The following is a 54,351-nucleotide window of genomic DNA, read 5'->3' as shown; positions in this document are numbered from 1 at the left end:
TTGTTTCATGGCTGTCACAGATAGGTCATGCACAACTGGCACATCGGGAGCGATGTTTGCGCAGGCGCGCAGACCTGTCTTGTCTAGCAAAAGAGATTGAGCCATGAAAAAGACCGATATTACAGACCTGTCTTGGGATGAATTTGACGAGCTGCGCGACCCGCGCGAGGACAACAATGGTTTTGATGCAGTTGTCGAGCGCGCCGTGTCGCGCCGCGGTTTCTTGGGCGGCGCTTTGGCGTTTGGCTCAGGTGCAGCCGTGTTCGGCACAGGGCTTTTCACCAGCACGACAGCAGCCAAAGCTGACGGCCACATGAAATTCGCCTTCAAGCCAATCGATATCGCAACAGACGACTTGGTGCATGTGCCAGAGGGCTACGAGACTAAGGTTCTCGTGCGTTGGGGCGATGCGTTGTGGTCCGAGGCCAAAGACGCATATTCCGCCAAAACCGGCGTATCTGTTGAGATGTCCGACAAAGTGTTTGGCGAAAACACAGACGGTATGGAGCTTTATGAAGTGGACGGCGCAACGCTGATCACTGTGAACTCTGAATACGTAAACCCGAAAATCAACTTGCCTACTGAGGCAGAGGGTACACCGCGCACTGCGGATGAAGTGAACTTGTTGAAAAACCTGCAAGGCGTGACTGTCATGGAAGTGGCAGACACCGGCCACGGTTTCGAAGTTGTCGTCGATTCCAAATACAACCGCCGCATCACCCATGAGACAGAGATGAAAATCGCCGGTCCATTGGCTGGGTCTGATTTTGTCAAAACCAACGCTGATCCTGAGGGCATGACTGTCAAAGGCACCATGAACAACTGTGGCGCGGGCAAAACGCTTTGGAACACTTACATGACCTGCGAAGAAAACTTCAACGGTTACTTCGGCGCAACAGGCGAGCACGCCTCAACACTGGGTGAATCGCGTTACGGTATCGGTGGTGAAGGCCGCTATGCTTACGAAAAATTCGATCCACGCTTTGATCTGACACAAGAACCTAACGAGCCTAACCGCCACGGTTTCGTCACTGAGATCAACCCAGCTGACCCAACATCCATGCCGATCAAACGCTCCGCTTTGGGTCGTTTCAAGCATGAGAACGCTGAAATGGTCCACGCATCCGACGGTCGCGTGGTTGTGTACATGGGCGATGATGAGCGCGGTGAATACCTGTACAAATACGTGTCCACAAACACATGGGCCGAGGGCACATCACCTGAAGGCATCATGGACGACGGTATGCTGTTTGCGGCGCGTTTCAACGATGACCAAACCGGTGAATGGCTGGCCTTGACACCAGACGCCACAGGCATGTCAGCCGACGAAATTTTGTGTTTCACCCGTATGGCAGCTTCTGCCGTGCAAGCGACAACCATGGATCGTCCTGAATGGGTTGCAGCCAACCCGTTGAAAGTCGAGGCCTACTGCGCTTTGACCAACAACAAAAACCGTGGCGTGAAACCAAACGCTGGTGGCGACGACACATCTGTGAACGCGGCCAACCCACGTGACACCAACAACTACGGTCAAATCGTGCGCTGGACACCGAGCGATGAAAACCACGCAGCCGACACGTTTACATGGGATCTCTATGTGATGGCAGGCAACCCTGACGTTTACGACAATGCCTATGCAGGGTCCGACAACATCAACTCTGGCAACATGTTCAACTCACCAGATGGCATGGCGTTCTCATCTGATGGGATGCTTTGGATCCAAACAGATGGTGATTACAAAAATGAAGGCGAATTTGCAGGCATGGGCAACAATCAGATGTTGATTGGTGATCCAGAAACCGGCGAAATCGCACGCTTTATGACTGTACCATATGGTGCAGAAGTCACAGGGCTTTGCTGGTCTGCTGATAAAAAGACTGGCTTTGTCGGCGTCCAGCATCCGGGCGGCACTTGGCCTGACATGGGCGAAGGCGACAAACCACGTTCATCCGTTGTGGCCTTCTGGCGCAAAGATGGCGCGACAATCGGTTAAGACAAAAGACCTTTTAAGTATGATAAGGGTGCGGCTTCTGCTGCACCCTTTTTCGTTAAGGGCGTGGCTGGAGCAGCGAGGTTTGGCAAACGGATAAGCCCGACTTGTTGGGGCTAGAAACGCCCAGAACCTTGCAAAACACCGTGTTCCATCGCGTAGCGCGTCAGGCCTGCGGTCGACGAAATACCCAGCTTGCGTTTGATGTTTTTGCGGTGCGTTTCAACCGTTCTGACTGAAATATCCAGCGCGCAAGCGACGTCTTTGTTGGATTTGCCTTGCGCCAGTTCCAACAGCACAGTTTGTTCGCGTTCCGTCAGCGGTTCGCGCCCGTCTTGGGTTTTAGGATCGATGGCCCGCCGCGCGCCGCTGCAAAGATAGGTTTTGCCCGCCATCACGGCATCGATTGCGTCTTTTAAATCTTCTGTCGGCACGTCTTTGAGCACATATCCAACAGCGCCATGATTGAGCGCCGCCGAGATATATTCAGGGCTTTCATGCATCGTAAGAATCAAGATCCGCGTGTCTGGGCGTTGTTCAAGCAAAATTTCCGTCGCGGTCAGCCCACCCATTTGCGGCATATTCAGATCAAGCAAGATCACATCAGGCGACAGGCTTTGCGCATGTTCTACAGCCTCGACGCCATTGGTCAAAGTGCCAACAACTTCAATGTCATCAAAGGTTTCCAGCAAAGCACAGATGCCTTCGGCCACCATCGGATGGTCGTCCACGATCAACACACGGGTGGGGTTCTTATCTGTCATTTTGATCCCCTTTAGAGACGGCTTTGGACTTAACAGCGGCTTTGCGCTGCACTGGCTTGGCTGGGGGCAAGATATGCTTGAGTGGCACCGTGGCGTCAATCAATGTTCCGGGCGATAGATCGGTGATGGTTAAGGTGCCGTCCAGCTGTTCCATGCGCTCTTGCATATTGCGCAAGCCTATGCCGCGACCTTTTTTTCCATTTGAGATGTCAATCCCGCGCCCGTTATCGCGCACGATCATCGTCGCACCCGTTCGGTGACCGCGCACACTGATATGCACTTCGGTGGCACCCGAATGGCGTTCGATATTGGTGAGGGCTTCTTGGGCGATGCGGAACAGCGCGGTTTTGGCCTCTTCATCAAGACGGTTGCGAAACACTACGGTTTCCAATGAGGTCGCGATGCCCGTGCGAGCTTTGAATTCTTCGGCCACAGAGGTCAGCGCCGATCCAAGACCCAAATCATCCAGTACACCTGGGCGCAGGTCGCGCGAAATGCGGCGGACCTCAGAAATGGCTCCGCCCAGCATGTCGACGCTTTTCTCCATGCTTTCTTTGACGCGCGCATCGCCTTTTTGCAAACGCCGCCACGCCAAATCCATGGCAAAACGCGCACCGATCAAAATCTGCGAAATCCCGTCGTGCAGTTCACGGGCCACACGAATGCGTTCTTCTTCTTGGGTGTCGAAAATACGCTGGGTCAGTTCTTTGAGCTTGGCATCGGCCAACCTGCGTTCGCGCACGGTGATGAAAATGCCGGATAAAAACACCAGCAAAACGGCCGTCAAAGCAATAGCGCCAATATATAGAAATGTCTTCTTAACGCGCTGTTCGACTTCGGCGCGGGCGGCAGCCACGGAATCGAGCACATCATCGACGAAGACACCTGTACCAATCGCCCATTGCCAATCTTGCAACCCGATCACATAGGCCATCATTTGCGCCTCTTTGCCTGTAGATGGTTTGGTGAACATATAGGAATGATGGCCGCCACCATTTTTTGCGAGATCAATCAATCGATCGACAATGGGAGTGCCTTGGCTGTCTGTGAGACCTTTCCAGTTTCGCGTGATGAGATTGGTTTGACGCGGTGCCACAAGGTTCGTGCCATCGTAATCGAAGACAAAGAAGTATCCTTCGCGCCCAAATGTCATCGCTGACAAGATTTGCGTCACCTTCAGCTTGGCGTTTGCGTCATGCGGGCCTGCGGGATTGTATTCTGCCGTGATCGAGGTGCGCGCCAGTTGCAGATAGTTTTGCAATTCCTCTTGCTTGGCTGACACCAGTTGGCTTTCCAACTCAGATATTTCGCGCTCTGCCATTTGACGGGCTTGAAAAGCGACAAGCAATGAAATGGCCCCGACCGCAAGCAAAAGCGGGATCGTTGCCAGCAAAAATAGCTTTTGCGCATAGCTTAATGGCAGCAGCGATGTCAGTCGTTTGAGCATGTGTGGGGCCTTGTGAAGTCGAATCGCAGAATAGGCACCAACGCTTTGGCGTCAATCCATGCGCGGATTTGTTTGTTTGTGTCACAAAATATAAGCAATTGGTCAAAAAAAGTCGTCAAAACTGGCAAGTCTACGTAGACTTGGGTATTTATCCAATTGTTAAGGATCGTTATCGTTTTTTGAGTTTGGCCTCTTACTGCGTGAGGTCGGTTTCATACGTCAGCGTCAAAGACACGTCGTTTGAATCTGTAGCACTTTGAGGTAAGGCTGCAAACTTATCATAGATATATTGGGAGGAAATCATTCTATGGATCGTCGTTCTTTTTTGAAAACATCCGCACTTGGCGGTGCATCCGCAGCCGCAGCAGCCACATTGGCAGCACCTGCTTACGCACAAGGCAAGCGCACTTTGACAATGGTTACAACTTGGCCACGCGGCCTTGCTGGCGTTTGGGACTCTGTTGAGCGTTTTGCAACATCCGTCACAGAGATGACAGATGGCCAGTTGACCATTGAGCCAAAAGCGGCTGGCGAACTGGTTGGCGGTCTTGAAGTGTTTGACGCAGTCACATCCGGCCAAGCCGACATGTACCACGGCGCTGATTACTACTTCACGGGCCAACACCCTGCTTGGGCGTACTTCACCACTGTTCCTTTCGGCATGACAGCGCCTGAAATGATGGTGTGGTACTACGGCATGGGCGGCATGCAAAAGCACCACGAGCTTGGTGAAATCTTTGGCCTTAAATCTTTCATCGCGGGTCAAACCGGTGGTCAAGGTGGCGGTTGGTTCCGCAAAGAAATGGCGTCCGCGTCTGATTTCCAAGGTCTGAAATTCCGTATGCCTGGTCTTGGCGGCGAAGCTTTGGCAAAACTCGGCGCATCTGTTGTGACCATGGCGGGTGGCGAAATCTACCAAGCTTTGTCCACTGGCGCGCTTGACGGCACTGAGTGGATCGGCCCTTGGTCTGATGAAAAGCTCGGTCTGCAAGAAGTCTGTGACTTCTACTACCCAGCGGGTTTCCACGAGCCTGGTGCGGCTTTGTCTGTTGCAACCAACTTGGAAGTTTTTGATGACCTTACACCTGGTCAGCAAAAAGCGATCGAAGTTGCCTCTGGCGATGCGCATCAGCACAACTACTCTTTGTTCATGGCAAACAACGGTCCAGCGCTTGAGCGTTTGATCTCAGGTGGGACACAAGTTATGTCATTCTCAGATGACATTTGGGATGCCTTTGGTGCGGCCTCTAAAGAAGTTCTCGACGGCAAAATGGATGATCCGCTCTTTGCTGATATCCGTGCGTCCGCTGAAGCCTCTATGGCGGCGACATCTGGTTGGGCTGGTCGTTCTGACAGTGTTTACACTGCGCAACGTGACCGCGTTTTGGCAAACCTTAAATAAGTTCATCAACATTTTGAAATCATGGGAATGTGCGCGGTTTTGCGCACATTCCTTTTTACGGTATGACCTTTTTTGCACTGTGCCTGTACTGCGCGTGGTGCCAAAAAGGTCTTGGGATTCGGGAGACATCCAAACATGCAAGAAGATGCCGCAACATCGGCCCTCGGGGCTGTCATTGGCGGGCTTTGGTGGTTGATCAGCAATATTGGCATGGGCTTTTGGCACATGGTTTATGCGATCTCGCACCCAAGCTTATGGCTCGATTGGTCTAACACAGAAAGCCTTTTGCGCTTTGTATATTACGGCGGCTCAACCGAGCTGTTTTTTGTGTTCTTTGACCTGTTCTTGATCGTCACAGTCATCGGATTTTTCAACCGCGGCTTTCTTTGGGGCGTGGTCCGAGTGTTCGAAGGCTTCACAAACGGGGTTGGTCGGCTGGCCGCTTGGGCGGGTCTTTTGATGGTGCTGCAACAGATCATGATCGTGTTCTTGCAGTCTATTTTCCGCATCGGCCAAATTTCGATTTCGCCCTTTGGCACAGGGTTTACCCAATCGGTGACGTGGTGGTCCGAAAGCATCAAATTCGAGAACGCCATCGTCGTAGCACTTTGTGTGTCCTACGCATTCGTGCAGGGCAGCCATGTCCGTGTGGATCTGGTCTATTCAAGCGTGTCTCACCGTGTGAAACGCGGCATCGACATGTTCGGGTCGCTGATGTTTATGATCCCCGTGGCGACGCTGACATGGATGTACGCTTGGTATTTCTTGTGGCGTCACCTGATCACGCCAAAAGTATCGGCTTCTGACAAGTTGGGATTGATGCTGCGCAAAGCGCGGATCGTCAAATGGAATGTGGAAACCGTGTCCTTTACCGGTGACGGGTTCAACGCCTATTTCATGTTTAAAATCTTGATGTTGTCGTTTCTTGTTCTTGTATTTGTTCAGGCTGTTGCCTTCTTCTACCGCTCGTTCCTTGAGCTCGTAGAAGGCGAGGAAAGCGCTGGAAAGTACTTGGACAAAGACACGCTTGGCAAAGGCGAAGAAGCCTTTGAGGGGACGCATTGATCATGACCTACTCCACACACTTTAATATTTGCACTAAGGGGCTCGGCTCATGATTTTCGGACTTGATGGCGTAGAAATCGGCCTCATCATCGTTTTTCTCAGTTTGTTTGCTGGGATTTTGACAGGCTTTCCTGTGGCTTTTGCCATCGGCGGGGCAGGGCTTTTGTCCTTTGGTATTATCGCAACGCTCGACAGCGCTGGTATCTTGATCCACGAGGCCATCGACACAGGATCGCAGGCCTATAAAGATCTGACGGCTGCGGGTATAAATCCTCTCAACATATCGCATTTCAGGTATCCTGATCTGCCCACTTACGCTCAGCCCTTGTTCGACGGCGGCTGGGAGCGGGCGATGGATCGCAACCTGTCCTTTATCGTCAACCGTATGAACGAACGCGTGTTTGCGGGTGCATCTATCGAGACGCTTTTGGCTGTTTTGATGTTCGTGATGATGGGCATCGTGTTGGAGCGTTCCAAGATTGCCAACGATTTGCTGACCACAATGGCGCGTGTTTTTGGCCCGCTGCCCGGTGGCTTGGCTGTGTCCGTTGTCATCGTGGGCGCGTTTCTGGCGGCTTCAACAGGTATCGTGGGCGCGACAGTTGTGACCATGGGTCTTTTGTCTTTGCCGACGATGTTGAAACACAACTATTCGCCTGAACTGGCGACCGGTGTGATTGCGGCCTCTGGCACTTTGGGGCAGATAATTCCGCCCTCCATCGTGATTGTGTTGCTTGGTACACTTGCGGGTGATTTGTATTCCGCAGCTCAAGAAGCGCGTGCGCAGTCTTTTGGCTGTACAGATGCTTTGACCTATTTGGGCAAACCAGCGGTTGTGTCCGTTGGCACATTGTTCCAAGCAGCGATTTTGCCGGGCGTAATGCTGGCATTCTTCTATGCGCTTTACGCCTTTGTTTATGCACTTTTGAACCCCGCCAAAGCGCCACCCGTTCACTTTGAATCAGCCTCATCAGAGCCAATCACACGCCGCGAAGGCATCTTGTGGTTCGTAGCTATGCCTGTGTTTGTCATCGGTATGGCGATCATGTCGGGCCAGTTTGGCATCGCGGGTTCGCAAACCATCCAAGTGAACCAGTTCACGGATATTGGCGACCGTGCCAGCCTGCGCACCAATGTGAACGAGTCTTGCCAAGAAGCGATGATCACTTTGCATGGTCAAGAGGCGTGGGATGTGGCTGTTGCAGAGCAACTGGCGATCAACAACAGTGGCAATACGCAAGAAAGCGTACGTCGTACGGATGTTGAAATGCTCGACTTGACTGCGCAGGCTGTTGCTGACGCACCGTTAATCGGCAAAGGCATCTTGGTTGTGATGGTGATGTTGTCCATAGCCCTTGGCTTTGGCCGTGGCGTGTCCCTGTCATCTGATGCGCGTCCCTTGATCGTTGGTGCTGTTGGTGTCATTGCGGTCTTGGCGCTGGACATGCTGTTTGTCAGCCCGCTGACCTCACCTGGTACGGCATTTATGATCTATCTCATTCCGTTCGCGTTGATCGCATTCGGTATGAAAACAGCCGTTGTGAACTTGGCGCGCAATGAATTGTTCCGCGTTGTCTTCCCCCCACTCATTTTGATCGTTGCCGTGCTTGGCTCGATTTTGGGTGGTGTGACCAACCCAACACCGGCTGCTGGTCTTGGGGCAGGGGGCGCGCTTTTGCTGGCTGCTTACCGCAAGCTGCGCGATCAACAGCAAGTGTCTAAGATTATCATCGGCGGGGCTTTTGCCGTAGTTGTGATGATCTTGGTCGGCGCAAACTTTGACCTACGGATCACGCGGGACGATGTGCCACTGGAAGACTGGATCGCCTATATCGTGGCGCTGGGGTGTTACTACTTTGCCTTCTTTGGCATCTTGTACTCTTGCTACGTTTTGCTAGGCGATGGCACGCTTAAAGTCGTCGTACGCGAAACGGCCAAGGTGACCTCGATGGTGTTCACCATTTTGATCGGGTCGCAGCTTTTGAACCTTGTGGTGATTTCCTTTGGTGGCGAGCACTACATCCAGCAGTTCCTGCGCAGCTTTGACAACGAGTTCACTGTCTTCTTGCTGGTTATGGCCGTGCTGTTTGTTTTGGGGTTTGTGCTCGATTTCCTTGAGATCATCTACATCGTTGTTCCTATTGTGGGGCCTGTGATTTACGGCGGCACGATGGATCCGAAATGGGTGACGATCATGATCGCTGTGAACTTGCAGACCTCGTTCTTGACGCCGCCCTTTGGTTTCGCGCTGTTCTACTTGCGCGGTGTGGCGCCGCCCTCTGTCACCACGGGGCACATTTACCGCGGGATCATTCCGTTTGTGTTGATCCAAGTCGCAGGTCTGGCCACTTTGTGGCTCTTCCCTGATGTGGTCACGATCATTCCGAACCTCTTGGCGCGGTAGAGTTTGGACACATGTATTGAGAAGGGCCTCGCAGTTTGCGGGGCCTTTTTTTGGGGACGCCTTATACGTGACTAAAAAAATCAGGTATTGATTTTTAAAACTGACCCTGTAATCTTATCTAAATAGTCAGGTATAAACTCAAGGAATCACCCGTGACCCAATTTGATCCCCGTCTAGCCGGCGCTGCCCCTGTGTCTCGTGTTGACGTGGTTGATGCGCAGACTTTGTTCTTAATCACCGCGCTCAGAACCTTTGGGACAGCGCAAGAGTTCACTTTTTGGGAAAGCTATGCCGCACTTACAGATGTTGCGCGTGCAGACACTGCGCGATCGGCCTTTGATACGCTCATGGGGTTTGTCATTAGAAACGCGCGACGTCCCTTGATGACACATGACGGCGCTTGCAGTTGTATCGGCGCGGACGAGGCAAGCTTCGCGCAATTTGTCCGCTTGGCGGCCGAGGGCGACTCAGAAGACGCTATGCTTGTGGGAATGCTGTTGCTGCGCGCTGATGTGGTGCCTGTGGCTGTCGGGCTTGCCCAGCAGCTTGGTCTATTGGTCGGGGGGAATGCCAGCGGCATGCTTTCGGGGCAGTGTCGGCGACCAGCATATCATTGATGGTCAAGTGGTGACCTAAAGCTCAGTGACCGTCGAAGGCTCTTTCAAGTCATCTGTCTCGCGCCGTGGCAAGCTGATGTTGGCGACCTGTTCAGCGATGGGTTGGTTCTCCTCATCCGCTGTAGGGGCCTCAAAAGTATCTGGATCATCGACAGTCACCCAAGCGCCATTTTTATACACTTCAAGCGCCGAAAAACGCGCTTTGTAGCCCATCTTTTTCGATCCAGGCACCCAGTAGCCCAAATAAACGTATGGCAGACCAGCGTCGCGAGCGATTTCAATGTGGTCCAAAATAACGAATGTGCCAAGGCTGTCTTTGGTCAATTCCGGTTTGTAAAACGAATAGACCATCGACAGGCCGTCATCCAGCAAATCGGTCAAACAGGTCGCCGCCAAAGCGCGGCTGTTGGTCTCTGGCGCAGGGGTATAATATTCGACTAAACGCGTACGGATCGGCGTTTCTTCGATCATGGCGGCGAATTCGAACACATCCATATCCGCCATGCCACCGTCCGCGTGACGCGATTCCAAATACTCGCGGAACATCTCAAACTGCGCTTCTGTCGCCCAAGGCGAAGTTGCGGCTCGTGTGAGGTAAGCGTTTTTCTTAGCAGCGCGTTTTTGGCTTTTGGTCGGCACGAAATCTTTGACCCGAATGCGCGCTGATAGGCACGCATTGCAGTCGACACAGGTGGGACGGTACAGCACGTTTTGTGAACGGCGAAACCCCTGCTTGGAGAGGCTGTCATTGAGTTGAACTGAGTTTTCGCCCTGCAATGCTGTGAACAGTTTGCGTTCCATCCTGCCGTCAAGATAGGGACAAGCCTGAGGCGTGGTCACGTAAAACTGCGGAGCATGTGGAAGTGAATGACGCATAGCTGAAAAACGGGCCGTTCTTTTGGGATGTGTTTATAGTACCAAACCGCCGTGTTCCTGCAAGAGCTCAAGAGTTCAAATGCGAAGCAAACAGGACCAAAGGGCCTATATTTGCGCCCTTTGGTTAACATTCACGAAATTTCGGTTTGATTAAAACTGCGAAGGTCGATTGATTGCAGCAGTACCAAGGATCACATCTGACAGGCCTTGCTTGCGTGCTGTGGTCAGCATCAACACAACGGACACCACCTGTGGCAGCGCCATCGACGACCAAACGGTAAAGAGTCCCGTGTGTAAAACTGCCATGCCAAGATCAAAACGTTCGCCCTTTGCAGTTCGAAATTCGATTCCCATCATGCGCATACCAAGAGTGGCTGAGGCACGCGCGAGTGTCACAATGCGGTAGGCAAAACTGACAACTGCAACCAAAAATGGAAAGAAAAAAATCCCCGTGAAGGCTGTAAATGGCACGATCAAAGCGGACAAGACCACAACCACCACAAGGTCAATCACAAAGGCGATCAGGCGCTTGGTCGGCAGGTTTTCATAAAAACCGCTTTGGCTGTGGGGGTCTGGTAGGCCCCAAAGGGCGGTGTCATCATGGTACATTGTTTCGGTCTCGTGCAAATAGGGGGTCATGGTAGTGTGTCACCAAATTGGGTTTATGGAAAGCGCTGGAACGTCTAAGAAGGGCCGCGTTGGGTGCGCCTCTGGGAGGAGACAGGCAAGCGCACCCGTGCCGATTGCTGAACTTAGCCTTATGCGTCTTGGGTGACGCCTTTGTCTGTCTCAGACAGCTCGCTCGCTTTTTTGCTCTGATCGTTCATGAACTGATCAAACTCAGATTTGTCTTTCGCGGCGCGTAGGCGTTCAAGGAAGGCTTCAAAGCTGCCTTGTTCATCTTCTAAGCGGCGCAGCGTTTCGGCTTTGTAAGCGTCGAAAGCTGAGTTGCCAGAAGACTTAAAGGCTGCGTGTCGGGAGTGGCGGTGGCCGCGCGGGCCACAAGAGGATTTGCTACACATGCGTTTGCTCCAAATCATATAAAAAAGAAGGGCGAGGCCAACGGGCCATAAGAAGATAAAGCCAAGCACCATGGCCGCGATCCAGGCACCTTTGCCTTTATCGTCAAGCCAGTTTTCAGCGCGTGCGAACCAACCGAGTGGGCGGGCAGGAACAGTTTCAAAATCAGCGGCATGTGTCATTGGGTGTCTTTCTTGGTTATGTTTGAGTGTTTGAAGTTATGTAAATGTCTTTCACATTACCAAGATTGGGTTTTGTCACGCGTTTTGCAAGGCAAGATGTGAATGTTTATTACATTTATTTATTTAATATTTATTACCAGTGTTTTACGTAATTTTTTTTGTTGTAGCTGTTGTTGTAGCGCGACAGGTATTCTTGCAGTGAATGACAGCGAATGTTGCAGCAAACCATTTTTGGTGAACGGTTCGAAATCACCGTGGTAGAGTGGCCCGATCATCAGATTCGGAGAACATCATGGCTGACAAAGATAAAGACACAATCATTGCTCTAAATGCCGAAACCCCGAAGGCTGGTGACGCAGGGCTAAAGTTCGGAACTGCATTGCAGTTCGCTCCAGCAAAAACAGAACGCGCCACCCCGACACCCAAAAAACCTAAGTGATCAAGTTCCGCATTTCTATTGCGGCAATCTGATCAGCGGGAATGTAGGTCATTTGCAGTCCCAATTCTGTGCTGGTTGATTGCACCAAAGACCAGTCGGGGTCAGAGCCATTTTGGGTGTGCGTGACATAGAGCGCGATTGAGCCGTCTTCGCCAAAAACGCAGGGACCGTGCGGATAGGGTTCAAAGCTTTTCAGATAGTCGCACTTAAGATGTATTCCGTTCTTTTGGCGCACCACAAGCTGCGTTGGCCTGTTTCTGGTCGAAATGCGGATGCTGTCCCAAGCTGATCTGCGCCCGTCTGAATACGATACATTTGTAACTGCCAAGACTTCACGGCACCAATTGGCGAGATACTTTTTCCAAATTGCAGCCGCTAGTATTGTTGCGGCGATCCCGATTGCGACAGAAATTTCAATCTCATAAGGGCCGCCAACTTTGACCCGCATACCGAGGCCGCAGACCAGCCCAAATGCCAAACTGATAAAGGCAACGTCTACGGATTTGTGCGTTTGATCGTCTCCAGTATAGGCGATCCGATACCCCATATATCCCGCGCCAAGTACGGCCAAAGTGTCCATCGGAAGGGTAAGCAGGGTTTGTACGTCACTCATGTGCTTTGTCCTTTTCTTCTCTTGCGCTACATCCGTGGTTTAGGCTTGGGGGGCGGGGCACCGTATGTTTGGTGAACTCTAAGTTCTACACTTCCCCGCCCACGTTGTTGTTTGTTGTCTGTAGATAAGGTGCCGAAGCGGTAACTCAAATATACGAACACCAAAACCAAAAGCGTGTAGACGGTCAGGGCGAGCATGTGTTCGATGGTTTCCATTGTAATTCTCCTACTCTTAAACGTCTGTTTAACGGCGCGGTGGCGGTGTTTGATTGACGGCCAACGCGCGCTTCTTCGCTGCAAATATTGGTGTCACGGCACAACGGCAGGATCACATCAGTGGATTTAAACGGCCACGCCGTTGATGGCCATCGCACTTTTGATTTGGGCGTATTGCGTGGCGATTTGATCGTCAGTAAGTGCGGCACCGTAAATCATTGCCGTGTACAAATCGGCCATCGCGTCATTTGCGGAAGTGTAGGAGGTGCCCAGCAAAATTGTGTTGGCAGACGGCCCGTCCATTTCTGTCGTGAGTGTCGTGGTTGCTGAAGTATCTGTTGTGAGGGAAAAGATTGTTTTTGTGAGGGTCGTGGCATCATAGCGGACCGCAAACGCATAAGGCGTATCAACGGCCAGAACACCTGTAGAAGTGAGTTTTGCCGCGCCACCATGCACAGAACCGAAACGTGCGGTCAGTGTCCCGTCTTCTGTGCCGTTGTCATCCAAGTACAGCCACGCACCAGCGTTGGTGCCGCCCTTATAATTCCCAATCACGAAAATGTCTTTTAGATCAACCGAGGGCTTCACGACGACAATATATGTGAAGCTGTCGCTTTCTTGCAGAATGCCCGTGTCGATGTAATCATCTTCATTTAAGGAGACAAATTCATCGGTCACCACAGGCGAGCCAACAACTTCAGATGTCGTGTCGATGTCACGCGCAAGGTTCCGGTCAAGATACGCCAAGAGGTTAAAAAAGTTCACGTATAACAGGTCATCTTGAACCACCGCCCCCCAGCTAGTAGCGACATCTTCATAGTTTGCCGACTGCGGCACGATGAGTTTTGCATTTGCCATTTCTAAGGCTCCTTACGCTAATTTGTAGAATTGAGAGAAGATCAATGACGCGAACATGCGTCCACCGTCGTCGTTGAGGTGTGCGCTATCTGCCCACACGCCAAGACCTGACGTGACGGAGTAGGGTCCAAACATGGACAGCATATCATACGCATCAACAAGGTCGTTTTCGGATGCGATCTCAAAGCACGCATCCGTATAATCGGACATTTCGTATGTGCCAGTGCGACTGCTTTCTGGAGCACCGACAAGAAGACAGCTGCAATTTTCATATGCGGACTGGTACGCGGCCACGATGCCGGAAACAGCAGTTTTATATGCGGTGGGCGATTTGTTAGAACTGACACAATTCGTGCCGAGAGAGACCATGATCGCCTGTGGCGCGATATCTGCAAGAACGAGCACGCACATACCATTGGCAATATACAGGTTGTAATCCGTCGAAATCGCACCCGCGTTACCAGCTTTCGAAAACTCGACGCCATCAATCCCCGTGGCGTACAAGCCGACCAAAGAAACCGTTCCGCTGTTCCCCGTTGTGTCGATATCGACTGTGTGCGCGGTCGCGATGTCTAGACCCGTGATTGATACTTTCGCCGCATCACCCGTCGAGCCACCAACAACGTCTACCCATGATCCACCATCGACAGAGTAACGGAATGTCCCGTCACCGTCTTCATAGTAGATGTTGATAGACGAGCCATAAATGCCAGACACACTTGCTGTTTCTGTTGTGCCTGTGGCCTCAAGCCAGCCGCCACAAGGGCCGTATGGACCCGCACTGTCATTCCGCTCGGATGTGATGTCGTGCTCTGTAAATCCAGAGAACGAAACAGAGATGTCGTTCAGTTCACCTGTCGTCTGAGACAAGCTGACGTAACCGGACGCGCCTTGGCCGTATAAGTCGTGAAGCATTTTAGCAAAGGGGTTTGAGATGGTGTCGCGCTCAGTCCAGCTATCCCCGACCATGACGAATTTAGCTACACCGCTTGCGCTTTCTAAAAGGATTGATAGCGCCGCACGCATTGCATATAGGCTGCGCCCATCGGTTGAAATCTCATGAGTGTCATCGACTGTTTCAGCAGTGGCAGCAGCAGTGGCAGCAGACGCGGCACCATTTAGCTTAATCTCAAAACCCCTTTGATCGCGCAAGTAGACACCGGAAACGTCCTCAACAGACATCACGTCATTGATGCCGATCAAGCCGAATTCAAACCCCCTTTGATCACGCAAGACAGGGCGGTCAATATCAGCGCTTGAAGTCACTTCAATGCCACCCGCTCGCAACATGTCAGGACCACACTCAAATAGGGTGCTGTATATTTTATATGGCGAAAACTGAACGCCCACAAAGCCCCTTGCGTCAAGAAATTCCATCATTCCGTCTGAGCGTTGACCAATATCAATTGTGGACTTGTCCGCTTTGTCAGCAATGTCTGTCTCGACGGCCGTAAGGTTTATCTCGACGGCAGCAAGGCCTGTTTCGACGTATTTATCAGCCTTCGATCCAAGCCCTGTGTCACCGATGCGTTCCCAAGCGCCCAAGGTTAAAGCGTAGCCTTTGTACCGACCAGCGTCTGACACGCTCTCAAGCGTTACAGGGTCAGTGTGCGCGCCCGTTGCGCTGTCGAGAATTTCAGCACCTTGGCCCACAATGGTCGGCGTTAAATCTGCAAGGCCGTCAGTCCATGCTGTCTCAACGATCTGATTTGTCGTTTGAGTATCTTCAACGGATGTCATGCGTGTCGTCAAACCATCAAGCGACACCACATTGACCGCAAGCTGATCAGCCACATCGCCGCTGTTGGCAAGCAGCTTTGCCAGATTTTCAAAAGAAATCAGAACCGTGCCCGTCTCTCCGTTTGCGATCAACTCGGTGATGGTGGAGGCTTCATCCAAGTTATCTGTCGTAACACCATTTGCCATGTTGTTTTCCTAAATGATTGTGATTGCGTAAGGCCCAGCGACAGGCCCGTTGAGACCGTCCGCGTTTTGCGGCTCGATCCAGATGTAGTGGGTGCCTTGATCGAGGCAGCCGGAGGTTTCCAAGTAGGCGGTGACGTCATCGAGCGTGCCGTCAAAGCTTGTGTCTGTGAGGAATTCCAGCGTGTCGTTGCCGGTCACAGCTTGGATGCGGTCGCTGTAAATGCCGTCCGCTGTGATGGCCGTGCCTGCGCGGTCTGAGCTGCCCGTGAGGCGCGGTGTTAGCGTGCCCGCCGTGATGGCAGATGCCGTAAATCCAAGGCGGTAGTATTTGCCCGACGTGGCCGCAAAACTTTGCGCAATCGCGCCTGTCGTGCCCGCCGTATGCGTGGCCACACCGTCTGTAATGGCCCAGCCCGCATCCAAATCCCACGCGGCGGCATCGGTCATTGCGCCGCCTGAAACGAGGTTTTCACGGGTGGTGTCGCCAAGCGTTGTGGAATAACTGGATTTAGGATCAACCGAAATTGCATCGCCAACCGCGTCGGTCTCGCGGTCCAGCGTGGCAGATGTTGAGCGGTAGATTTGCAAGGCCGTCGTTGCCGCGTCATCGCCGGTCGCGATCTGGATCAAAGCCCCGCCAAGCAGAGTTGTGACGGCGATGCTGTCTTCATCCAATGCGGCTGGAATATCCGCATCACCTTCACCCACGATGATTGAGACAGTGCTGGTAAACGGCCCTTCAATGCCTGTTAAACTGACACCGCGCGCTTGCATTTCCACTGTGTCGCCGGTGGCGTAGTCATCAATGGTGCCGCCGCCGTTGGCCACTGGGATCGTGGTCGTGATCCAAACGGTCTGGCCTGACAAGCGGTGGTCGATCTCAAAGGAAGCTGTCGGCACCGCGCCCGAACCGGCCTCAATAAGATAGGCAATTTGGTTTGCCGTGTCTGTGCCTGAAATCCCCGATGTGATCGACGAAAAGCGCGGCGCTGAGGGCTGCAACAGGTTGTCGTCAATCTCGGCCCCCACGCGGCTGGACCACGCGGGGATCTCGGTCGCGGCCAGCTCAATGTCGATCTCAGGGGCAGCGGCCACCATTTTGAAGATCGAGCAGTCATCCACGGTGCCCTCAACCGTGCGCACGATCTGGTGAAACGCGGTCGCGTCTGATTTGCCGAACTGCACAAGGCTGTCAGGTGAGGGCACTGGCCCCGTGCCCTCAAGGGTCAAAACGCAAGTCTCGCCCGCCACCGTCTTCACAATTCTGACAATGGATTGCCCGATCACATCGTCTGCCGTCTCAAACCAACGAAACCGCAGTGCATAGGTCTCAGTTGCTTCCATCACCACAAGATCGTCCAGCTCAATCAACGCGCCGAACACACGCTTGACCCGCGCGGGCTGTTGATCGCACGAGATTGAATAATGGCTGGTCATCACGTCATCGCCGCGCGTCGCAGTTCGAATCCGTCCGTCTTGCGTGACCTCAAATGTGTCGGGGCGATAGCTGGCTTCCAACTGGCGACGACGGCCTTCACGCCACACCTCACTTGCATAGACTTTGCCGGACATGGGCAGCTCTTCGGTGATCTCGATATCGCCCTCATAGTCGGGCCAGCGGATTTGGCGTTGGGTCTCTTTATAATCATTATCCGCATCCAAGAAGGTCACGACAGAGGCATGCGGCGGCTCGAAATAAGACCGCGTGGTTTTGAAGTTCCAAGCATTGCGCGGCGAGATTTCGTCAACGATCAGCGCCTCGTCAGCGGGCAAAGGCTGGTCAATCACAATGCCATATGTCAGGCCGTCGTGGCGCGGTGTGGCGCGTCCGGCGGCTGTGATCTCTGCCATAACATCGCGCAGGGTCGTGCTGGTCTCAGACAGGGCTTTGTTAAATGTCAGCCCGTTTAGGTCGCAGAACTCATGCCAGTCTTGTAAAAGGTCCAGATCAAGTTGGGCATCGGTGCGCGGTGTGGGCAGGGCTGTGTCTTGCAAAATATGGCGATACAAGCTTGCGGGATTTTCCGTGGCGCGGGAAATCCATGTGGCAGATGCGGCATCCCAATCGAGGCAAATGCGGCTCACAAGACAGTTGAAAGTGTCCAGCGCGCCTGACAATTGATGCGTCGCTTTGATGCGCAAAGCGACCAGCGCCAGAGGGCGTGAATAGTTCAGCGGATATTCGGGGCGCAGGGTTTGAAGGGCAGTCCAATTGGTGCGCTGTGTCAATTTTGAACTGGTGCTTTCATCTGTGAGCATGGTGCAACGCACCTGCCACCGCGCACGACTTGGAAACTGCCAAGAGTGTTGGCGGTAAAAGCTCTCAACCTTCTTGGCTGTAACTTGCAGATCGGTCACAAGTTGCCATTCGGTCGCCTCAACCAAGCGCTGTTCAATGCGCACCTTCACGCTGTGTGATCGCTTATCGCCATCATCATTGAACTTCACCAAACCAGAGGGCCAAGACAATATAACCGACGCGCCTGAAGCGTCTGCGCCCGTGGTGCGCACAATCGGGGTTTCAATGGCATCCTCGCCGTCGATCACGTCGCCTAAATCATCGCGCACAAGGGGCCGGGTCAGCTCAACGCCGATCTGTTCCTCAACCACTTGGCTGGGATACAGGCTGACCGGCAGATCGTCATCGATGCCGCTGCGCACTTCGATTTCCACCTCGTCGAATTCTGACAAGCTGGTCTCGCCGATGCGCATATCATCGACAGACACTTCACCTTCTCCAAGCACAAACAGCGTGCGGATGTATAGATCATCGCCCACGATTTCGGTGTAGGGCAGGGCCGCAAAGGGCGGGGCCACGCGCATTTTACCAAGTACGACCGGCACCGCGCCATTGGGCACCGCACGGTTTTTGAGACCTGAGATTGAATAGGTGTTTTGAATATCATCTTCTTGGGTTGGCGGGATCAGCGCGTTGATCAACAAATTGCCCAATAAGGTGACGCCAACAGTGACAAGGGCGGTGCCCACGGCGGTGGATGCCCCAACCATAGTCCCCACGGCTGCCCCCCATGCCGCGCCCAAGGCCGCCGCCCCAACGGCCACCACAATTGTCAAAATTGAACGCAGCGCGTCATCACCGGATGGCACAATGCGGATCACCACTTTCACACCCGTATTGGGGCGCACACGTTGCCAATACGCGCGCGGCACAATGTCGATGCTTCGAGGTGTCACGAGCGCCACGCGGACCTGCATTAATTCGCGTTCGGTGACGCCTTCCAGCGATAAGCGCACGATCTGATCGACCGTAAACCCATATGGCGCGTCTAGATGAACGCCCTCAACATCCCAGTTCCAATGCGGCGCTGCGACGACTGGTATATGATCATCGTTTTGGGTCATTTCGCGGCCCCTGTGATGATTTGCACAGGGCGCTGAAGTGTGGATTGAACCTGGTATTTATCGGCCATGTCACGATGTCGCCAATGGCCCTCAAAGCGGTGTTGCCAGCGCCCTTGGTCATAGCGCTCAAGCTTGCTTTGATCTGTGCCCACGACATGGACCATCAAGCCATGGCGCACGACAATCCCGACATGAGAGGAAAACTTGCCACGTCTGAACAGCGCGATGTCAAAGGCCATAGCAGGGCCATGAACTGGCAGCCAAAGCGGGGAGTGTTTTGCGCCATCCACAAGCGCAGAAATCTCTTCCAACTCATCCGGCGAGCCATAGCCCAAATAGGCAGGCAGAGAGATGTGCAGCTCTTCGCGATACACCACATCCAAAAGGCCCCAACAATCCACGCCCTCGCGGGTGCGGCCCAAGTCTGCTTGCGGAATGCCGATGTAATTGTTTGACCAGCTCATAAATGTAGTCCCGGAAATTTGGTGCGGGTCATGCGGCCCGCTGGATAAAATTCAAGTTCGATGTCTTGGCGCGACAAGGTCAGGCTGATTTCTGTGTCTGCGATCTCGGCAACGGTGAGACTGAGGTCCAATTCTTCCAGCTCAATGACGTCGGGCGCTGAGGCCAGAACGACGGCCATGTGGAAGGTGGCCAGATCAGTGAAGCTCAACAACAGCTCGGCATATTGAGCGTCCAGCACATCCAAAACGATCTGCGCCTCGCCTGCGTCGTCTTGGCTATCGGATGGCAAAATGGCAGAGGCGACCACCCACATGAACGGCTCAGCGGCGGGGTCAGCGTCGCGCCAAGTGGACCGCGTGCCGTAAATCAAAGGCTCAGTTGATAGGCGCTCTGTGTTGTCTGTGGACAACCGAATAGGCGCATCCAAACTGGGGTGGTTGATCTCGAACAAGATCACTTCGATCTCAGCAGAGGCGACCGCATCTTGGGCGGCGCGCGCGTTTAGCGATAAGCGTCTCATGGCATCACCTGCACGTTGAAATTTTTGCGAAACTTTACCTGACCGGAAATCGTCTCAACCGGCACTTGATCGCCAAAGGTGCAAAGCCACTTTGCCGCCATGAGCAGTGGGGCACCGTCACTGGTCAAAAGCGGACGCCCGTCTGAGGCAAGCATGGCCCAACCGTCTGTGGTCGGGTCTGGCATCCAGAAAAGATTAACGCCCTCGGCACAGTCTCGGTGATAAAAGGTATCGAAAATCGCCTTTTGATTGCGGTCCAAATCCACAGACAGGCCGACGTTTTTCGCCACAGAGGAGAACTTGCGCCGATAGCCCACAGGGCCTTGATCGGGCTGACGTTTGTGGCGCGCATCCTGCGGCGATAGCTGCCATGTGTTGCGCTCTGGTTTGGGAAGGGTATCTGGCCAAGTGAGGATCATCCGCGTCCAGTCCCCCGTTGGCGCAACCCATATTGGGACGCCATTTGACGTTTAGCGGCAGCACCTGACAGGCCCGTCGCGACGGTGTCGGAAATCACCAGCTTTTGTTGTTTTTGACCACGCGGGCCGGTGCTCTCCTCAACTTCCATATTGAGCGGCACAGAACTGTTGTTCATCGGCATGATGTTGATTTGGGGTGTCATAGAGGAGGCACTGCCACCGCCGATTGCGCCGCCATTGGCAAAGCCCGGCAAGTTGCCGCCAGAATTGAGCGCTTCCAAAAGGTGGCGGTGTTTGGCTGTGGCCTTGGCGTTCATCATAAACTCGCCGTTTGAGCCATACATGAGCACCTGATCGTCTCTGGGACCGCCTTTGCCATAGATCATCCCGCCGTCTGCTTTTGCTGGAATGGCGGTGGCGGTGGCGGTTGTCGCGGGGGCAAGGCTGGGGAAAATAGCGCCCAAAACAGTTCCAATAACGCCGCCACTTTGCTCTCCGCCAAACAATCCAGCCAACGGGCCTTCATTCAAGAGCGCTGCTTGATACACCATGTCAGCGATGCCGCTCGCCAGATTGGCAAAGGTCTGTTCCAGATCGCCGCCGCTTGAGCGCAAATCCTCAAAAAAGCTATAGGATGTGCTGCGCAACTCAGCCCATGTGTCCGCCTGTTGATCAATCGTCTCGGTGTCTTTGTTGCGTTGTGAAATCAAGTCGCCAATAGCTTGACGCTCGGCATCGGTGGCACCAATCATGGCTTCGCGATTGCGCAGCATTTCCTTTTGAACGGGGTTGCTCGTGTTCAGAATTGCGATCTCATCTTGCAGGCCAGCAATCAAATCAGAGACAGCTTTGCGCTGCTGTGCCGTGGCTTTGACGGCCGCGCCAGCACCGCCTGCGTTTTTGCGATTTGCGGCGTTTTGTGCGGCTTGCCATTGGCGCAATTGCTCGGTGTATCCTGCGGCCTCAACACGGGCGGCTACAAACTCGCGGCGTTCATCATTTACTTTGTCGACGACGCTTTGATCCGTACCGACAGGCAGTTGGGTTCCTGAATCGAATTCGGCCATCGCCAAGGCTTCAGCTCGGCCAATCGGATCTTCGCGAAACTCAAAATTGATGCGCGCACGGTCGGCGGCCCCCACGCCTTGGTTGGCCAGCGAGATCGCATTGTCGACGGCGCGGGCCAGTTCATTGGCGATCTTGCTGGCTTGGTTCGCCGCCAGTTCAAGTTGCGCCGATGTGTTGACGCCAGACAGGCCATTGGCGGCATCCCAAGACGCCATCAACTCGTCTTTTACGCTTTGACTGACGTCTCGCGTGTTGAGCGTTGCTGCATAGGCCAAGCGCTCTTGCATAGTGCGCAAAACCGTCGCTTCATGGCTGTCTGCGCCAAATTGGGCGATGATCTCTTGCAAGGACGCTTGATCGCGTAATGCGCTGGTTTGCGCCAATGCCCACGTATCATCTTTGAAGCCAACGGCATCGGGGCCTTGTGCTTGAACGCGGCGCAGATTTGCAAGCTGTTCCAGCAGTGCTTTCATCGTCGCGTCTTCGGATTCTGTGATCCCATTTGCAGCCTCGGCGGCGCGCCTGAACACTGAAAGAAGCTGCTCGAAGCCCTTTATTTGATCGGAGATCGACCCCTGTGCCGCCACATCCAATTCAGCATAGGCTTGAATGACGGGGCCGACCAGCTCACGGCCCAGTTCACGCCCCGTGCCATCAAGTTTTAGATCAAACTGATCGGCAATTTTGGCCTGCTGATGCCCTTGACGATATGTGCCATGGCCGCCTGTGATTGATGAGGCCACCTGTGCGGCATTGCGTTGGACTTGACGGCGCTCAATCTCTGCCAATTCCAGCAAATTTTGCCGTGCCTCGTCGGCCATCGCTCCATATTCGGCGCGCAGATCGGCAAGGGGCGATTGGGCTTTTTTAAGCAGGGCAATATAGCGCTCAACGCTGTCGCCCATATCGCTCAAGGCATCGTCCAGCGTCACCGCATCTGGCCCAGAGTCGCGCAGCCAATTGACCATGGCAGCGCCAGCCGCGATGCTGCCGATTGTCACAAGGCTGATCGGATTGAGCATGCCCATGATAGCGCCGCCCAAAGCCTTAAACGCACCTGCAGCCCCCATAGGGCCAACGACTTGCGAGATTTGCGTGCCTTGCTGCATCGCCAATTGCAGCGGGTTTTGGCCCGCCATCATCATGACCATGACGTCATTGCCTTGGGCCACAAGGTTGGCGGTTTGACCGGCGGCCACACGGTGGGATTGCCCCATGGCTTTCGCAGCCGCTGCACTTTGACGTTCGGCGGCCGTCAGTCCCTTAATGCGCGCCTCGGCTTGATCAGCACTTGATCCCAGCCCTTTGGTTTGGGTTGAGGTGGTCTGTGAGGCGCTGCCCATGCCTTTGACTGCACTGGTGGTTTTCTTGGCCGCATCGCCCACAGCCGTGACTTCGGCGCGCGCACCGTCGCCGTCAGCTTGCATAAGAATGGCGATGTTAAATGTCATGAGGTGCTTTCGTTCAATGCGGGCACAGCACCCGCTTCAATCACTAAAATGTCGTCCCAAAGGTCTGGGGTGACGTCGATGCCTGCCAATTCCAAACCTGCCTTGGCGCATGCGTAGTTCAGGCCAATGGTGAGCAGTCCCGCCATGCCGACGCCTGCCACGACCCATTGCGTTTGGATGCGCATAAAGGCGGTCAGAGCTGGTAGGTTTTCCGGCCAAACCCCGTCTTGATCATCCGCGTCATTGTCGTCATCGTCGTCGTCATCATCGCCCGCGTGGATCAATAGGGCGGGATCGATCTCCCAAAGTGCGGCGTCGGCATGCAGCGCGTCCTCACCGGCGTCTTGATCGAGCGTGCCTGTGGCCCAAGCCCGCCCGATCCATTTTAGTTTCCCAAACGGGCCTTGGTCACCGCCGCGAAATATGTGTTCACGAATTCAATGCGCACGGCGTAGACGCTGATCAATTGCTCCAAAAGCTCGGGCGTGTGGGGCATGGGTTTGTTGTCTTCTCCAAGAATATCTTCGGTGGACAACACCACGGCGCGCACAAAGTCCTTTGTTCCCTCTGGCGAGCGCAGATCAAATGCCTCGGCCTCATTGCTGGGCAGCATTTTGAAGCGCGCTTTGAACGTGTCCGTGCGAAACTCGTCGTCATCAATGGGTGTTTGAACTTTAACCGTATGCGTAAATGCGTGGTTTTGGCTGATCTTAAACATGGGTTTATCCTGTGATTTGAAGGCTATGTTTTGACGGATTAGGTGAGGGTCAGCGTCCATTGGTCATTGCCAGAGGTCGGCAAAGCCTGCGCGCGCAGCGGCCATTCGACCTTTCCATTCACGTCTTCCAAGCTTGAAGGGCGTTGGATTTCGAGGTTGGGAATTTCCAGCGTGGCGATCCGACCAGCGGTTGTGCCATGCACCAAAGTGAGGGGCAGATCATCATCAGAGAGGGCGGCGGCGTAAGGATCAAAGGTGGTGAGGGCGACGGCTTTGACGGTGAACTCGACCGCTTCTTCTTTGTCGGTGATGTCCACAGCCTCTTCGCCGATCAAAAAGCTGGTATCGACTGAATTGCCAGCGTTCAAAGACAGCTTGCGCAGGATCAAAGCGATGCCGTTCAGATCAAATGTGGTGTTGGCTTTTGTGACCACTTGCGGCTTTTTGAACGCGGTCAAAACAGGCGTGTCCATGGCGATCTCGGTTGGCTCGGTGAACAGGCCAGTAAACTCAAATTTAAGGTAGGGAACGCCGGAAGCCTCAACCATAAACGTGACGTTGCCAAGTGCGCCGTGGGTCACGTATTTGGTGCCGTCCAGACCGAAATACAGCGTGGCACTTTCATGGCCATCACTGACGGGATTATAGGTCACAGACGTGCCTGCGACGATGGTTTCGGCCATAGCGCAGGCGCGCAACAACGGCCCCCAAGCGGGGGCGGTGCCTGCAGTGCCAGATGGCGACAGCTCGACGTCAAATGTGATCTTTGCGTGCAACTCAGTCGCAACGGTGCCCTGAGATCCCATATATGGCTGCTCAAGATCGCGGTTCACGTCGTTGCCTTCCATCGGCATGAACTTGAAGTCTTTGGTGAGGATTGCGTTGGCCGCACCTGTTGGGTTTGGATCAACGCCGTAAGTGTCTTCCATTTTGAACAGGACGATCTTTTTGCGAAAAAGCTTAGTCATCTAGGCCTCCTCTTCGTGCGATGTTGCATCTGGTTTTGAGGCAGGTTTTGGCGCGACTTTGACGCCTGCGGTTGGTGTCAGCGCGCCTTTTTCCAGTGTGAAACTGCCACCGGTTTGGGGAAGCGGCTGGGGTGTGGTTTTGGCCTTTGATGTTTTGGCCTTCGATGTTTGGGTCATGATGTGATCCTCAATTGGTCGGAAATGGAAAATTCGAGCTGATACACCAGCGCGTCTGCCGACAGGTCCAGCACGCTGCCACGCTCAAGTTGAAACACGCCCAGCTCGTCATTCGGTGCCCAGCCTGCGAGGGCGGCAATGGTGCTCTCGATGAGCGCGTCAACGGCCCCAAGAGCGCTTTCGCCCGCTTGGTCGTTGGTGCGCACAGTCAAAATGACGGCGACGGCCTCAGATGTGGGTTGGGTAAAAACGCCTGTGGCGGTCTCAGGCTTGCCGCCGCGAATGCCGGTGGGCACCACATGGGCCGCAGGCGTTTGTTGGGGCAGGGCGTTTTGCTTCAGCAAGGTGGTGAAATCGGCCACGCCTTCAACGCTGCGCAGGTCTGTGACCTGTGTTTTGAGCCGCGCCATCACATCCGCAATCACGATACCCATCAGATAAAGCCCGTCATGTTTGCGGCGGTCATGGGGCGTTTGCGGTCTGTCAGACGCGCGCCAGAGCTTTGACCCGCTGCGGCGGGCGCGCCCTCGATCGACAATTTGATCGTGCCTCTTGCGATGCTCTCCAAGGACCGCAGCGCTTGCTTGTAGTCGTCGCCAATTTTTTCCGCAGGCGTGTAAATATGCAATTTGTAGATCGCGATGGTCGCGGCCAATTCGGCAATCAAAGGCGGCACATCTGTGATCGGCAAAGCGTATTTGCCCACGAGATGCCCGTCGATCACGGCCTGCGTGTCAGCAATGGCGCGATCAACGATATCGGTGTCCACCGCGTCCGTGCGTGGATCACTGCGATCCGTCAGATTTACAAGCATTTTACTGCCAAAGCGGTCTGTGAGCTGATCTAGGTCGGTATAAGACACGGGGCGGGGAACCTGTTTTAAAGAGTGTTAAACGGGGGCAGAAACGGGGGCAAATTAGGAGGCGGGCACAACCGTGACGGCGAGTTCTTGATCAGCTTCGAGCGCATCCAGTTCTCCATCCTTGAGGTCCGCCAATGCAATCCGCTGGGTTTGCCGAGTGAAATGTTTGCCAATGCGCCAGCGGCCTTTGGCTGGGCCGGTGACATCGACATAGCCACCTGATTTGGAGTGTTCCTGGTCTTCGTCGGCTGAGCCGATCACATCGCCTTTTGTTGCTTCGGCCTCTGCATTGGCCTTTTCTTGAGCGTCAATGCGGTTCTCTAGCGTCTCGTCCTTCCAGCCGTCGGTGAATTTGATGCCCAGCTCTGTGGCGCGGGTTTCGAGTGTTTTGCGATCTGTCATGATGGTCTCCTGTGGGATCAATTGAACAAAGCGGTCCGGTCTTGCTGTCGTCTGGCGAATTGCTGCCGGACCGCTCAATCAAGTGACGTGCGTTATGCGAGCCAAGGCACGACCAGCACTTCGGCTGTGCCTTTCCATTGGTTGGTCTCGCCGCCTGCTGCCAATTCGGAGTTGATCAGCTTGAGTGCTGCGGACTCGTTGCTTGGCCCAACGACCAGCAAGTTTGGCGACATGCCCAATGGGCGACCATAGTCAGCTTTCATCGACTGCAAGGCCGTGCGGGCGGTCTCATAGGTGGTGGCGTCGAAGTCTTGCTTTGATCCCCAAGCTTGTTGCCAGAACCCATAACCCGCACCACAGCGCGACTCTGCGCCGTAGATGAATTCCTTATTCATAAAGACGTTTTCGTCTGTCGGCTTATCAAGTGAGACAAAGGTGGCTTTTTGGCGCTCTTGGAAGATGATCGGTTTGATCACCTCATTGGTGCACATCAAGAACCACGGCGCGCCTGTGCCGCCGTCAGTATTGGCCACGGTGATTTTTTCACCGTCTTCACCGATCACCGGATGGTCGGTGTCAAAGAAGGGCTGGCCGTCATAGCAAGCCGATGCAAAACCTGCGAGCAGCGTTTCCCAAACCAGTTGTTCTGGGTGACGCCCTGTGGCACGGCCCATGGCGGCAAAGCGCGTGCCGTAGGTGCCCAGTTTGTCGTCAAGAATATGATTGCGCGGGATGGAAATCGTCAGCTCAAAGTCTTTGTTGACGATGCGGTAGTCATGATCTTTGAGGCCATGAATGACGCGCGCCCCAAGCCATTCGCGCATGCCGGGCAATTCGCCAAGCCAGCCATAGAGGTTCTCGCCATCGGTGGACGGGATGGTCTCGGCCACACGGTCGCGCAGGGATTTGACCTCGCCAAAAGCAGTATTGAATTTGAGAGAAAACCCGGTGCGCAAAGCGGCCAGTGAGGTTGTTGTAATCAGCATATCTGAAATCCTTAGTTAAAGCGCAGCGCGCGTCAGGGCTTCGTTAAAAATGACCCAAACGCCCAAGTCGTCGACGTCTTCGACAATGCCAGCGGCCGAGCGCGCAGCTGTGTCATCGGTCTTGGCGACGGTCTGATCATCCACGGCAAAACAAGGCTGGCCGATGTCGGCGATGGTGATCTCGTCAGCGCCTGCGGAATTGGCGTATCGGAACCGCCCGTTTTTGAAGGTGGCGGTGGCGTCGCCTGCAGCCCCATCCGAATTGTCCACGGCAACCTCGGCACGGCCCACGCCGATCAAATCCGTGCCTGTGACAGCGGGCAGGATGTGGCCAGAGGCATTGCGCACGAGCATGGCCCCAGCGAAGATATTTACAGCGGCGGCAACCAGCCCAACTTGCACATCTCCAGCCTTGGCGGGAGTGTTGCGGCCTGCGATCAAAGCAGTCATTATAATGCCTCCTGATTGGGGTCAGACGCGAGTGATTTGGCGAAGTCGTCATGCGACAGGCCAAGCACGTCAGCGACGTCACGTTGTTGCGCGTTGAGAGCGATTTTGCCGTCTTTGTCTGCAGCGGGTGGCAGATCAGACATGCCAGATGGGCCGAGGGCGGGCAGGGCGTTGATCAAGGCCTCTGTGCGTTCGGGATTTTCGGCATGCATGGCGATGAACACATCGCGCTGCGGCTTTACGCCAACACGCTTGGCTTTGATGGCCTCATCAACAAAGGCGGTGGCTTTGTTTGTGGTGTTCGAGCTTTGCAGTGATGTGACTGTTTTGCCAAGTTCGGTGATGGTCGCTTGCAGGGCCACGAGTTCGTCTGAGCCTGTGGATTTTGCCGCCTTAGCCGCTGCCAAGATGGCTGTGCTGTCGCCGCCATCCACACCCAGCACGGTGCCAATCTCGGACATTTGCGATTGCAGGGCCGTGCTGGTGTCATCTGATTTGAGACCGTCCGCTGCTGCGAAAATATCGCCCTCGGACGCGTCCGCACCGAGGCCCAGTTTCTGGGCCATCTGTTGCATGAAGTTCATGTCTGTTTCCTGTTGCTGTGAGTTGAGAGAGGCCAGACCTTTGAGGTTCGGCTGATTGACCAGACTGGCGCGCAAAATGCTGAGCACCGCTTTGGTCTTGGAATGGGTGATGACAGGGGAAATGCCGCGATAAGCATGGGTGGCGACCAGATCGCGACCCGCGTCGGTCCACTCGACTTTGCCCCAAATGCCATCATCACGTGCTTGCATCTCGGTGATCCAGCCACGCGCAGGCGAGGCCCCACCTTTGGGGGCGGCCAAGTCGATAGAATGGTTTTCGTCAACGGCGAGACGGGTTTCGCCCGCGAATGAGGCGTCGATAATCGCCTGCGCATCGTTGATATGATACGGTCCGCGCCGGTCGCCGGTCTCAACCTGCGCGCCACCGGGCAAAAGATGGATCCACTCAGGCGCATCACCAGCCTGTGCAGGCGCGATGGTCTGAGCTGCCATAAGGGCGGTTATGTGATTTGGTGTGTTCATGATGGGCCTAAATTGGCCCAAAAAATCCCATAAAAAATCCCGCCAAGGGGGGCGGGGTTTTTGTTCGACCTAATCCTAAGTCGGCATATTATGGTGAGCTAATTAATATATACGGACGTACGATGAAAGGGCGTCACCTATGAATTAAAAGATATGTACTATTCTTCATCGACGGAGCACTCTGCAGTTGTTACTCCGCCAGTTGGATCGCAACCATACGTTATCTGTGCCTTTAAAATTTTAAGCTCTAAGATATCTGTCTCGTATTTCTTTATTTGTTCTTTGTACTCATCACTTTCCGTGTCGACATCAGACAATTTATAGAGGGTATTAAAAGCCTCCAGTTCCGTGATTTTTGCCTCTATTTCATCAATGAAATCTTCTTTTTTCTGATCATCGGTAAATAAGCCAAATTCAGAAATAAGAGCCTCCGAAATACGGCTTTCGACCTTATTGTCTTCGATAAATTTGGCGAGAAACGTATAAAGCTCTGATGCTTCCTCGGTGACCGAGACTTTCACACGTATATTTAGGGGCTCTATCGCCAACGGGTAGCTGTCAAATTTTGGGTCGTTTAACTTGGATAGTATACCATCTGCAGGCGCAATATCCCCTATTGAAATCGCCTCCCATCCTTGACTACTGGAATTTGGTCCAGCCCATTTAGGACCGAAGCCACTCGAGACGCTCTGAATTCCAAGTGTTGCGACGCCGTCTTTAACTCTTACATTTTGGTAAACTATATTCTGCGATGCCAATTTTGTTTCAGTGTTACCATCCTTGGGAATACTCAGGGTGATTGTATATCCAACGCTTCTCGTACCATTGCTGGCATAGGCGTTTGTTTGTTTTGTGCTCTCAAAATTCTTTGCGGTAAAATATAGGGGTCTCAGGATGATTCCTTTGCCATCCGGCGAAAACTCCCAGCGTGCTTCAAATACTGTTGATGGGTTAGGGTTCGTAAACTCAAAGCCAGCATCGTGTAATCTTTTGACCACCCTGCCGTTGAAATCAGGTCCTGTTTCATCCCACGTTTCGTCCCAGAGTAAGGATGGATCTGTTTTGTAAAAGGGTGCGGCAGCCACAACAGGTCCAACATTTGTGACAACAGTAACGCATCGCACACTTGGGTTTATTTTAACTGGAAACGACCATTTGGTACCCGCGTCGGTTTTACCAACGAGCTCTCCAGATTCGATTGAAAGAAGATTTGTCGCCAATACTTGATCATATTCTAGAGTAGCGTCTGCTGCGCGCGATTTAACATAACTACCAGCTGCCGACACTCCAAACTTCACAACTGTTTGAGCAAATTCTGCTGCTAGAGCTGAAGCCACTAAACTTTTCGTGCCAAACTTATCTGGTCTAACTGTTTCAAGGTGAGCGAAACCTTCGTCCATAATGGAGGTGTTGTCGGTACTGCGTCCTGCAGTAATGATGCAGTCATCTGACGCGATGGCGGCGACATAACCTGCGGAAGCAATACTGGGTGTAGATATTATACATGCTGCCAGAACAGCTATACAGTTGCGTTTCATGGATAATAATCCTTGTAATAATTCCTGGTTGAATAAGAACATTGTCGCGGGGAATGGCTCTAAATACAATTTTAATGTTTGAGCGTTTCGTGAAATCTGATTCCAGAATCCGGATTGATCAATTTTCGATCACAAACTGTGGCTGAAATAGTAGCTGAAATGAGAGCGCAGTTACTATTTTTCACCCCACCGCAACCTTCGCCAACCATTCCTCAATCGCCTCATGTATCTTCGAGCGATCTTCTTCCGACACGCCTAAAAATGCGCGGGCGGGGATGTTGCCCCAAGGCGCGCCGCCACCCAGCGAGCCTTTTGCGGCCCCGAACTGCATGACGGCGGCTTGGATGGCGTTTGATCCGACTTCCATCCAATCTGGCCCTGAATTATGCGCGATGCCTTTGCGCATGCGGCGCGATTGATTGAGTGGCGCGCCGTATTTCAGGCCAAGCTTGCCATAGCGGGCAATCGTTGTGGCCGAGCGCGCGGCAAAAGGTTTGCCATCAACATCAACGCCAGCCTCAATCCGATCCTGCGTCGAGGCGACCATCAACTGCCCAATTTCGTCCATCGGCTCAGACATGTCGCCCAAAGCGGCGGCCACACGGGCCAGTCCTGTTGTGATGGTGTCTTCTGTGATCTCAACGCGCATCAGTTGGCTCCTTTGCCTTTTTTGCCTTTGGCGGCATTTACAAGCGCCGCGCGTTGGTCTTCAGGCAGGGATTTCAAAAACGCCTCGGCCAACTCAGGCGGCCAGTTGCCGACTTTGCCTGACAGCGCATTGATCAAATCAGACACACTTGAGCCGGGGGCATAGTCCCAACCTTTGCCGACACCAGCGGGCGTGCCGGTCTTTGGATCAGGGGCAGACCACGCAGGATCGAGCTGCACATCTGGGTTGCCGCCCACACGGCGCGCACCAGCTTCAGAGCGCGCGCCAAAGACGCGACACGAACAGCCCCAATCATTTGGCGGGAAATGCGAGCGCCAAAACGGATGATCGGAAGGTAAGATCAAACCATCCCAAGCCAAGTGCTGGGGGCGTGGATCATAGGAACCGCCGTGGCGATAGACCCAGAACGGATAATTGCCCGCAATGAGCTGCGCATGGCGACCGGCCATATAAGTGGTCTGCAGATTGGTGTCATAGATAACCCGCATGCGCCATTCTTCACTGCGCTTGGTGCCTTCACCGGTCCAGCCATGCCAACCGTGGCGCTGCACTGTGTTGCGGAAATCTTGCTTGAAGGTCTCGAACGTGGTGCCCTCGGCGATGGCTTTTTCCACGGCTGCAGCCAAATCAGCCAAAAGATCGGCTTTCGTTGCACCCGCCACCATAAAGGCGCGATCATGCTGCGCGGCTACAAGATCATCCCAAGCAAACGTCGGCACGAGCTGCAACAGACGCAGACGAAACGCCGTCAACTGCGCCGAGAACGGCTGGCGAAACACATTTGCAAGAGTATCAGGCATCGCGGCTTTCCTCTTCAATGGCCAAATGGCCCCCGGCAAAGCTTGAGGTCAGCGCTTGCGCCATCATCGCCTCAAACCCGCTGGTGTTGATGTTGCCAAATCCAGCCAGCATCATGGCGCGGAACTCTTCGAGTGAATGTGCCTCGGCCATCATCGCCTCAATCTGGCTCATCATGGCCGCGATTTGAGGATGCGCTGTGTTTTGCAATTGATCAGCCAGAACGCCTAAATCATCCCCCGTCAAAAAATCGCCCTGTGAGGCCTGCAAAGCCTGTTGGGCGGTCTCTGTGCCCTGTTCGGGCTTAGGGTGTTTAATGGGTTCTAAAAACCGTTTAATTTTTGAAGTCCGTTTGTCACCATCGCCCGCATCTGCAGGTGCATCGCCATTATGGGGAATTTGCCCCAAAATCTCGTCTGTGCCTTTGGGTTTTTCATATCCGAACTTGGCATAGAGCTGTTCTGTTTTCAAAGGCAGGCCGATCTGGAACAGATTGCCGACGATTTCGGATTCTGTTTTGAGATCTTCTTGCTCAGGGCGCGCAATCACCAGCGTTGGATAGGCCTCTTGTGGCCCAAATTCCAAATCCATCCACGGGCGGATCAAATCGCGGTTGAGAATGGCCGCCAAAGTACCCGCATCGGCGCGCTCAATGTCTTCTTGCACCTGACGATGTTCTTTGCCGGACCCAAGACCGCCGACAACGGCATCTGTCGTGCCGGTCTGGCCAAGCACAGCTTTCGAAATTTGCTGATCAAGATGCTCAACACGCTTGAGATACAGATCACTCGACGCATTTGCGCTTTTGGCCTCCACAAAATCGATGGTCATGCTGTCAGGAATGATGGCGGCGCAATCGCCCGCAATATTGGCGACAGCATCAAACAGCGTATTCTTGTCCGCCTCAGACGCGCCTTCACCCCATTTGCCAACCCGCAAAGGCTGGCCATAGGTCTGGGTGAAGATCGCCCAATCGCGCTCGGTGTATTTCTTGAACAAATAGCCCCAAGTCGCGGCGCGGGCCAAACCTGAGCGAATGGGCAGGCCGGATTTGGCCTTCACCTGTGCAAAGATGAACTTGAACGCATCAAGAGGCTTTTCTTGACCGTAATCATCCAATTGCATCGGTGTTTTGAAATCATGACGATTGAACCGGAACCAGCGCGGGTCGCGGTATTCCAATTTGTCAGGCCGCCATTGGCCCATGGAGCTGTCCCACAAGATTTCTGTGAAACTGTATCCCTTGCCGACAGCATCCAGAATATCGAACAGCTCTTCGATCAATTCCCCGCGTTCCAGCCACTCTTGCACCATTTCTGATTTCTTGACGTCCTCAGGCTTATCTGAGGCCGCTTTGACGGTGATCGGGATTTGGCTGACAGAGCGTTTGCGGGTGCCGATGACGCCAAGATAATGCATATCGCGCTCTTCGATGATTTCAGCCAGCTCCAAGAACTGCACAGGATCGCCCTGGTCGGCGGCGCGCAAGATACTGGCCAGCCGCACAGGATCCAACCCATCGGCGGGATAGCCCGACACAGGGCTGCGCACCCCGCCGATGGTTGCGGCTGACACCTCTTTGGTCAGCACACTGCGCTGAAGAGGGCGACCAAAGCGATCTAGGATTTGTGGTCGTTTCATGTTCGCACCCCGTGAGGTTCAAGTGAAAAATTGGAAATCAGCAATTCGCCCGCGCTTTTTGACTTGTCACCGCCAGCCAAGGTGTAGGTCACGCGGACAGGGACAATCTCGGCCCAATCAAAGAGAGCGCGGATTTCTGGGACGTCGTTGATCGACAGAATAAACTGGCCTTTAACGGCCTTTAAAATATCCGCCAGATTGGCGAAATCATCACGGCTGAAGGCGTCCTTGCCGTAATCGCTCTCGCTGCCAAAATAGGGTGGGTCGAGATAGAACAAGGTGGTGGGGCGGTCGACGCGTTTGATAAACGCTTCATAGCCCTGACACATGACGGTGACGCCAGACAATCGCTCATGCAGCGCTTCTAAGTCAGGTTCTAAAGTTGTCAGGTTGAACCGCGCAGCGCGCAGGGTGACGCCAAAGTTTCTTTTGGCAACTTTCCCGCCAAACGCGATCCGTTGGACATATAAGAACCGCGCCGCACGTTGCAGATCGGTTAAGGTCTCTGGATCGACTTTCATCAAGCGCTCAAAGCCCGCCTGCGTGGTAATCTGGAACCTGAGCAGGTCCAAAAAGGCGACATAGTGTTCCTGCAGAATGCGAAACAGATTGTAGACGTCTTGGCTGTAGTCGTTGATGAACTCAGAACGCGGCTTGCGCTTGCGACGCAAGAAAATGCCGCCCATGCCGACAAACGGCTCGGCGTAGGTGATATGATTATGCGCATCGATGATAGCGCAGAGGCGCTTGGCAAGATTGCGTTTGCCGCCAATGTAGGGCGCGACGGGTTTTGAGACTGTGGCTTCGGTTTTCTTTGACATTGATATGCGACTCGCTTTAGCCAGTTCTCTCCCGCAAGGGACAGAGGCGGCCGTAAGTCTTGGCTGGTCGGCGGGGGTGTTTTCAGACTTTCCCCGTGTTTGAAGCTGGTGAGACAGCTTCTGACCCTCTGCCCATTTGTTTTGGCAGTGATTTTGGGTTTGGATCATTAAATTCCTCCCCGAATGCGCGCCCCAAGCGGGCCGTCGAATTGGCCTCGCGAGCGGCGGTCGTCATCGTGGTTGGGGCGCATGTTCAAGCGACCATCGGAGTGGTTGGCAGACTGATTGGTGGATTGGTGAGGTGCGGTTCTGTGCGGGACTGGGCGATAGCCGTATTCAGACCAGCGCATCCGCGTGGCAAAATGCGCCAAGGCCAAGCCGATGGCGAAGTCACCATGGCGCTTTTTGCCTGTCTCGCCTTCGCGCACAGTGGGAACGCGCGGAATGCCGCGCAGCAGCTTGACCACCCGCAGGTCAGACGTGTGATCATCGCTTTTGATCAATTGCAGCGATCCGTCCTCAAAGGCGGATTTCAGCGGCGGCATATTGATCCGGTACCAGTCCTCTGTGAACTTGATCGCCCAAACCAAGCCTGAGCCATCTTCGGTCTCGCGCAGGCCAAATTTGCGGCCCATGTCTTCGGCGACGGTCCAGCCCATGCCGGTGGCATCAAAGGCGGCGCCGACCAAGCGGGTCCGCAGATGCCCCATGACCATGCCAACAGCCTTTTTCTGCTCATCCCCTGGCACGCCGCGCATTTCCAAACACAGCACCTCGGTGCGGTTCATGTTCGGCTCAATCGCCAAAACCGGCAGCACGGACAGATCGGCGACGCGGGCAAAGTCGAACCCAAGCGCATAGCGCAGGTCCATGTCGAGCTTGCCCAGCTCTTCTTCGATCTGCTCATAAAACGGGGCCATCAGGATGTTTTGGTCCAGCTTGGAGCGCTGCAGATAGTCTTTGGGCAGGTCCAATGTGATGACGGGCTTATCAATCGTCATCCGCGCTTCAATCAATGGCGCGGCCAGCCACGATCCGGTGGACAGGCTGGGCACACAAAACAGCTCTTGATCGGCACTGTCGCCATAGAAATTGATGATGTCTTGTCGCCAAGAGGCTTCGGCCTCAACCGACCACTCAAGGCCTTTGATCAGGCAGATGCGCTCATAGAGCCCATCGGTGATGGCTTGATCCAGATCGATGCGTACATGGTGACCGGGCTTTCGCTCGGCCAATATGTCTTGGATGTTGGTGTTAAAGGTGTTGTCGACACCAAAATGCGTGGAACAGACAACAACTTGACCGCCCCACATCAAGAAGGCCATGGCCGCCTCAATGAGCGTGTCGAGATTGTCAACAAACGCGGCCTCGTCGATGATCACGACGCCTTGTTTGCCGCGCAAGCCGCGCGGGGCAGAGCTGAGCGCCATGATTTCAAAACCGGAGGCAAAGCGAATGCGGAAGGCTTGAATGGCTTTGTCGCCCTCATGGTCGCCTTCCTCAAACAGGCATTCTTCTTCGGCCATCGCCGCACTTGAGAACGCGCGTGCCCACATGGCGCAGGCATCCACGAACTCACGCGTCATCTCTTTGCTGTAGGAGATGTACATCACATCCATGCCGCCTGCGCCCTTTTGGCGACCGGCGCGGTGGACGGCATAGGCCGCAAGCCCCCACGTCAGACCAATGCGGCGCGACTTTTCAACAAATAGCACTTGCGTGCCAACTGAATTAAGCAAGCCAACGACACCCTGCTGATAGGGCAGCAGGGCTTTGGTTTGGCCGACTTGGGCAATGACGTCTGGAATGGCGTCCATCGCCTCAAGACGCATGGCCTCCCATTCGGCTTTGGTCATGACGGCACCGTCAGGCATCACGCGTCTCCAAGTTTATGGATGGCGGCGCTCATAGTTTGACGCCCAAGAATTCTTCTAGGATCGCGTCACTGGTTTCCTTGGTCAGGCCGCGTGCTTTTGCGACGGCTTCAACGGCCTTGCCCGCTTTGGCTTCAAATTCTTCGACCTTTTGGCGGCGGGCGCTGGACATGGATTGTGCTTGCACGGACTGACGGAAAGCGGATGCCATATGCATCACATCTTTGGCGTCCGCGTCGTCGGCATCTGTATCGGCCAGCATGTGGAAGATCAGGGATTTCAGGGTCTCGGCAGCTATGATCGTCAGGTCATCACTGTCTTTGGCATCAAAGCCATCAGACAGGGCCGACACGATCTGGCGGGTTTCATCCATGCGGCGGGTCATTTTGGCTTGGCGCATGGAATAGCGATTGAATGAGGAAAAGCTGGGAATATCAAATTCCAGCTCACCGCGATGCGCGGTCATCAACTCTTCGCAGCGCTGAACAAATTCGGCATAGATGTCAGTTTGGGTCTTTTCGCGATCTGACAGCTCAGATGCGGCCCATGTTATGATGGGATCGCATTCATCTGGCATTTGATCGATCAAGGACAGACGACCACGACCTTTGCGACCTTTGGATTTGCTTGCTTTGACCATGTCAGGCACCGGGGCGCGCAGGTCGCTGCACACCTTCAATGGCGATCTGGCGCGTCAAATGACGATGACCGTGTTGGGCCAGTTCGGCCACTTTGACCGTGCCAATGCTTTTGACAATGATGGCCCCCATGTCTTCGAGATAATCCAGCTCGCCATGGACCCAAGCGCGATCTTTACTGATGCCAAAGGATGCCAGCTCATAGACCAGCAGGTCACTGTTGAGCCGCTCATCGTTTTGGCTGAGCAGAGCCTTTAGAATGATCAAGCGCGCTTGTTCGCGCATCAATTGTGCCATGCTGGTGGTCATTTTTGCGCTCCGTTTTCCAGTTGAAATTCTTGCAGGCGTGTGGCGATGGCCCCGATGGGCTTGAGCCGCTCATCAAGCTTGCCGATGTCGCCCTCGATCCGCGTCATAGCCAAAGCCAATTCATGGATGTCTTTGCTGGTTGGCAGCGCGCGAATGGTGGTTTCTGCGGTCTGCATGCGGGCACCGAGATTGGCCACCGCACGCTCGACACTTTCGAGTTTCTTTGTTTGATCTGTGTTGGCGGCCTCAACCACATCGATGCGAACACCCATGCTGGCCATGCTGGCCAAAACCGCAGTGCTGACTTCGGTCGCCACGGCCTTCATGCTTTTGCGTATCCAGATCACCAAACCTGCGGCAGTGGTCACCAAAAGGACGGCAAATCCAAAAATGGAGTTCGCTTGGGAAATGAGGTCGACCAATGTCATGCGTGCGTCTTTCTATGAATTTGGAAAAGAAGCGGTGCCCGTAAATGTGAGCACCGCTGTCTGTATTTAGGGGGCGTTTAACCTTGGGTGCGCGACGACGTGAATGTCTCGCCAGCCAGTGATGCTGCTTGTGCCGCCACCTCGCGCAGCTTGGCTTCGGCAATAGATTGCAGAACCCCCGCCGATGGATTGAGCGCTGAAATCGCGTCCGGCACACTTTGAGTTGCATGGGCAATCGCAGATGTGATGGCTGCCGTTCGATCATCGCCGCGTTCAAGGGCGGCCCGAATGCCCGACATCAAAGCAGAATGTAGCGCGTCGCGATGTGTGGCTTCGATCTCAATGCCCCAGCGCGCTTTGGCAATCCCTGCGCCTTGGATCAAAAGCACTCCAAGGACAGCGGAAATGCCCTGCAAAATAAGGGGAAGAAACTGTGCGAAGACTTGGTCGAGTAGAGCGTCCATGGTAAACCTTTCTAGTGAGTGGAAATGATGGTGGGGGCGGCATAGCTGGCGACAATCCAGCCCTCGGTGCCGTCATAGAAAACGCAGTGCCAATCGCGGCCAGCGAATGCGCCAGTGCGCAAGACGGGCACGACGGTGCCGTCAGGAATGGCGGTCAAAATGTTGTTTTCAAAAGAAGGCCAGCGCCGCATGTTGAGCGCACCGCCGCGTGTGTCGATTTCGACCATGTCGTTGGTGTTTGGTTTTGAGGCCTCGTCGGCGATGGCATCTGCTGGATCATCTGGGCCGAGGATGCGCGCACGGACGTCGTCCAGTGGAAAGAGCGGATTGGTGTCCACTTTGCGACCGGGGCTGACATACCAATGTGTGGTGATGTCTTTGAGGGTTTTGATGTCGCGAAACAGCGCGTCCAAGAGCGAGATCAGCGCGCCCATTTGTGCCTCGGCATATGGCATCCAAACGCCAGCGCCATGCGCGTCTGTGGTCATTTCCACCAGATTGAACAGGCTAAAGTCGAATTGTTTGCCAAACCAAGTGACGCCGTATTTGCCAGCCTTGGTCATGCGCCCCGGATTGACCAGCTCAATGCCAATGGAAAAGCCGTTACACCAGTCGCGCCCTTGAAAGCTGGACTTTCCGGCATGATTGGCTTTGCGATTTGTAGCCACGCTTTGCGTGATGGTGCCGTCAATCTCGATCACGAAATGCACGCTGGCCTTGGCGACATTCTCAGACGCTAGATAGGTGGCCGAATTGCCTTTGTCTAAACGTCCAGCGGTGTCGTGCAAAATTACAAGTTCAGGTGTGATTTCCTCGCCGGTGAAATGCGCTGGCAAGAACGCAGCATTGGTCAATCGGTGGTTTTTGATGTGCATGGATGGCCCCAAATGATGTGGGGCACTGCCCCATGTTTGAGGCTAAAATGAACGGGAACAGCGCATAAAAAATCCCGCCAAGGGGGGCGGGGTATTCGGTGGCATGTCGCTGTTGAGCTAGATCAATCGTGGCTGACGATCATCGAACGGTCTTTGGCGCTCTTCAGATGTCGGCGCATATTCACCTTTGAGATACCGCCGCACTGTTTTGTCCTGCACACGCATTCTGCGAGCAATATCTGCACGAGACAAGCCCTGCGCGTCAAGCACTTGTGCAATCCAACGCTTTTGCAACGGAATGCGTGTTGGCAAACGAGCTGCTGCTACGCCAAGCAATTTCGCTTTGTCGTGGCCAACATGTTGCGAGAGCTTAGACGTTTCTCTTGGGGATTTGGAGAACGCCAATTCAGCACCACCAAAGGCCAGCAAAAAGTCAACGGTCCCGTCCACGCCCAACACCTCAACAAAAGGCGCAACCTGCACAGGTGTTTTGATGATAGGCATTTGGCTCACTGCGTTTGCACCCCGTGGCGCTTGCACATGGATTTGAGCGCGCGGATCACGGCATTGATCTGGCTTGCATCCGTGAGCGCATCGATGTCGATGGGCACAGATTGCCATTTGTCGCCAAATTGAGCGCGCACAAAGGCGTTCAAACCGCCGCGATCAGGACGGTCCAACACGCCCGCGTCGCCAAGCAATTTCCACAGCACATGGACCAAGCGCAAATCAGCGCGCGGGGCGGGTTTGAACGTGCCTTTTTTGCCACCTTTAAACCCCGTTTTAAACCCGCGCGCTTTAAGGGCATCCACGACCTTTTGCAGCTCAGCGTCTGTCATGTCCGACATCGACGCCTTGCCGGTTGCCACAAGTTGCAGATCACGGCGCGTGTCGCTGTCGATGCCAAGCGCGCGGCAGCCGACATGAATGGTTTGCTGGAGTTTACGGTTTGCCATAGGATCAACTCACGCTTTCGCCAAATCGATGGTGATGGCCTGCCATTCAGCTTCGTGGCTCGCCCGGCGGTAACAGCGGATATAGGTTTTTGAGCCAACCGTGCGCATGGCGTCTTTGATGGCTGTCATTGCCCGCTGCCAACGTTCGTCATCGATGTTGAGCCGCAACAGAGAATAGATCTCGGTCGGACTGATTTTGCCTTCTTTGTCGGTGTTAAAGGCGCGTGTCACGATGGCTTGGATTTGCACATTTGAGGTGCTGGACCAGTCGTTCAAGCATTCGTCAAAAAGAAGCTTGGCTGTCTGCAATTCAGGGCCGAAGGCGATGTTGTCGGCAACCGCCACTTGAACTTTGAACAGGCCGTCGACGGTCAACAAAGTTTTGTTGCCCTTTTTGCCGCCGATCTTGGCATCGTATTCATCGGCTAAGATCGCCTCAAAGGCCCCGATGTCGTCGAATGTATGCTGTTTAAATCGTGAAATTTGCTTGGACAGTGGATCGGCATATCCAATGATATTGCGCACGGTTTGATCTTCCAGCAGGTGCTGTGGCTTGACCAGTGCAACAGGCTGCCAACCGCCTTTGCCGTCACCGATGAATTTTGTGCCTTCGATGATTTTGATACCGTCTGGGATGCTTTGATGGTCGTTTGAGGTAGGTGTCATTTTGTCTCTCCGGCATAGGGAATGGGGGTCATGCCAAGGCACACAAGTGTCAGTGCCATGGCTTCGATTTCGTCATAGGTGAGCTGCTCGGTGCCACGGCGACCGCGCGCGTCGATCTTGCCGACGGCTTTGGCTGCGAGGTCCAGCATTTCGTCTTCGGTAAAACGGTTTGGGCTGTGCAGGCTCATTTACTGACACCTTCTGGTCCGTGTTTTTGGCTGCGCGGGCATATGCGACAGGCGCGAAACATGCGCGATTTATGCGGCGATGATGGGTTGGGCTCTTTGCCTGCGTTGCGCCACGCAAGGCATTGATCCGCCGTGATCTTGCCAAGGGCAGGGCAGTCCACACCGGACATAAAAAAATCGCGCACGTTCTTCTCAATCTTGTCCATGTCGCCGGTGTAGGTGTTGTTCAACACAAGGCTGATCACAGCGCTGCTATAGCCCATTTGCTTGGCGACCTTGTTTTGAGACGTGGCATCACAGGCCGCCACCAAGGCCGTCACCCAATCTGGCAGCTCACCGCACCACGCATCTTCGGATTTTCTAAAACGTGTGCTCATAGTTGCGCCCCTTCGACATGCGCAACCGTGCCGTTGTTGCCGTCAATGATGACTTGTTTGTGTTTCACCTGAGGGGGCAGTGGGCCGGTGTCATTGATCAGCTTGTAGCGTGCAGGTCTCACGCCGATTTTGGCAGTTTGAACCACACGCAAGTATTCCGCTTTCAACAGTTTCTGGCAGTAAAGCGTCACGGCCTTGTCTGTGATGTCTGGATGGCGCTGCAGGATGGCTCTGTGAACCTCAATGGGGGTGAAGTCTTTGAGCACACGCATGCTGGCCCACATGCCGCCCTGTGGGGATTGGCGCTTTTCGGTGTCGTTTTTGCGCAGGGCCTCAGTGTCATGCACTGTAAAAAGATCATGAATGCCGACCTTGCCGCATTTGTGCAGAACCTTGAGGCGTTTGAGTTTCGCGACAAAATTCGTGCGTCTGTAATCCGTCACATCGACCGCGCCTTTGATGTCAGCGTGTGTCACGGACGTCTTGGAGACAATGTAATCCCACATCGCTTTTTCGATGTCGTCTTTGGGTGTGAAGAGTGGTGTGCTCATGGTTATGCAACCCTCCGAGACCGTGGTGCTTCATTGCGTAAAAACGGAGCGCCGCCCCATTGATCAAGTGACATTTTGGCAAGGCTCATCAATTGGCTTTGCTGTGCGACATAGGCAAAATCCATCGCCATTTTGCGCACGACACCGTCGTTGCGGGTGCGAATGTGATCGAGCAAGTCTGCGCTGATCTGGACGCGGGGGGCGTAGTGATCGGCAAGCATCTGGGCATCTTGCATGTCAGCGCGCTCAGCACCGACCCAGCGATAAATGCGGTTGTCGACCTGTTCCCATTGGCGCAGCTTTTGCGGCAGCTCTTCCATGCCGACCAAAATGATGGGAATGCCCGCTTTGTCATGGATGTCACGCACCCGTTCAATCATTGGCGAGGCGCGTTTTTTGATCAGGTAATCAGCCTCATCCAAGATCAGCAGGCGATTGGCGCGCATCAGCTCTTGTTTGCATTGATAGGATTTCTCGGCGACGGTGCCTTTGGCTTGAATGCCCAGCTCGGCCAAGATTGCAAAATACAGCATGCTGGCGGTCCAGTCGGCCTCGATTGAGATATGGATCGCATCCATGCTGGCGCAAACCGAGGCGCTGGCAAAGCTTTTGCCCAACCCCGATGGCCCGTGAAACACACCCAAGCCCGGCAAACCAAAGGTGCGGTCAATCAGCTCGGTGGCCAACAAGGTCAAGGCCGCGACGTTGCGCAGGGGCTTGATGCTGTTTCCGGTGGTCAATGCATGTGTCATTTTGTGTTCCTTGTGGTCTTAAATCGCTGTCTCATGTCGTCGTCTCATATCGCTGTCTCATGTCGTCGTCTCAGGGCGGCTACCTGATGCCGCTGGCTCCATGTGTTTTGAACATCACCAACTGGCCTTTGTATTCTGAGCTTTGCCTGTATCCGTTGACCCATTTTGCCTCCTCTTCGCCGATGGGCTTGCCTGCCTCTGAGCGTTCCAAAATCTCTTGCACGCGCCGAAAGCGGTCACCGGGCGTCGCGCCGATTGGGGCATCTTTCGGGGCAGTGCGTGCGGGCATGTTTAAAATCATTGCCTCGCGAGCCGCCTCGACTGCAGGGTTTTGCGTCACATCAATCTTGCGGGGCGGGCGCTGTAGTTTGGCGGGCTGTTTGCCAAACATGGGGCTGACCACTTTGGCCGCAGGACGCGCCAGTGCAGGTGCGGCGGTTTCATCCAAAGCATCGCCCAGATCGGTGGGGCTGATCGGCGCGTGCGCCTTGGCCAAAGCCTTCTCTGCTTTTTTGATCCGAGACGCCCGTTTGGCTGTCCGTTGCGCGCCTGAGAGATCGAAGAACCCAACCTTTTGGCGGCATTCAGCAAAGCCCAGATAGTCGCCCTCGGTGCCGTAGATATGGACGCCGCTGTGCAAGTCTTCGGGATCAAAACGGGCAACAACTTGGCGACTTGGATGCTCAGACATCCAATCGCTGTGATAGTGATTGCCTTGGAATTTCAGCTCGCCATTGTGTTTGTGCAATTTGCCTGTGTGCTGTCCCATCATCCAAAGGCGGCGCTGTTCTTCCGAGGCCTTTTGAATGGGCGCGGTTGCATAGCTCTCCTCGAAGGTCTGATCAAAGGACCGACCCAAGGCTGTGGCTGACAAGCGCCCGTCGCGGGCGTTGTGCTCGGCGACACGTTCGGCCAAAACCTGCAAGAATTTCTCGGCAGGAATGGCGCGATCCCCATAGTTTTCTGGCTTGGCTGTTGGTTTGTTGCCGACATATGCCCCAGCAAAGCGCACGTCTTTGGCGATAGAGCTGGCAAAGTCGCGAAACCCGCGCTCAATCGGTTTGGCTTGGCCGTGGGCAGGCGTCGCGAAAGTGACTTGAATGCCCAAAAGCGGCAAAACACCCAGCGGCTCATTGTCGACAATCTTGAACCGAAACCGATGCTCTGCGCCGCCTGTCATCCATTTGTTGGCAAATTCGCGCCCGTTATCAAACAGACAGCGGCGTGGGATGCCCCAATTTTCAATCAGCTCACCAAAAGCGGCCATGACCATGACTTTGTTGGGATCGTGATCCACGCGCCAAGACAGCATTTTGTTTGAATAGAGGTCTTGGAATGCAATGATTTGCGGGCGATTTATCGTCCCATCGGGCCATTCCACAAAGACGTCGATCTTGTGACAATCGGCGTTCACAGCTTCCAAAGCATGCAACCCGCTGCGGTCGCGAATTTGCGCGGGAAAACAGCGCATCAAACCCTTCAAGCCTTCGCGGGCAAAGACAGTGGTGACGCGGGGCACGTCTTTTTCTATCCGACGGATCGCTGTGCGTTCATGGACCGTGGTCCAGCCTTTGGACTTGGCCACACGCAGCGCATCGCGGTAGCAATCTTTAAATGTTGGGGCCTCTAAGCGCAGATAAAGACTGGTTAAAAACTCCATGAAAGGCCGCGTCTCAGTGCTTGATGTCGCCTTGCGTTGAACCAACCGATGGCGCGGTGCCAGATAGGCCAAGCGGTCTTCATCTGCGACGCCTTCAATCATTTTGAACCAATTGTAGATCGAGCGCGGCGAGGCCTTGGTCGTCTGCGCTGCAATCGCGTCAACAGCGGCGACCTGCGTGGTGCCGATGGAGACAAGTTCTTCGACCTGTTGAATGATCGTTAAACGGCGTGTTGCCTCGTCTTTGGTTTTCTGGGGCAAGCCGTCAAACGCCGCCCATGCGGCACCGCGTTCTGGCTTGGCATCTGCTGCGACCTCTGTGCGCGCCAAAAGCGCCTTTCGTGCCTCAAGCGGCAACACCGACCAGTGATATTGCCAGCCGCCACCGCGTCCTGCTTTGCGCTCTGCGCAACCCGCCTGCAACCGCCACGCGGCGGCCAGCAGATTGACACCTTGGCGCGTGCCGGGCAAGGTCGGCAGCTTGGAGGCTGCCAATTCGTCAGCCGACCACCAAATTTTGGATGGCTCAACGCGGCTCATGCGGATGTCCCCGCTCTTATAAAGGGCACGATTTCGGCGGCGGGCGTCGCCTCATCGCCAAGCGCGTCCAGCAGATCGCGCAGCACATCTGCGTTATCCGCCACAAAGGCGCGGCGGGCAGCCATCGGCGCGCGGGCAAAGGCGTCTTGCAAGGCGCGCAGCTTTTTGTCTGCGTCGCTGATAAGCGCATCACCGGGCTTGGCGTTGATCTGTTTGCGCGCATCCGTGGCGGATTTTGCGGTGCCTGCGGCCAGCCGTGTAACAACATCGCTGCGCTCTGTGACCTCGCCGATCTTGGAAATCTCGGTCAGGTCTTTGAGCGTCACTTGCTTGGGCGCAGCGCGCAGTTGGGTGATTTCATCGGGGTTGAGTTTTGACCCTGCAATCATCATCCGGCGCACATGTCGCTCAGATACGCCAAATTTTTCAGCGGTGGATTCAGCAAAGGACACGATGTCCGTTGCTAAACCTTGGCGCGCCAAACCACCGGCCACGCCAGCCTTCGTCTCAGGATGCAGCCGCTCGTAGACCGCCTTGCGGGTCGCCAAGAACACAGCCGTGTCCAGTGCGTTCATTTCTGCGCCAGCCAAGTTGTCGTCGATTTCCATCAACAACGCCCAATCGTCCGTCACATTGGTCCAGACCTTGGCCTCAATGTCCTCCCAACCCAAGCGGCTTGCAGCCTCGATGCGGTGACCGCCTGCGATCAAGTGCAAGGTGCCATCGTGCTTTTTGCGCACATGGATAGCGTCTTTCATCACGCCAGTCTCAGTGATCGACGCGATCAGGCTGTCCACGCCCGCCTCAACAATGGGGCGCAAGCGGTTGTCGGTTTTGACGTCGCTGATCACAACGCGGTCCATTTGCATTAGGGTTGCTTTGCTCATGATCAGACCTTTCGCGCGCTGCGTGTTGCATGTGGGGTTGCGAAATCGCCCAGATAGTCGCGTTGGCCGCGACAGTTCGGGCAAAGGCGATTGTGGATGCCTTCCGATTCAAAAACCTCAGAGCATGACATGCAGGGGCGCGGGCCGCGTTTGGCGACCTTGTCGGCCTCACGTTGCTGCTTGTTGCGCAACTGATCTGCTTCAGCGCGAAATCGGATCAACCGGCTGGCATGGCCACCGTCAGGATCAACGACAACATAGCCACCGAGAATTTGTTTCACCGTATAGCGATGCGAAAATTTGCTGTTTTGAAGGGTCATTTAAACACCTCGTTAATCAGTGGGAAAAGCCACGTTGCGGCACTCATAAGTCCAAACAAAAGCAGGCAGCCGATCAGGTCGCCGACAAAGCTGTTTTCAATGCGGGCATTGAGTGCCTTGAGCCTATTCCAAGTTGAGCGGAGGTTGGTTTTGGGGAGTGAGGGCCGTGTAAAATACATCACGCAGCCTCTTCTTTGGATGTTTTGGGGCGGGGGATGTCGGCTGGCCATTCAAGATCGGCGGGCCAGTTTTCGTGGAAAAATGCCAGCACTTTGGCGGCAGTTGCCGTCCGACAGTCGCTGCCATCCATCAAGTTTTTGAAGAAGTCGCCCTTTCTATGGACGCGCATCGAAATCGCAAAGTGCGTCACACCTTGGTGTGTTGCGAGCGTTTCGGCGAGGGTGATGAGTGCTGTTTTCTGATCCATAACCTAAGCTAGCCTGTACTGGCTTATGTAGTCAAGCCTGTACAGGCTAGCTATTGTCGAATTAGCCAATACAGGCTAATTGAAGTAATGGACCCGATTCTAGAAACCATTGATAAAGCTCTTGCAGCCAAGGGACTTTCTGATGCCGCAGCTTCAAAGCTTGCGGTGGGACATCCGTCTTTGATTAAGAACCTACGAATGCCTAGGCAGGGTGAAAAAAGGTACAATTTGCCTGCATTGATGAAGCTTGCAGACGTATTGGATTTAGAATTTTACTTTGGTTCGCCACGCGACACAGCAGGCGCAGAGCAACCGCCTGTCGCCGATCCTGAAGAATTCGCCCACATTCCGCTGCACGAGGCAAGCCTCGCTGCTGGGGCAGGGGCCGCGAATGGTGATGAGCCTATCGTGGATTACCTATCCTTTCGCCGCGACTGGCTGCGCCGCATCGGCACAGCGCCCGCAAACGCCGTCTTGGCGCGGGTCTCAGGTGAAAGTATGGAACCAACAATTTGGGCGGGTGACATGGTGCTCGTCGACAGATCGAAAACCGTCGTGCCGGTGCGAACCAGCAGCTCCAAAAAAGGCCGCAGCGCGATCTACGCCGTATTGGACGACGGCCACGCCCGCGTCAAACGCATCGAGCGCCCAAGCGAAGATCAGATTATGTTGTTATCAGACAATCCCGATTATGGACCAGAGTTTGGCGACACGAAAACACTCACCATCATCGGTAAAGTGATGTGGTGGGGGCATACGAGTAGGGATTAGTTATGCAGAAACCTAACAGACGTGAGCTGAAAGTTCTGCGTGAATTTGCAGGTACACCCGAGCCATGGGAGCGCTTTGCAGGTGCCGGTGACTCAACATTAAAAAGCCTTTTGGAGGCTGGCTGGATATGTGAAAATACTGATCTCAACTATCCCGCCGAATATTATGAAATTACTCCTGCGGGTGAAAGTGCAGCATATCAATAGCTGACTCAGCGACGACGGTCACGAGTTTGCTTTTGCTGTTTGGAAATATGTTTCGTTTTTGAGAATTGAGTTTTATTTAGATCGGGATAAATTATGAAGTCATTTTCAATCGCCATTTTATTTGCACTTCTTGCTTCAGCTGCAAGTGCAGATATCTACGCCGATTGCATGAGCGCCATTAAGACTGGCAATTTATCCGAAGCTAAAAGGCTAGGGAAAATGATGCAGGGCTTTTCGACCATTTCGGCCAGAAAATGGGAGGACGCGTCAGCGTGCGTATCCTCAGCAGAAGGCCAGGTTGTGATATACGATGCTGGCAGGGGGAATTTCCTGCCCGCCGACGAGCTTCAGAAACTCAGCGAAGAGCGAAAACAGAAGCGCGAAGAGCAAATAGTTCGAGATGAAGCCCGCCGTGCAGAAATTCGTGCTCAACAGCGTGAACAGGAGCTTGCAAAGATAGAGGTGCAGGCGCGTATCGACAAAAACAACGCTCTAATCGCGCGCGACATATATGCAGCTTGCACAGCGTTGTTTAACGATGAAAAGATTGCAGCCATGACGAACGAGATCTGCGTGGCAAGCTTTCGGCAAAACGGCCATCCAGATCTCAGTCTCCCATAAGACCTACCTCACGACAGCCCAGCATTAGCCCCCCAAAAAAAACGCTCACCATCATCTGCAAGTTGATGTGCTGTGGCATACGAATAAGGACTAAATCGAGGTCAAGTTGGTAGCTATAAGGTGTCTCGAACGGCCCATAGGGGACATTCGTATTGGGTGGTGGCGCTGCGACGCAGCTTTCCGAAAGCAGGTATTCACCTTCCTCGGCGCTTAAGGTTGCTTCCCAAACGCTGCCAAAATGCACTCTATCTGAGGATTTATCTCGAATCGAGCATCACACGCGGCATCGGATGATGAAATACGTTCAATATCAGGGAAGCGATTTTCTAATGGGCTTGGTTTTTTGCAAACAAGCGGTTCCCAAAACTCGTCGAATTGGTGGGCGGTCAAGTCAAGCACTAGATTGTCCATTTCAACCCAGTAGTGCAAACCGTCGGTACTGGAATTGTAAGCTCGTACGATCTGCACCTCCTTGTGGGGATTTGCATTTCTCAATACTGAGCCTAAATGGACTGCAACTAGCTCACAACAGTTCCAAGGATAACCATGGATGAACGGGCTATTTATGTCCTTACAATTCGCCGAGAGTGCTCTGCCTGCAGCAAGCGCAATCTCTGTTACAGCCTTAATGTTTAACATGAAATAACCCTGTACCAAGCCCTTGCGGCCCATAGCTGTCATGTGGATCCGCGTTTTTTTCGCAATGCATCTCACTATTTTGACATCAACAATTCAGTGAGTGCTTGCTGATGGTTTGTAATGATGCTTTCTATAAACTCAGTTATTTACTTTCTTTTGAGGTATTCAAATGGTCAATCAGCGGTTGGAAAAGTACGCGATTTATTCAAAGGATTTTAAGGGCTTGCCCGACGGATGGCATAATTTGAGAAGATGCAACTTTTTGGTTGGCGAAAACAGTACGGGAAAATCGAGTTTCTTACAGCTTATTGAGCTAATGGAGTCTAGGGCGCACATGGTGTTTTTGGATTTTCTTGGAACTGTCGAAGGCATTGATACAGTATCGGATGTTTGCTCAAGGATAAGCGGAGCAAAAGAGGCCACCATCGGCTTTCTCATAAAAGAGCACGCTGATGATGAAGGCAATTCAAAGATCAAAGGACGTTTGATTACCTATAAGGCGGTGAATGATAACTTTATAATAACTAAACTCACGGCAATTCAAGACAATGCAGCATTGAGGCTAAAGCGCCAAACTAAGAAAATATCATATAGAAGCGATGTTTTTCAATATAACCCTGAACTACTACACACTCAAAACGGACGGAATCTTGAAGAACTGCACTATAATACTTCAGATAGATTTAGGGGGCATCACGAGGTAGAGTGGGACCTTCAACCAGATAGTTGGCAATGGGTTGACGCTATGAACGCCGCAGTCCGCTCGGAAGAGACTAAATCCAAAATTCGAGCCATAGGTTATCCCCCGCTGGGCTGCTTTTCACACGGCCCAATGCGCGCCAAAACACGACGCCTGTATCACGGCGAAAGATCCCGCTTTAGCAAGAGTGGCGAGCATACCCCATTCATGCTGCGCGATGTGCTCCAGCATGACCCCGCACTTGCAGAAAGCATAAATGACTTTGGCCGAGTCAGCGGTCTTTTTGATGAAATTACGGTTAGCGCGATCAAGACTAAAGTCAACGACAAGCCCTTCGTCCTTCAAGTTAGGAAGGGGGAAAAGTACTTTTACGTTGACGAATTAGGGTTCGGAGTTGGGCAAATACTTCCAATCGTTTCGGACATTTCCGTGCAGCCAGCTGGTACATCGTTTTTGGTACAGCAACCTGAGTTGCACTTGCATCCTAAAGCCCAAGCTTCGCTCGGTGATTTGTTTTATAGAGCGGCGTCTGCAGGAGGTACCCTCGTAATAGAAACGCACAGCGACTTTCTAATTGATCGCTACCGAATGGCAACGTCACAGAATAAGGAGCAAATTCGAAGTCAGTTGATCTATTTTGACAAGTCAGTAGACGGTGGAAACGTTTGTTATGAAGTCGAAATCAATCCGGATGGATCGTATGGCGAGTTACCTGAGAATTTTAGAGACTTTTTCGTGCGTGAAAGCATGGCAAAATTTGAGACATTATAATGCCCGATTATATTCTAGACACATGTGTCGACATTAATCCAAAGTACGCAAATTATCCAAAGTACTTTTTTGAAGACCTTTGGAAAAACATGAATATTAATTTGGTTACTGGTGGAACCGTTAACTTATCAGAGATCAAAAAAAAGGAAAAACTGCGCGAACTAATTAATGAATTTAAGACCCGAAACCAAGTTATCGAAATTGACAATACTCGAGTTGACGATGCAGAGAACCGGTTGAAAAGTCGTGTTGAGCAAAAATGTGAATCCTGTCCAGAAGAATGCGACGACCTTCATATTTTCGCTTTGGCAAAAATCAGCGGTTGTTTGAATGTGATTACCCGTGACAATCGAATAGCTCTTTGTCGTAAAAAAATACGTGATGAGGTTGGGCACGACTATTGCCCCAATATTCGAGTGATTCAAAATGAAGGTGCGTACAAAGACACAAAGGCGTGAATTGTAAGAGTTTACAATAAGCCATTCAAATCAAGTTTGGCGTTTGCAGGCTCATTCTTACTCCTGTTTTGACGGATTGTTGCAACCGCAGCGAAAGTCCGGTTTCCGCCCACAATGTTCTTTATAAATTTCAACTGGCGTTATGGAGCATGATTTTTCTAGGCTTAGGCTGATAATGGTCAATATGTTGCTTTCGGCCCAGAGCCGCCATTGACCACATGTCCAATTGCTGCATCGCAGCTTCCCCTAAGCAGACATTGACCCGTTAGCGCAGCATTTTGACGTGCTGGATGGCGGCATCGCGGGACAAAGTTGCCGTTGAGCCGTCTCTAAAAACAGCCGACTATTGCAGATGCAGTCAGCTTGCCTTGGATACGTTCAACGTTGCGGGGATCCGATACATCGACACACCCAATCTCGTGTATTTCTGCTGCCTCGATCATCGACGTGTTGTCTCGAATTGAGCGTTCCACAAACGCATCAACCACGCTACGCATATCAGATGATAGCTTGACGTAACCAGAATTGACACGGACCCGCTGCTCAATGAATGTCGCTGGTGCTGTCAAGAAAATGCGCGCGTACTGATTAGCTGGAAGCTTCGATAGAAACTCTGGTCTTAACGCTGACCCCTCCAAAATATAAGGGTTTCCAGCATCATGCTGATCCGAGAGAAAGCGTTGGATACCCGGCCACATATTGTCGTGATGATGTAGCAGAAATGTAAAGATGCTTTCCGGCGACAACGAATTGTAGAATTCGGCAACATGAGGTCGTGTCTTCGGCCAAGGCCTACCGGGATGCCGAGCCATCTGGTCGGTGGAAAATACCTCCCATCCAAGCGCCTCACCCAGAGCCTTCGCGAGTGTTGATTTCCCAACATGCGAAGCGCCACCAATAAGGATGTTCTGAAATGTCTGGGCCATTCGTTATCATAGCTCGAACCCGTAGAACCAGTCGAGCAACTTTTGGGCTCAATGCCGACCTTTGCTGCGTTTGCACACGAAATCAACGCCAAATAGGAAGGCGAGAGGCAGCAATGCGGACAAAGGCGTCATTCAGATTTGATGAACTCGGGCTTGAACTGTAGGTCTGCACGTTCACGCTCAGACATTCGTGCGATATCGGGATGTGATAGAGGATCTCGGTACCAGTTGGCCTTAGTGTTGCGTGTCGCCCCCTCTAGGAGCCAGTTTTTTTCAATAATCTTGAGAATTGTGATGATAGCGTTTTTCATAAAATCATATTTCACTGAAATATGCGCTTCTTGGAATCGACTTCGCGATGAAGTTAGTTTAGAAAAACTAAATGCAAAATCTAAACTCGATCCCTCTCTCAGCACTCAGGGCCGTCGAGGCCATTGCCCGCAGCGGCACGCTTGGACGTGCGGCTGACGAACTGGGTGTTACTGCCGGAGCTTTGAGTCAGCGACTGGCCAAAGCGGAAGCGGCATTGGGACAGACCTTGTTCATCCGCACCTCTTCGGGTCTCAAACCCACCAAGATATGTGCAGAGATCGCGCCGCGCCTAACGCGCGCCATCTCGGAACTATCCTCTGTCGTATCGGACATACGAGCGCCAAAAGACAATGCTCTGACTGTTTCGGTAGCACCAATCTTTGCAAGCCGTTGGCTTATTTGGAGAATAAATAAGTTCAATTTGCAAAATCCAAACATAAGTCTGCGAATCGTGCCATCGATGGAAGTGGTCGATCTGGACGGTTCCGAGGTTGATATCGGGATACGTGTCGGCGAAGGTTCTACAATCGGAAGAAGGGCAGTCAAGTTGCTGGACCAGCGTGTTTTTCCTGTTTGCACACCAGAGATCGCACGGACAATCCATACACCCGCAGATATCTTGAAGCTGCCCGTCATTCGGGAAAACGAGAAGCTGTATGGATGGAAAAGTTGGATGTCCGATCAAGGCATGGAAGGACAAAACTTGCCGTCTGGGCCAACCTATGCGGATGCATCCCTGTGTTTAGATGCGGCGATGACTGGCCAAGGTGTATTCATGGCATGGGAGACCCTCGCGTGTGATGCTCTGGAACGAGGTCAGGTCACGTCTCCGTTCAAGCAGAGATCGCTGACCGGGGCGACCTATTGGTTTGCCACAAGCCATCACTCAGCCCGAAAGCAAAGCGTAAAAAAGTTTAAGGAATGGCTAGAGGCAGAATTGGCGTGTTCTATTAACTACTGGAACAGCAGCTCGGATTAGAGAACTGTCACTTCGGGCTCGTTGCTGCCGTTCGCTGCACGTGCGAACCGTTCTGAGTGCATTCTAATGGCTGAAGGCCTGCTTCGCGGACAAAAGCGATCTTCGGTATTGGAGGAAATTGGCAACGGGTTTATCCTGAACTTCGCATCTCATGGAAGGTTCGTACACTTGCCTAAAGTCCGTATCGCAGCCGCGCAGGCCCCCGAAATCCACAAAGATATTCCGAGAGCATTGGAGTTTCTCCACTCAACTTCTGAGCGTGCCAAAGCAAAGCAAGCACATTTGTTGGTTTTTCCTGAGGGTTTCTTACAGGGCTATATTGTTGAAGAACAGCAGGCCCGAGAGGTGGCCATTGACCTCAGTTCTCAACGGTTTCTCGAACTATTAGAGAAATTTCCGCCCTCTGGACCGATGTTGGTAGTTGGCATGATCGAGTTAGCCGACGAAAAGCTATATAATACTGCTATAGTTGTTAAAGATCAGGGCCTTATTGGAAGGTATCGAAAGCAACATCTTTTACCAAGAGAGGTAGCCTTCACTAAGGGGAAGGACTTACCAGTATTTGAGGTTCATGGCCTCAGATTTTGCATAAATATATGTTATGATACAAATTTTCCTACCCTTGCGGAGCAGGTCTCTCGGAAGGGTGCCGAACTAATTGTTTGTTGTGCAAACAACATGCTGAAGCACGACACAGCCGAAAAATACAAATGGCTACACAATTCGGTGCGCGGGCAACGCTGCCACGAGAGCGCATTGTGGCTCATATCATCTGACGTCACCGGCGAGCGCGAAGATTACTTAGCTTTGGGGCCTACCGCGGTCCTCAATCCTGACGGTGACGTCGCAGAGCAATTGCCATTGGGACAAGTCGGCATGCTGGTGTTTGATCTACCTTACGTAAAATGAGCGTGGCTTGGACGATGTAGGTTAGGGCTCGGTGCTGCCGTTCGCTGCGGTTGAATGTGCCAAGTGCTGCCGAACGTCTGCTTTCTCATGCGGCGAACCTATATTTCGCAAATGCGGCGAACGACCGCTTCCCGCCCTTGATGTCGTGCCTTTCAGCCGACTAACCCAAAAACCTCTTTCAAGTTCAGCGTTCCCTCATCCGCGCGCAAAAATATTTATGTCTTTGATTTATAGTCGTTTATCTCTTTCTGGAAAGTGTTGGGCAAACTCGCAAGGCCTCTTTCCAGTTCAGATTGCATTTTTGACGCCAATTTCCAATTAAAGGGCTGCTTAAAACGCCTCAACCCCCTTATTTAACGGCCTATGAAGCGGGCAGGAGGGTTTGCAAGGTTTGGTGTCTGCAATGGTGCATTTACCTTACATAATCGGCCTTATGAGGCTTACTGCAGGACTCTGCGTCTGTCTATCAGTTGACCCATCCATGCCGTCGATAGCCTTGTAAATAAGGCTTTTAACCGTCTTTTATTGGCTGTTCCCACTTATTCCCGCTTACTGCAGGTTTCTCTGTCTCACTACAGACACCAATAGTTGCAGCAAACGTATTTTTGAATTTGCGCTGTTTTAACGAACAGAATTGGCTTCTAAAATCCCAAACCTGAATCGTTGCGCCAATCCCTGTTTTCGAGTTGGGTAGGGCAATCACATTTTCAGGAGATATATTATGACCAAAGATGACGGGAAGTCGAAGCCGACAAAAGACGATGAAGAGCAGATCGCGTTGAACTCTCAAGAACCAACACCTCAAGAGACGATCCTGAGCGTGCCACCCAAGCCAAAGAAGAGGTCTTAGCGGGCCCGCATAGATATTTCTGATATTTCTGACGCAGGGATGAACGTGACCTCAGCCCCAAAATCGTTATGCGGATGCGGGCTGCACTCTTCCCA

Annotated in this window: 63 protein-coding genes (1 of these 63 only partly in view); 14 read left to right on the top strand and 49 right to left on the bottom strand. The window is 53.4% G+C overall.

Translation table 11 applies throughout. The features are described 5' to 3' along the window. On the bottom strand, window positions 1-105 hold the 5' portion of the coding sequence (locus tag WNY38_RS12760; RefSeq protein WP_342857729.1) for a hypothetical protein. Its footprint begins 21 nt before the window's first position; the window shows 105 of its 126 coding nt (coding positions 1-105); the start codon lies at window positions 103-105; its stop codon lies off the left edge, out of view. On the opposite strand from WNY38_RS12760, the gene WNY38_RS12755 reads away from it, so the two are divergent. Continuing rightward, complete coding sequence (locus tag WNY38_RS12755) at window positions 104-1,993, top strand: PhoX family phosphatase (RefSeq protein WP_342857728.1); 1,890 nt, start codon at window positions 104-106, stop codon at window positions 1,991-1,993. The genes WNY38_RS12760 and WNY38_RS12755 overlap by 2 nt on opposite strands. Before the next feature lie 113 nt (window positions 1,994-2,106). Here the strand turns inward: WNY38_RS12755 and WNY38_RS12750 are convergent, their stop codons facing one another. After that, window positions 2,107-2,754, bottom strand: a complete 648-nt coding sequence (locus tag WNY38_RS12750; protein ID WP_342857727.1) for a response regulator transcription factor — start codon at window positions 2,752-2,754, stop codon at window positions 2,107-2,109. Next, window positions 2,744-4,201, bottom strand: a complete 1,458-nt coding sequence (locus WNY38_RS12745) for a cache domain-containing protein (RefSeq protein ID WP_342857726.1) — start codon at window positions 4,199-4,201, stop codon at window positions 2,744-2,746. Before WNY38_RS12745 ends, WNY38_RS12750 begins: the two co-directional genes overlap by 11 nt. Window positions 4,202-4,508: 307 nt before the next feature. Here WNY38_RS12745 and WNY38_RS12740 point away from each other — a divergent pair, with 307 nt between their 5' ends. The 4 genes from WNY38_RS12740 to WNY38_RS12725 all read left to right on the top strand — a co-directional run bounded on the left by WNY38_RS12740 (window position 4,509) and on the right by WNY38_RS12725 (window position 9,689). Then, entirely contained in the window at window positions 4,509-5,603 is a 1,095-nt protein-coding gene (locus WNY38_RS12740) for a twin-arginine translocation signal domain-containing protein (RefSeq protein ID WP_342857725.1), read from the top strand. Window positions 5,604-5,738: 135 nt separating this feature from the next. After that, window positions 5,739-6,668, top strand: a complete 930-nt coding sequence (locus tag WNY38_RS12735; protein ID WP_342857724.1) for a C4-dicarboxylate ABC transporter permease — start codon at window positions 5,739-5,741, stop codon at window positions 6,666-6,668. Between the two features lie 49 nt (window positions 6,669-6,717). Beyond that, complete coding sequence (locus tag WNY38_RS12730; RefSeq protein WP_342857723.1) at window positions 6,718-9,072, top strand: TRAP transporter large permease subunit; 2,355 nt, start codon at window positions 6,718-6,720, stop codon at window positions 9,070-9,072. 152 nt (window positions 9,073-9,224) lie between these two features. Next, window positions 9,225-9,689: a hypothetical protein gene (locus WNY38_RS12725; protein WP_342857722.1), complete on the top strand. Its 465-nt coding sequence runs from the start codon at window positions 9,225-9,227 to the stop codon at window positions 9,687-9,689. A 15-nt stretch (window positions 9,690-9,704) separates the two neighbouring features. Here the strand turns inward: WNY38_RS12725 and WNY38_RS12720 are convergent, their stop codons facing one another. The 3 genes from WNY38_RS12720 to WNY38_RS12710 form a co-directional block, all read right to left on the bottom strand. Further along, entirely contained in the window at window positions 9,705-10,565 is an 861-nt protein-coding gene (locus WNY38_RS12720; RefSeq protein ID WP_342857721.1) for an arginyltransferase, read from the bottom strand. A 150-nt stretch (window positions 10,566-10,715) separates the two neighbouring features. Next, on the bottom strand, window positions 10,716-11,204 hold the full coding sequence (locus tag WNY38_RS12715; RefSeq protein WP_342857720.1) for an RDD family protein: 489 nt from the start codon (window positions 11,202-11,204) through the stop codon (window positions 10,716-10,718). 119 nt (window positions 11,205-11,323) lie between these two features. Beyond that, a complete protein-coding gene (locus WNY38_RS12710) occupies window positions 11,324-11,767 on the bottom strand; it encodes a DUF2852 domain-containing protein (protein ID WP_342857719.1) in 444 nt (147 codons plus the stop codon). Window positions 11,768-12,059: 292 nt separating this feature from the next. Between WNY38_RS12710 and WNY38_RS12705 the strand changes: the two genes are divergently transcribed. Continuing rightward, window positions 12,060-12,206: a hypothetical protein gene (locus WNY38_RS12705; RefSeq protein WP_342857718.1), complete on the top strand. Its 147-nt coding sequence runs from the start codon at window positions 12,060-12,062 to the stop codon at window positions 12,204-12,206. Here the strand turns inward: WNY38_RS12705 and WNY38_RS12700 are convergent. From WNY38_RS12700 to WNY38_RS12500, 41 genes are all read right to left on the bottom strand, one after another. Continuing rightward, window positions 12,199-12,819 carry a hypothetical protein gene (locus WNY38_RS12700; RefSeq protein ID WP_342857717.1) on the bottom strand — a complete coding sequence of 207 codons (621 nt, stop codon included), beginning with the start codon at window positions 12,817-12,819 and terminating at the stop codon, window positions 12,199-12,201. The genes WNY38_RS12705 and WNY38_RS12700 overlap by 8 nt on opposite strands. A gap of 26 nt (window positions 12,820-12,845) precedes the next feature. Beyond that, a complete protein-coding gene (locus WNY38_RS12695; RefSeq protein ID WP_342857716.1) occupies window positions 12,846-13,034 on the bottom strand; it encodes a hypothetical protein in 189 nt (62 codons plus the stop codon). Window positions 13,035-13,160: 126 nt separating this feature from the next. Beyond that, window positions 13,161-13,892 carry a LamG-like jellyroll fold domain-containing protein gene (locus WNY38_RS12690; RefSeq protein ID WP_342857715.1) on the bottom strand — a complete coding sequence of 244 codons (732 nt, stop codon included), beginning with the start codon at window positions 13,890-13,892 and terminating at the stop codon, window positions 13,161-13,163. Window positions 13,893-13,904: 12 nt separating this feature from the next. Then, window positions 13,905-15,818, bottom strand: a complete 1,914-nt coding sequence (locus WNY38_RS12685) for an SGNH/GDSL hydrolase family protein (RefSeq protein ID WP_342857714.1) — start codon at window positions 15,816-15,818, stop codon at window positions 13,905-13,907. A gap of 9 nt (window positions 15,819-15,827) precedes the next feature. After that, window positions 15,828-19,181: a phage tail protein gene (locus WNY38_RS12680; RefSeq protein WP_342857713.1), complete on the bottom strand. Its 3,354-nt coding sequence runs from the start codon at window positions 19,179-19,181 to the stop codon at window positions 15,828-15,830. Then, on the bottom strand, window positions 19,178-19,645 hold the full coding sequence (locus tag WNY38_RS12675; protein ID WP_342857712.1) for an NlpC/P60 family protein: 468 nt from the start codon (window positions 19,643-19,645) through the stop codon (window positions 19,178-19,180). The genes WNY38_RS12680 and WNY38_RS12675 overlap by 4 nt, the downstream gene beginning before the upstream one ends. Beyond that, window positions 19,642-20,166, bottom strand: coding sequence for a hypothetical protein (locus WNY38_RS12670; RefSeq protein WP_342857711.1), 525 nt, complete (start codon window positions 20,164-20,166; stop codon window positions 19,642-19,644). The genes WNY38_RS12675 and WNY38_RS12670 overlap by 4 nt, the downstream gene beginning before the upstream one ends. Further along, window positions 20,163-20,585, bottom strand: a complete 423-nt coding sequence (locus WNY38_RS12665) for a hypothetical protein (RefSeq protein WP_342857710.1) — start codon at window positions 20,583-20,585, stop codon at window positions 20,163-20,165. The genes WNY38_RS12670 and WNY38_RS12665 overlap by 4 nt, the downstream gene beginning before the upstream one ends. Continuing rightward, the gene (locus WNY38_RS12660) at window positions 20,582-23,104 is read right to left on the bottom strand and encodes a phage tail length tape measure family protein (protein WP_342857709.1); all 2,523 of its coding nucleotides are present in this window, start codon (window positions 23,102-23,104) and stop codon (window positions 20,582-20,584) included. The genes WNY38_RS12665 and WNY38_RS12660 overlap by 4 nt, the downstream gene beginning before the upstream one ends. After that, a complete protein-coding gene (locus WNY38_RS12655) occupies window positions 23,101-23,388 on the bottom strand; it encodes a DUF1799 domain-containing protein (RefSeq protein ID WP_342857708.1) in 288 nt (95 codons plus the stop codon). Before WNY38_RS12655 ends, WNY38_RS12660 begins: the two co-directional genes overlap by 4 nt. 101 nt (window positions 23,389-23,489) lie before the next feature. Beyond that, the gene (locus WNY38_RS12650) at window positions 23,490-23,822 is read right to left on the bottom strand and encodes a hypothetical protein (protein WP_342857707.1); all 333 of its coding nucleotides are present in this window, start codon (window positions 23,820-23,822) and stop codon (window positions 23,490-23,492) included. Window positions 23,823-23,860: 38 nt separating this feature from the next. Next, entirely contained in the window at window positions 23,861-24,790 is a 930-nt protein-coding gene (locus tag WNY38_RS12645; protein ID WP_342857706.1) for a hypothetical protein, read from the bottom strand. Next, window positions 24,791-24,967, bottom strand: a complete 177-nt coding sequence (locus WNY38_RS12640; RefSeq protein WP_342857705.1) for a hypothetical protein — start codon at window positions 24,965-24,967, stop codon at window positions 24,791-24,793. Beyond that, entirely contained in the window at window positions 24,964-25,401 is a 438-nt protein-coding gene (locus WNY38_RS12635) for a hypothetical protein (protein WP_342857704.1), read from the bottom strand. The genes WNY38_RS12640 and WNY38_RS12635 overlap by 4 nt, the downstream gene beginning before the upstream one ends. Further along, a complete protein-coding gene (locus tag WNY38_RS12630; protein ID WP_342857703.1) occupies window positions 25,401-25,829 on the bottom strand; it encodes a DUF1320 domain-containing protein in 429 nt (142 codons plus the stop codon). The genes WNY38_RS12635 and WNY38_RS12630 overlap by 1 nt, the downstream gene beginning before the upstream one ends. Window positions 25,830-25,883: 54 nt before the next feature. After that, window positions 25,884-26,231: a hypothetical protein gene (locus WNY38_RS12625; RefSeq protein ID WP_342857702.1), complete on the bottom strand. Its 348-nt coding sequence runs from the start codon at window positions 26,229-26,231 to the stop codon at window positions 25,884-25,886. Window positions 26,232-26,323: 92 nt separating this feature from the next. Beyond that, complete coding sequence (locus WNY38_RS12620) at window positions 26,324-27,217, bottom strand: Mu-like prophage major head subunit gpT family protein (RefSeq protein WP_342857701.1); 894 nt, start codon at window positions 27,215-27,217, stop codon at window positions 26,324-26,326. A gap of 15 nt (window positions 27,218-27,232) precedes the next feature. Next, on the bottom strand, window positions 27,233-27,667 hold the full coding sequence (locus WNY38_RS12615; protein ID WP_342857700.1) for a hypothetical protein: 435 nt from the start codon (window positions 27,665-27,667) through the stop codon (window positions 27,233-27,235). Then, complete coding sequence (locus tag WNY38_RS12610) at window positions 27,667-28,734, bottom strand: phage protease (RefSeq protein WP_342857699.1); 1,068 nt, start codon at window positions 28,732-28,734, stop codon at window positions 27,667-27,669. Before WNY38_RS12610 ends, WNY38_RS12615 begins: the two co-directional genes overlap by 1 nt. Window positions 28,735-28,892: 158 nt before the next feature. Next, a complete protein-coding gene (locus WNY38_RS12605; RefSeq protein ID WP_342857698.1) occupies window positions 28,893-30,272 on the bottom strand; it encodes a hypothetical protein in 1,380 nt (459 codons plus the stop codon). A 181-nt stretch (window positions 30,273-30,453) separates the two neighbouring features. Continuing rightward, on the bottom strand, window positions 30,454-30,921 hold the full coding sequence (locus WNY38_RS12600) for a phage virion morphogenesis protein (RefSeq protein WP_342857697.1): 468 nt from the start codon (window positions 30,919-30,921) through the stop codon (window positions 30,454-30,456). Then, entirely contained in the window at window positions 30,921-31,742 is an 822-nt protein-coding gene (locus tag WNY38_RS12595; RefSeq protein ID WP_342857696.1) for a phage minor head protein, read from the bottom strand. Before WNY38_RS12595 ends, WNY38_RS12600 begins: the two co-directional genes overlap by 1 nt. Next, entirely contained in the window at window positions 31,735-33,381 is a 1,647-nt protein-coding gene (locus WNY38_RS12590) for a DUF935 domain-containing protein (RefSeq protein ID WP_342857695.1), read from the bottom strand. The genes WNY38_RS12595 and WNY38_RS12590 overlap by 8 nt, the downstream gene beginning before the upstream one ends. Next, complete coding sequence (locus tag WNY38_RS12585; RefSeq protein ID WP_342857694.1) at window positions 33,378-34,202, bottom strand: DNA adenine methylase; 825 nt, start codon at window positions 34,200-34,202, stop codon at window positions 33,378-33,380. The genes WNY38_RS12590 and WNY38_RS12585 overlap by 4 nt, the downstream gene beginning before the upstream one ends. A 167-nt stretch (window positions 34,203-34,369) precedes the next feature. Beyond that, window positions 34,370-36,076: a hypothetical protein gene (locus tag WNY38_RS12580; RefSeq protein WP_342857693.1), complete on the bottom strand. Its 1,707-nt coding sequence runs from the start codon at window positions 36,074-36,076 to the stop codon at window positions 34,370-34,372. Between the two features lie 31 nt (window positions 36,077-36,107). Then, window positions 36,108-36,716 carry a DUF3486 family protein gene (locus tag WNY38_RS12575; RefSeq protein ID WP_342857692.1) on the bottom strand — a complete coding sequence of 203 codons (609 nt, stop codon included), beginning with the start codon at window positions 36,714-36,716 and terminating at the stop codon, window positions 36,108-36,110. 1 nt (window position 36,717) lies between these two features. Then, window positions 36,718-37,023 (bottom strand): hypothetical protein, encoded by a 306-nt coding sequence (locus WNY38_RS12570; RefSeq protein ID WP_342857691.1) that lies wholly within the window; start codon window positions 37,021-37,023, stop codon window positions 36,718-36,720. Next, a complete protein-coding gene (locus WNY38_RS12565; protein ID WP_342857690.1) occupies window positions 37,020-37,451 on the bottom strand; it encodes a DUF2730 family protein in 432 nt (143 codons plus the stop codon). The genes WNY38_RS12570 and WNY38_RS12565 overlap by 4 nt, the downstream gene beginning before the upstream one ends. A 77-nt stretch (window positions 37,452-37,528) precedes the next feature. Then, the gene (locus WNY38_RS12560; RefSeq protein WP_342857689.1) at window positions 37,529-37,915 is read right to left on the bottom strand and encodes a hypothetical protein; all 387 of its coding nucleotides are present in this window, start codon (window positions 37,913-37,915) and stop codon (window positions 37,529-37,531) included. A gap of 11 nt (window positions 37,916-37,926) precedes the next feature. Beyond that, window positions 37,927-38,790, bottom strand: coding sequence for an N-acetylmuramoyl-L-alanine amidase (locus tag WNY38_RS12555; protein ID WP_342857688.1), 864 nt, complete (start codon window positions 38,788-38,790; stop codon window positions 37,927-37,929). 117 nt (window positions 38,791-38,907) lie between these two features. Then, window positions 38,908-39,294: a helix-turn-helix domain-containing protein gene (locus tag WNY38_RS12550; protein ID WP_342857687.1), complete on the bottom strand. Its 387-nt coding sequence runs from the start codon at window positions 39,292-39,294 to the stop codon at window positions 38,908-38,910. A 5-nt stretch (window positions 39,295-39,299) separates the two neighbouring features. Continuing rightward, a complete protein-coding gene (locus WNY38_RS12545; protein WP_342857686.1) occupies window positions 39,300-39,746 on the bottom strand; it encodes a regulatory protein GemA in 447 nt (148 codons plus the stop codon). Window positions 39,747-39,755: 9 nt separating this feature from the next. Beyond that, the gene (locus WNY38_RS12540) at window positions 39,756-40,412 is read right to left on the bottom strand and encodes a DUF3164 family protein (RefSeq protein ID WP_342857685.1); all 657 of its coding nucleotides are present in this window, start codon (window positions 40,410-40,412) and stop codon (window positions 39,756-39,758) included. Beyond that, complete coding sequence (locus tag WNY38_RS12535) at window positions 40,409-40,600, bottom strand: hypothetical protein (protein ID WP_342857684.1); 192 nt, start codon at window positions 40,598-40,600, stop codon at window positions 40,409-40,411. Before WNY38_RS12535 ends, WNY38_RS12540 begins: the two co-directional genes overlap by 4 nt. Next, on the bottom strand, window positions 40,597-40,977 hold the full coding sequence (locus WNY38_RS12530; protein WP_342857683.1) for a hypothetical protein: 381 nt from the start codon (window positions 40,975-40,977) through the stop codon (window positions 40,597-40,599). The genes WNY38_RS12535 and WNY38_RS12530 overlap by 4 nt, the downstream gene beginning before the upstream one ends. Next, entirely contained in the window at window positions 40,974-41,528 is a 555-nt protein-coding gene (locus tag WNY38_RS12525) for a hypothetical protein (RefSeq protein ID WP_342857682.1), read from the bottom strand. The genes WNY38_RS12530 and WNY38_RS12525 overlap by 4 nt, the downstream gene beginning before the upstream one ends. 2 nt (window positions 41,529-41,530) lie before the next feature. Beyond that, the gene (locus WNY38_RS12520) at window positions 41,531-42,280 is read right to left on the bottom strand and encodes an ATP-binding protein (protein ID WP_342857681.1); all 750 of its coding nucleotides are present in this window, start codon (window positions 42,278-42,280) and stop codon (window positions 41,531-41,533) included. Between the two features lie 79 nt (window positions 42,281-42,359). Continuing rightward, the gene (locus WNY38_RS12515; protein ID WP_342857680.1) at window positions 42,360-44,480 is read right to left on the bottom strand and encodes a transposase domain-containing protein; all 2,121 of its coding nucleotides are present in this window, start codon (window positions 44,478-44,480) and stop codon (window positions 42,360-42,362) included. Then, complete coding sequence (locus WNY38_RS12510) at window positions 44,477-45,367, bottom strand: ParB N-terminal domain-containing protein (RefSeq protein ID WP_342857679.1); 891 nt, start codon at window positions 45,365-45,367, stop codon at window positions 44,477-44,479. The genes WNY38_RS12515 and WNY38_RS12510 overlap by 4 nt, the downstream gene beginning before the upstream one ends. 2 nt (window positions 45,368-45,369) lie before the next feature. Next, complete coding sequence (locus tag WNY38_RS12505; protein WP_342857678.1) at window positions 45,370-45,687, bottom strand: hypothetical protein; 318 nt, start codon at window positions 45,685-45,687, stop codon at window positions 45,370-45,372. Between the two features lie 178 nt (window positions 45,688-45,865). After that, window positions 45,866-46,114 (bottom strand): hypothetical protein, encoded by a 249-nt coding sequence (locus tag WNY38_RS12500; protein ID WP_342857677.1) that lies wholly within the window; start codon window positions 46,112-46,114, stop codon window positions 45,866-45,868. 87 nt (window positions 46,115-46,201) lie between these two features. Here WNY38_RS12500 and WNY38_RS12495 point away from each other — a divergent pair, with 87 nt between their 5' ends. From WNY38_RS12495 to WNY38_RS12485, 3 genes are all read left to right on the top strand, one after another. Continuing rightward, on the top strand, window positions 46,202-46,885 hold the full coding sequence (locus tag WNY38_RS12495; protein ID WP_342857676.1) for a S24 family peptidase: 684 nt from the start codon (window positions 46,202-46,204) through the stop codon (window positions 46,883-46,885). 2 nt (window positions 46,886-46,887) lie between these two features. Further along, a complete protein-coding gene (locus WNY38_RS12490) occupies window positions 46,888-47,091 on the top strand; it encodes a hypothetical protein (protein ID WP_342857675.1) in 204 nt (67 codons plus the stop codon). 93 nt (window positions 47,092-47,184) lie between these two features. Further along, window positions 47,185-47,712, top strand: a complete 528-nt coding sequence (locus WNY38_RS12485; protein WP_342857674.1) for a hypothetical protein — start codon at window positions 47,185-47,187, stop codon at window positions 47,710-47,712. Between the two features lie 210 nt (window positions 47,713-47,922). On the opposite strand, the gene WNY38_RS12480 is transcribed toward WNY38_RS12485, so the two are convergent. Further along, complete coding sequence (locus WNY38_RS12480) at window positions 47,923-48,393, bottom strand: hypothetical protein (protein WP_342857673.1); 471 nt, start codon at window positions 48,391-48,393, stop codon at window positions 47,923-47,925. Window positions 48,394-48,520: 127 nt separating this feature from the next. On the opposite strand from WNY38_RS12480, the gene WNY38_RS12475 reads away from it, so the two are divergent. Then, the gene (locus WNY38_RS12475; RefSeq protein ID WP_342857672.1) at window positions 48,521-49,822 is read left to right on the top strand and encodes an AAA family ATPase; all 1,302 of its coding nucleotides are present in this window, start codon (window positions 48,521-48,523) and stop codon (window positions 49,820-49,822) included. Next, on the top strand, window positions 49,822-50,280 hold the full coding sequence (locus tag WNY38_RS12470) for a hypothetical protein (RefSeq protein ID WP_342857671.1): 459 nt from the start codon (window positions 49,822-49,824) through the stop codon (window positions 50,278-50,280). The genes WNY38_RS12475 and WNY38_RS12470 overlap by 1 nt, the downstream gene beginning before the upstream one ends. A 329-nt stretch (window positions 50,281-50,609) precedes the next feature. Here the strand turns inward: WNY38_RS12470 and WNY38_RS12465 are convergent, their stop codons facing one another. Beyond that, window positions 50,610-51,206 (bottom strand): hypothetical protein, encoded by a 597-nt coding sequence (locus WNY38_RS12465; RefSeq protein WP_342857670.1) that lies wholly within the window; start codon window positions 51,204-51,206, stop codon window positions 50,610-50,612. A 382-nt stretch (window positions 51,207-51,588) separates the two neighbouring features. Between WNY38_RS12465 and WNY38_RS12460 the strand changes: the two genes are divergently transcribed. The 3 genes from WNY38_RS12460 (at window position 51,589) to WNY38_RS12450 (ending at window position 54,256) form a co-directional block, all read left to right on the top strand. Next, on the top strand, window positions 51,589-52,497 hold the full coding sequence (locus tag WNY38_RS12460) for a LysR substrate-binding domain-containing protein (protein ID WP_342857669.1): 909 nt from the start codon (window positions 51,589-51,591) through the stop codon (window positions 52,495-52,497). 66 nt (window positions 52,498-52,563) lie between these two features. Then, window positions 52,564-53,406: a carbon-nitrogen hydrolase family protein gene (locus WNY38_RS12455; RefSeq protein WP_342857668.1), complete on the top strand. Its 843-nt coding sequence runs from the start codon at window positions 52,564-52,566 to the stop codon at window positions 53,404-53,406. A 721-nt stretch (window positions 53,407-54,127) separates the two neighbouring features. Continuing rightward, window positions 54,128-54,256, top strand: coding sequence for a hypothetical protein (locus tag WNY38_RS12450; RefSeq protein ID WP_342857667.1), 129 nt, complete (start codon window positions 54,128-54,130; stop codon window positions 54,254-54,256). Window positions 54,257-54,351: the final 95 nt, after the last annotated feature.

The sequence above is a fragment of the Pacificibacter sp. AS14 genome, assembly GCF_038899935.1.
GTDB lineage: Bacteria > Pseudomonadota > Alphaproteobacteria > Rhodobacterales > Rhodobacteraceae > Celeribacter.
The sequence above is the reverse complement of the archived record's forward strand: the minus strand, read 5'-3'. Positions and strand labels throughout refer to the sequence as shown.

Excerpts from the sequence above, each read along its gene's own strand:
- WNY38_RS12755 (WP_342857728.1), top strand. The coding sequence starts at position 104 with ATGAAAAAGACCGATATTACAGACCTGTCTTGGGATGAATTTGACGAG.
- WNY38_RS12750 (WP_342857727.1), bottom strand. The coding sequence starts at position 2,754 with ATGACAGATAAGAACCCCACCCGTGTGTTGATCGTGGACGACCATCCG.
- WNY38_RS12745 (WP_342857726.1), bottom strand. The coding sequence starts at position 4,201 with ATGCTCAAACGACTGACATCGCTGCTGCCATTAAGCTATGCGCAAAAG.
- WNY38_RS12740 (WP_342857725.1), top strand. The coding sequence starts at position 4,509 with ATGGATCGTCGTTCTTTTTTGAAAACATCCGCACTTGGCGGTGCATCC.
- WNY38_RS12735 (WP_342857724.1), top strand. The coding sequence starts at position 5,739 with ATGCAAGAAGATGCCGCAACATCGGCCCTCGGGGCTGTCATTGGCGGG.
- WNY38_RS12730 (WP_342857723.1), top strand. The coding sequence starts at position 6,718 with ATGATTTTCGGACTTGATGGCGTAGAAATCGGCCTCATCATCGTTTTT.
- WNY38_RS12720 (WP_342857721.1), bottom strand. The coding sequence starts at position 10,565 with ATGCGTCATTCACTTCCACATGCTCCGCAGTTTTACGTGACCACGCCT.
- WNY38_RS12715 (WP_342857720.1), bottom strand. The coding sequence starts at position 11,204 with ATGACCCCCTATTTGCACGAGACCGAAACAATGTACCATGATGACACC.
- WNY38_RS12710 (WP_342857719.1), bottom strand. The coding sequence starts at position 11,767 with ATGACACATGCCGCTGATTTTGAAACTGTTCCTGCCCGCCCACTCGGT.
- WNY38_RS12705 (WP_342857718.1), top strand. The coding sequence starts at position 12,060 with ATGGCTGACAAAGATAAAGACACAATCATTGCTCTAAATGCCGAAACC.
- WNY38_RS12700 (WP_342857717.1), bottom strand. The coding sequence starts at position 12,819 with ATGAGTGACGTACAAACCCTGCTTACCCTTCCGATGGACACTTTGGCC.
- WNY38_RS12695 (WP_342857716.1), bottom strand. The coding sequence starts at position 13,034 with ATGGAAACCATCGAACACATGCTCGCCCTGACCGTCTACACGCTTTTG.
- WNY38_RS12690 (WP_342857715.1), bottom strand. The coding sequence starts at position 13,892 with ATGGCAAATGCAAAACTCATCGTGCCGCAGTCGGCAAACTATGAAGAT.
- WNY38_RS12685 (WP_342857714.1), bottom strand. The coding sequence starts at position 15,818 with ATGGCAAATGGTGTTACGACAGATAACTTGGATGAAGCCTCCACCATC.
- WNY38_RS12680 (WP_342857713.1), bottom strand. The coding sequence starts at position 19,181 with ATGACCCAAAACGATGATCATATACCAGTCGTCGCAGCGCCGCATTGG.
- WNY38_RS12675 (WP_342857712.1), bottom strand. The coding sequence starts at position 19,645 with ATGAGCTGGTCAAACAATTACATCGGCATTCCGCAAGCAGACTTGGGC.
- WNY38_RS12670 (WP_342857711.1), bottom strand. The coding sequence starts at position 20,166 with ATGAGACGCTTATCGCTAAACGCGCGCGCCGCCCAAGATGCGGTCGCC.
- WNY38_RS12665 (WP_342857710.1), bottom strand. The coding sequence starts at position 20,585 with ATGATCCTCACTTGGCCAGATACCCTTCCCAAACCAGAGCGCAACACA.
- WNY38_RS12660 (WP_342857709.1), bottom strand. The coding sequence starts at position 23,104 with ATGACATTTAACATCGCCATTCTTATGCAAGCTGACGGCGACGGTGCG.
- WNY38_RS12650 (WP_342857707.1), bottom strand. The coding sequence starts at position 23,822 with ATGTTTAAGATCAGCCAAAACCACGCATTTACGCATACGGTTAAAGTT.
- WNY38_RS12645 (WP_342857706.1), bottom strand. The coding sequence starts at position 24,790 with ATGACTAAGCTTTTTCGCAAAAAGATCGTCCTGTTCAAAATGGAAGAC.
- WNY38_RS12640 (WP_342857705.1), bottom strand. The coding sequence starts at position 24,967 with ATGACCCAAACATCGAAGGCCAAAACATCAAAGGCCAAAACCACACCC.
- WNY38_RS12635 (WP_342857704.1), bottom strand. The coding sequence starts at position 25,401 with ATGGGTATCGTGATTGCGGATGTGATGGCGCGGCTCAAAACACAGGTC.
- WNY38_RS12625 (WP_342857702.1), bottom strand. The coding sequence starts at position 26,231 with ATGACAGATCGCAAAACACTCGAAACCCGCGCCACAGAGCTGGGCATC.
- WNY38_RS12620 (WP_342857701.1), bottom strand. The coding sequence starts at position 27,217 with ATGCTGATTACAACAACCTCACTGGCCGCTTTGCGCACCGGGTTTTCT.
- WNY38_RS12615 (WP_342857700.1), bottom strand. The coding sequence starts at position 27,667 with ATGACTGCTTTGATCGCAGGCCGCAACACTCCCGCCAAGGCTGGAGAT.
- WNY38_RS12610 (WP_342857699.1), bottom strand. The coding sequence starts at position 28,734 with ATGAACACACCAAATCACATAACCGCCCTTATGGCAGCTCAGACCATC.
- WNY38_RS12605 (WP_342857698.1), bottom strand. The coding sequence starts at position 30,272 with ATGAAACGCAACTGTATAGCTGTTCTGGCAGCATGTATAATATCTACA.
- WNY38_RS12600 (WP_342857697.1), bottom strand. The coding sequence starts at position 30,921 with ATGCGCGTTGAGATCACAGAAGACACCATCACAACAGGACTGGCCCGT.
- WNY38_RS12595 (WP_342857696.1), bottom strand. The coding sequence starts at position 31,742 with ATGCCTGATACTCTTGCAAATGTGTTTCGCCAGCCGTTCTCGGCGCAG.
- WNY38_RS12590 (WP_342857695.1), bottom strand. The coding sequence starts at position 33,381 with ATGAAACGACCACAAATCCTAGATCGCTTTGGTCGCCCTCTTCAGCGC.
- WNY38_RS12585 (WP_342857694.1), bottom strand. The coding sequence starts at position 34,202 with ATGTCAAAGAAAACCGAAGCCACAGTCTCAAAACCCGTCGCGCCCTAC.
- WNY38_RS12580 (WP_342857693.1), bottom strand. The coding sequence starts at position 36,076 with ATGCCTGACGGTGCCGTCATGACCAAAGCCGAATGGGAGGCCATGCGT.
- WNY38_RS12575 (WP_342857692.1), bottom strand. The coding sequence starts at position 36,716 with ATGGTCAAAGCAAGCAAATCCAAAGGTCGCAAAGGTCGTGGTCGTCTG.
- WNY38_RS12570 (WP_342857691.1), bottom strand. The coding sequence starts at position 37,023 with ATGACCACCAGCATGGCACAATTGATGCGCGAACAAGCGCGCTTGATC.
- WNY38_RS12565 (WP_342857690.1), bottom strand. The coding sequence starts at position 37,451 with ATGACATTGGTCGACCTCATTTCCCAAGCGAACTCCATTTTTGGATTT.
- WNY38_RS12560 (WP_342857689.1), bottom strand. The coding sequence starts at position 37,915 with ATGGACGCTCTACTCGACCAAGTCTTCGCACAGTTTCTTCCCCTTATT.
- WNY38_RS12555 (WP_342857688.1), bottom strand. The coding sequence starts at position 38,790 with ATGCACATCAAAAACCACCGATTGACCAATGCTGCGTTCTTGCCAGCG.
- WNY38_RS12550 (WP_342857687.1), bottom strand. The coding sequence starts at position 39,294 with ATGCCTATCATCAAAACACCTGTGCAGGTTGCGCCTTTTGTTGAGGTG.
- WNY38_RS12545 (WP_342857686.1), bottom strand. The coding sequence starts at position 39,746 with ATGGCAAACCGTAAACTCCAGCAAACCATTCATGTCGGCTGCCGCGCG.
- WNY38_RS12540 (WP_342857685.1), bottom strand. The coding sequence starts at position 40,412 with ATGACACCTACCTCAAACGACCATCAAAGCATCCCAGACGGTATCAAA.
- WNY38_RS12535 (WP_342857684.1), bottom strand. The coding sequence starts at position 40,600 with ATGAGCCTGCACAGCCCAAACCGTTTTACCGAAGACGAAATGCTGGAC.
- WNY38_RS12530 (WP_342857683.1), bottom strand. The coding sequence starts at position 40,977 with ATGAGCACACGTTTTAGAAAATCCGAAGATGCGTGGTGCGGTGAGCTG.
- WNY38_RS12525 (WP_342857682.1), bottom strand. The coding sequence starts at position 41,528 with ATGAGCACACCACTCTTCACACCCAAAGACGACATCGAAAAAGCGATG.
- WNY38_RS12520 (WP_342857681.1), bottom strand. The coding sequence starts at position 42,280 with ATGACACATGCATTGACCACCGGAAACAGCATCAAGCCCCTGCGCAAC.
- WNY38_RS12515 (WP_342857680.1), bottom strand. The coding sequence starts at position 44,480 with ATGAGCCGCGTTGAGCCATCCAAAATTTGGTGGTCGGCTGACGAATTG.
- WNY38_RS12510 (WP_342857679.1), bottom strand. The coding sequence starts at position 45,367 with ATGAGCAAAGCAACCCTAATGCAAATGGACCGCGTTGTGATCAGCGAC.
- WNY38_RS12505 (WP_342857678.1), bottom strand. The coding sequence starts at position 45,687 with ATGACCCTTCAAAACAGCAAATTTTCGCATCGCTATACGGTGAAACAA.
- WNY38_RS12500 (WP_342857677.1), bottom strand. The coding sequence starts at position 46,114 with ATGGATCAGAAAACAGCACTCATCACCCTCGCCGAAACGCTCGCAACA.
- WNY38_RS12495 (WP_342857676.1), top strand. The coding sequence starts at position 46,202 with ATGGACCCGATTCTAGAAACCATTGATAAAGCTCTTGCAGCCAAGGGA.
- WNY38_RS12490 (WP_342857675.1), top strand. The coding sequence starts at position 46,888 with ATGCAGAAACCTAACAGACGTGAGCTGAAAGTTCTGCGTGAATTTGCA.
- WNY38_RS12485 (WP_342857674.1), top strand. The coding sequence starts at position 47,185 with ATGAAGTCATTTTCAATCGCCATTTTATTTGCACTTCTTGCTTCAGCT.
- WNY38_RS12480 (WP_342857673.1), bottom strand. The coding sequence starts at position 48,393 with ATGACAGCTATGGGCCGCAAGGGCTTGGTACAGGGTTATTTCATGTTA.
- WNY38_RS12475 (WP_342857672.1), top strand. The coding sequence starts at position 48,521 with ATGGTCAATCAGCGGTTGGAAAAGTACGCGATTTATTCAAAGGATTTT.
- WNY38_RS12470 (WP_342857671.1), top strand. The coding sequence starts at position 49,822 with ATGCCCGATTATATTCTAGACACATGTGTCGACATTAATCCAAAGTAC.
- WNY38_RS12465 (WP_342857670.1), bottom strand. The coding sequence starts at position 51,206 with ATGGCCCAGACATTTCAGAACATCCTTATTGGTGGCGCTTCGCATGTT.
- WNY38_RS12460 (WP_342857669.1), top strand. The coding sequence starts at position 51,589 with ATGCAAAATCTAAACTCGATCCCTCTCTCAGCACTCAGGGCCGTCGAG.
- WNY38_RS12455 (WP_342857668.1), top strand. The coding sequence starts at position 52,564 with ATGGCTGAAGGCCTGCTTCGCGGACAAAAGCGATCTTCGGTATTGGAG.
- WNY38_RS12450 (WP_342857667.1), top strand. The coding sequence starts at position 54,128 with ATGACCAAAGATGACGGGAAGTCGAAGCCGACAAAAGACGATGAAGAG.